The organism is Bacillus sp. 05T22 (assembly GCF_056396765.1).
Window position 1 is genome coordinate 1 of the sequence record NZ_JBFTMC010000018.1, and the last position, 54,982, is coordinate 54,982.

Annotated in this window: 54 protein-coding genes, 1 pseudogene and 1 riboswitch; of the genes and pseudogenes, 37 read left to right on the forward strand and 18 right to left on the reverse strand. The window is 37.1% G+C overall.

The window, feature by feature from the left end; all coding sequences use genetic code 11:
- Window positions 1-1,380 (forward strand): carbon starvation protein CstA (gene cstA / locus AC1DIT_RS08610; protein ID WP_476998140.1); only part of this gene is annotated, 1,380 nt, incomplete at its 5' end.
- Complete coding sequence (locus AC1DIT_RS08615; RefSeq protein ID WP_016112769.1) at window positions 1,373-1,576, forward strand: YbdD/YjiX family protein; 204 nt, start codon at window positions 1,373-1,375, stop codon at window positions 1,574-1,576. The genes cstA and AC1DIT_RS08615, both read left to right, overlap by 8 nt.
- A 196-nt stretch (window positions 1,577-1,772) precedes the next feature.
- Here AC1DIT_RS08615 and pdxK read toward each other — a convergent pair whose 3' ends face one another.
- A complete protein-coding gene (gene pdxK / locus AC1DIT_RS08620; RefSeq protein ID WP_016132478.1) occupies window positions 1,773-2,597 on the reverse strand; it encodes a pyridoxine/pyridoxal/pyridoxamine kinase in 825 nt (274 codons plus the stop codon).
- 157 nt (window positions 2,598-2,754) lie between these two features.
- On the opposite strand from pdxK, the gene AC1DIT_RS08625 reads away from it, so the two are divergent.
- The 3 genes from AC1DIT_RS08625 to AC1DIT_RS08635 all read left to right on the forward strand — a co-directional run bounded on the left by AC1DIT_RS08625 (window position 2,755) and on the right by AC1DIT_RS08635 (window position 5,820).
- Window positions 2,755-4,332: a GAF domain-containing sensor histidine kinase gene (locus AC1DIT_RS08625; RefSeq protein ID WP_016132477.1), complete on the forward strand. Its 1,578-nt coding sequence runs from the start codon at window positions 2,755-2,757 to the stop codon at window positions 4,330-4,332.
- Window positions 4,333-4,352: 20 nt separating this feature from the next.
- A complete protein-coding gene (locus AC1DIT_RS08630) occupies window positions 4,353-5,000 on the forward strand; it encodes a response regulator (protein WP_016112766.1) in 648 nt (215 codons plus the stop codon).
- A 193-nt stretch (window positions 5,001-5,193) separates the two neighbouring features.
- Entirely contained in the window at window positions 5,194-5,820 is a 627-nt protein-coding gene (locus AC1DIT_RS08635; protein ID WP_016112765.1) for an FMN-dependent NADH-azoreductase, read from the forward strand.
- Window positions 5,821-5,898: 78 nt separating this feature from the next.
- Here the strand turns inward: AC1DIT_RS08635 and AC1DIT_RS08640 are convergent, their stop codons facing one another.
- Window positions 5,899-7,131, reverse strand: coding sequence for a chloride channel protein (locus tag AC1DIT_RS08640; protein WP_016132476.1), 1,233 nt, complete (start codon window positions 7,129-7,131; stop codon window positions 5,899-5,901).
- 329 nt (window positions 7,132-7,460) lie between these two features.
- Between AC1DIT_RS08640 and AC1DIT_RS08645 the strand changes: the two genes are divergently transcribed.
- The 6 genes from AC1DIT_RS08645 to thrC all read left to right on the forward strand — a co-directional run bounded on the left by AC1DIT_RS08645 (window position 7,461) and on the right by thrC (window position 13,879).
- Window positions 7,461-8,078, forward strand: a complete 618-nt coding sequence (locus AC1DIT_RS08645) for a DUF975 family protein (RefSeq protein WP_016112763.1) — start codon at window positions 7,461-7,463, stop codon at window positions 8,076-8,078.
- Between the two features lie 397 nt (window positions 8,079-8,475).
- Window positions 8,476-8,793, forward strand: coding sequence for a magnetosome magnetite crystal formation protein family (locus tag AC1DIT_RS08650; RefSeq protein ID WP_016112762.1), 318 nt, complete (start codon window positions 8,476-8,478; stop codon window positions 8,791-8,793).
- Window positions 8,794-8,997: 204 nt separating this feature from the next.
- Window positions 8,998-9,102: riboswitch (SAM riboswitch) on the forward strand.
- Between the two features lie 91 nt (window positions 9,103-9,193).
- A complete protein-coding gene (locus AC1DIT_RS08655; RefSeq protein ID WP_016112761.1) occupies window positions 9,194-10,492 on the forward strand; it encodes a bifunctional O-acetylhomoserine aminocarboxypropyltransferase/cysteine synthase in 1,299 nt (432 codons plus the stop codon).
- A complete protein-coding gene (metA, locus tag AC1DIT_RS08660) occupies window positions 10,476-11,381 on the forward strand; it encodes a homoserine O-acetyltransferase MetA (protein WP_016112760.1) in 906 nt (301 codons plus the stop codon). Before AC1DIT_RS08655 ends, metA begins: the two co-directional genes overlap by 17 nt.
- Window positions 11,382-11,525: 144 nt before the next feature.
- Window positions 11,526-12,821, forward strand: coding sequence for a homoserine dehydrogenase (locus AC1DIT_RS08665; protein WP_476998141.1), 1,296 nt, complete (start codon window positions 11,526-11,528; stop codon window positions 12,819-12,821).
- Window positions 12,821-13,879: a threonine synthase gene (gene thrC / locus AC1DIT_RS08670; RefSeq protein ID WP_016112758.1), complete on the forward strand. Its 1,059-nt coding sequence runs from the start codon at window positions 12,821-12,823 to the stop codon at window positions 13,877-13,879. The genes AC1DIT_RS08665 and thrC overlap by 1 nt, the downstream gene beginning before the upstream one ends.
- A 35-nt stretch (window positions 13,880-13,914) precedes the next feature.
- On the opposite strand, the gene AC1DIT_RS08675 is transcribed toward thrC, so the two are convergent.
- A complete protein-coding gene (locus AC1DIT_RS08675) occupies window positions 13,915-14,529 on the reverse strand; it encodes a YczE/YyaS/YitT family protein (protein WP_016112757.1) in 615 nt (204 codons plus the stop codon).
- Between the two features lie 120 nt (window positions 14,530-14,649).
- Between AC1DIT_RS08675 and AC1DIT_RS08680 the strand changes: the two genes are divergently transcribed.
- The 5 genes from AC1DIT_RS08680 to AC1DIT_RS08700 all read left to right on the forward strand — a co-directional run bounded on the left by AC1DIT_RS08680 (window position 14,650) and on the right by AC1DIT_RS08700 (window position 19,117).
- Window positions 14,650-15,627: a LacI family DNA-binding transcriptional regulator gene (locus AC1DIT_RS08680; RefSeq protein ID WP_016112756.1), complete on the forward strand. Its 978-nt coding sequence runs from the start codon at window positions 14,650-14,652 to the stop codon at window positions 15,625-15,627.
- Between the two features lie 81 nt (window positions 15,628-15,708).
- Window positions 15,709-16,521 (forward strand): SGNH/GDSL hydrolase family protein, encoded by an 813-nt coding sequence (locus AC1DIT_RS08685; RefSeq protein WP_016112755.1) that lies wholly within the window; start codon window positions 15,709-15,711, stop codon window positions 16,519-16,521.
- Window positions 16,518-17,435, forward strand: a complete 918-nt coding sequence (locus tag AC1DIT_RS08690; protein WP_476998142.1) for an ABC transporter ATP-binding protein — start codon at window positions 16,518-16,520, stop codon at window positions 17,433-17,435. The genes AC1DIT_RS08685 and AC1DIT_RS08690 overlap by 4 nt, the downstream gene beginning before the upstream one ends.
- Entirely contained in the window at window positions 17,428-18,420 is a 993-nt protein-coding gene (locus AC1DIT_RS08695; protein ID WP_016112753.1) for an ABC transporter permease, read from the forward strand. The genes AC1DIT_RS08690 and AC1DIT_RS08695 overlap by 8 nt, the downstream gene beginning before the upstream one ends.
- A 19-nt stretch (window positions 18,421-18,439) precedes the next feature.
- Complete coding sequence (locus tag AC1DIT_RS08700) at window positions 18,440-19,117, forward strand: uracil-DNA glycosylase (RefSeq protein WP_016132475.1); 678 nt, start codon at window positions 18,440-18,442, stop codon at window positions 19,115-19,117.
- Window positions 19,118-19,158: 41 nt separating this feature from the next.
- Here the strand turns inward: AC1DIT_RS08700 and AC1DIT_RS08705 are convergent, their stop codons facing one another.
- From AC1DIT_RS08705 to AC1DIT_RS08715, 3 genes are all read right to left on the reverse strand, one after another.
- Window positions 19,159-19,452 (reverse strand): DUF3817 domain-containing protein, encoded by a 294-nt coding sequence (locus AC1DIT_RS08705; protein WP_016112751.1) that lies wholly within the window; start codon window positions 19,450-19,452, stop codon window positions 19,159-19,161.
- 377 nt (window positions 19,453-19,829) lie between these two features.
- Window positions 19,830-20,651: a Cof-type HAD-IIB family hydrolase gene (locus AC1DIT_RS08710; protein WP_016132474.1), complete on the reverse strand. Its 822-nt coding sequence runs from the start codon at window positions 20,649-20,651 to the stop codon at window positions 19,830-19,832.
- A 410-nt stretch (window positions 20,652-21,061) separates the two neighbouring features.
- On the reverse strand, window positions 21,062-22,345 hold the full coding sequence (locus AC1DIT_RS08715) for a purine/pyrimidine permease (protein ID WP_016112749.1): 1,284 nt from the start codon (window positions 22,343-22,345) through the stop codon (window positions 21,062-21,064).
- Between the two features lie 94 nt (window positions 22,346-22,439).
- Here AC1DIT_RS08715 and AC1DIT_RS08720 point away from each other — a divergent pair, with 94 nt between their 5' ends.
- The 3 genes from AC1DIT_RS08720 (at window position 22,440) to AC1DIT_RS08730 (ending at window position 24,158) form a co-directional block, all read left to right on the forward strand.
- Window positions 22,440-23,432 carry a potassium channel family protein gene (locus tag AC1DIT_RS08720; RefSeq protein ID WP_016132473.1) on the forward strand — a complete coding sequence of 331 codons (993 nt, stop codon included), beginning with the start codon at window positions 22,440-22,442 and terminating at the stop codon, window positions 23,430-23,432.
- A gap of 5 nt (window positions 23,433-23,437) precedes the next feature.
- On the forward strand, window positions 23,438-23,725 hold the full coding sequence (locus AC1DIT_RS08725; protein ID WP_016112747.1) for a YwdI family protein: 288 nt from the start codon (window positions 23,438-23,440) through the stop codon (window positions 23,723-23,725).
- A 64-nt stretch (window positions 23,726-23,789) separates the two neighbouring features.
- Entirely contained in the window at window positions 23,790-24,158 is a 369-nt protein-coding gene (locus AC1DIT_RS08730; RefSeq protein WP_016112746.1) for a DUF423 domain-containing protein, read from the forward strand.
- Between the two features lie 34 nt (window positions 24,159-24,192).
- On the opposite strand, the gene gerQ is transcribed toward AC1DIT_RS08730, so the two are convergent.
- From gerQ to hemQ, 4 genes are all read right to left on the reverse strand, one after another.
- Window positions 24,193-24,627, reverse strand: a complete 435-nt coding sequence (gerQ, locus tag AC1DIT_RS08735) for a spore coat protein GerQ (RefSeq protein ID WP_016112745.1) — start codon at window positions 24,625-24,627, stop codon at window positions 24,193-24,195.
- A 26-nt stretch (window positions 24,628-24,653) separates the two neighbouring features.
- Entirely contained in the window at window positions 24,654-25,076 is a 423-nt protein-coding gene (locus AC1DIT_RS08740; protein WP_016112744.1) for a cell wall hydrolase, read from the reverse strand.
- A gap of 191 nt (window positions 25,077-25,267) precedes the next feature.
- A complete protein-coding gene (locus AC1DIT_RS08745) occupies window positions 25,268-26,548 on the reverse strand; it encodes a serine hydrolase (RefSeq protein WP_016112743.1) in 1,281 nt (426 codons plus the stop codon).
- A gap of 193 nt (window positions 26,549-26,741) precedes the next feature.
- Window positions 26,742-27,485: a hydrogen peroxide-dependent heme synthase gene (gene hemQ, locus AC1DIT_RS08750; RefSeq protein ID WP_016112742.1), complete on the reverse strand. Its 744-nt coding sequence runs from the start codon at window positions 27,483-27,485 to the stop codon at window positions 26,742-26,744.
- A 380-nt stretch (window positions 27,486-27,865) separates the two neighbouring features.
- Between hemQ and pta the strand changes: the two genes are divergently transcribed.
- Window positions 27,866-28,837, forward strand: a complete 972-nt coding sequence (gene pta / locus AC1DIT_RS08755) for a phosphate acetyltransferase (RefSeq protein WP_476998143.1) — start codon at window positions 27,866-27,868, stop codon at window positions 28,835-28,837.
- Between the two features lie 32 nt (window positions 28,838-28,869).
- Here pta and lipL read toward each other — a convergent pair whose 3' ends face one another.
- The gene (gene lipL / locus AC1DIT_RS08760) at window positions 28,870-29,715 is read right to left on the reverse strand and encodes an octanoyl-[GcvH]:protein N-octanoyltransferase (RefSeq protein WP_016112740.1); all 846 of its coding nucleotides are present in this window, start codon (window positions 29,713-29,715) and stop codon (window positions 28,870-28,872) included.
- A 78-nt stretch (window positions 29,716-29,793) separates the two neighbouring features.
- On the opposite strand from lipL, the pseudogene AC1DIT_RS08765 reads away from it, so the two are divergent.
- Window positions 29,794-29,884, forward strand: a pseudogene (locus tag AC1DIT_RS08765) (lipoprotein BA_5634 family protein); the annotation flags it as partial.
- A 274-nt stretch (window positions 29,885-30,158) separates the two neighbouring features.
- Here the strand turns inward: AC1DIT_RS08765 and AC1DIT_RS08770 are convergent.
- Window positions 30,159-30,824 (reverse strand): RsfA family transcriptional regulator, encoded by a 666-nt coding sequence (locus AC1DIT_RS08770; protein ID WP_006096703.1) that lies wholly within the window; start codon window positions 30,822-30,824, stop codon window positions 30,159-30,161.
- A gap of 452 nt (window positions 30,825-31,276) precedes the next feature.
- On the opposite strand from AC1DIT_RS08770, the gene AC1DIT_RS08775 reads away from it, so the two are divergent.
- From AC1DIT_RS08775 to AC1DIT_RS08800, 6 genes are all read left to right on the forward strand, one after another.
- Window positions 31,277-31,501, forward strand: a complete 225-nt coding sequence (locus AC1DIT_RS08775) for a YuzB family protein (protein ID WP_003202417.1) — start codon at window positions 31,277-31,279, stop codon at window positions 31,499-31,501.
- Window positions 31,502-31,825: 324 nt separating this feature from the next.
- Window positions 31,826-32,881, forward strand: a complete 1,056-nt coding sequence (locus tag AC1DIT_RS08780) for a FecCD family ABC transporter permease (RefSeq protein WP_016112738.1) — start codon at window positions 31,826-31,828, stop codon at window positions 32,879-32,881.
- Entirely contained in the window at window positions 32,878-33,894 is a 1,017-nt protein-coding gene (locus AC1DIT_RS08785) for a FecCD family ABC transporter permease (protein WP_016112737.1), read from the forward strand. The genes AC1DIT_RS08780 and AC1DIT_RS08785 overlap by 4 nt, the downstream gene beginning before the upstream one ends.
- A 15-nt stretch (window positions 33,895-33,909) precedes the next feature.
- Window positions 33,910-34,722, forward strand: coding sequence for an ABC transporter ATP-binding protein (locus AC1DIT_RS08790; protein ID WP_016112736.1), 813 nt, complete (start codon window positions 33,910-33,912; stop codon window positions 34,720-34,722).
- Between the two features lie 202 nt (window positions 34,723-34,924).
- Window positions 34,925-35,866 (forward strand): ABC transporter substrate-binding protein, encoded by a 942-nt coding sequence (locus AC1DIT_RS08795; protein ID WP_476998144.1) that lies wholly within the window; start codon window positions 34,925-34,927, stop codon window positions 35,864-35,866.
- 127 nt (window positions 35,867-35,993) lie between these two features.
- Entirely contained in the window at window positions 35,994-37,298 is a 1,305-nt protein-coding gene (locus tag AC1DIT_RS08800; RefSeq protein WP_016132471.1) for an HD domain-containing protein, read from the forward strand.
- A 41-nt stretch (window positions 37,299-37,339) separates the two neighbouring features.
- Here the strand turns inward: AC1DIT_RS08800 and AC1DIT_RS08805 are convergent, their stop codons facing one another.
- On the reverse strand, window positions 37,340-37,525 hold the full coding sequence (locus tag AC1DIT_RS08805; protein WP_001147172.1) for a 2-hydroxymuconate tautomerase: 186 nt from the start codon (window positions 37,523-37,525) through the stop codon (window positions 37,340-37,342).
- 112 nt (window positions 37,526-37,637) lie between these two features.
- Between AC1DIT_RS08805 and AC1DIT_RS08810 the strand changes: the two genes are divergently transcribed.
- Together AC1DIT_RS08810 and AC1DIT_RS08815 are read left to right on the forward strand one after the other, a co-directional pair.
- Entirely contained in the window at window positions 37,638-38,312 is a 675-nt protein-coding gene (locus tag AC1DIT_RS08810; RefSeq protein WP_016112733.1) for a site-2 protease family protein, read from the forward strand.
- A gap of 25 nt (window positions 38,313-38,337) precedes the next feature.
- Window positions 38,338-38,847 carry a YwhD family protein gene (locus AC1DIT_RS08815; protein ID WP_016112732.1) on the forward strand — a complete coding sequence of 170 codons (510 nt, stop codon included), beginning with the start codon at window positions 38,338-38,340 and terminating at the stop codon, window positions 38,845-38,847.
- Window positions 38,848-38,989: 142 nt separating this feature from the next.
- Here the strand turns inward: AC1DIT_RS08815 and AC1DIT_RS08820 are convergent, their stop codons facing one another.
- Window positions 38,990-41,041 (reverse strand): transglycosylase domain-containing protein, encoded by a 2,052-nt coding sequence (locus AC1DIT_RS08820; protein WP_016132470.1) that lies wholly within the window; start codon window positions 41,039-41,041, stop codon window positions 38,990-38,992.
- 85 nt (window positions 41,042-41,126) lie between these two features.
- Window positions 41,127-41,852: a glycerophosphodiester phosphodiesterase gene (locus AC1DIT_RS08825; protein WP_016132469.1), complete on the reverse strand. Its 726-nt coding sequence runs from the start codon at window positions 41,850-41,852 to the stop codon at window positions 41,127-41,129.
- A 151-nt stretch (window positions 41,853-42,003) separates the two neighbouring features.
- Between AC1DIT_RS08825 and AC1DIT_RS08830 the strand changes: the two genes are divergently transcribed.
- The 4 genes from AC1DIT_RS08830 (at window position 42,004) to speB (ending at window position 45,785) form a co-directional block, all read left to right on the forward strand.
- Window positions 42,004-42,411 (forward strand): MerR family transcriptional regulator, encoded by a 408-nt coding sequence (locus AC1DIT_RS08830; RefSeq protein WP_016132468.1) that lies wholly within the window; start codon window positions 42,004-42,006, stop codon window positions 42,409-42,411.
- Window positions 42,412-42,416: 5 nt separating this feature from the next.
- Window positions 42,417-43,580, forward strand: coding sequence for an MFS transporter (locus tag AC1DIT_RS08835; protein ID WP_016112728.1), 1,164 nt, complete (start codon window positions 42,417-42,419; stop codon window positions 43,578-43,580).
- A 186-nt stretch (window positions 43,581-43,766) separates the two neighbouring features.
- On the forward strand, window positions 43,767-44,594 hold the full coding sequence (speE, locus tag AC1DIT_RS08840) for a polyamine aminopropyltransferase (protein WP_016112727.1): 828 nt from the start codon (window positions 43,767-43,769) through the stop codon (window positions 44,592-44,594).
- Between the two features lie 318 nt (window positions 44,595-44,912).
- The gene (speB, locus tag AC1DIT_RS08845) at window positions 44,913-45,785 is read left to right on the forward strand and encodes an agmatinase (RefSeq protein WP_003209245.1); all 873 of its coding nucleotides are present in this window, start codon (window positions 44,913-44,915) and stop codon (window positions 45,783-45,785) included.
- A 95-nt stretch (window positions 45,786-45,880) separates the two neighbouring features.
- Here speB and AC1DIT_RS08850 read toward each other — a convergent pair whose 3' ends face one another.
- Window positions 45,881-46,003 (reverse strand): hypothetical protein, encoded by a 123-nt coding sequence (locus AC1DIT_RS08850; RefSeq protein WP_255254987.1) that lies wholly within the window; start codon window positions 46,001-46,003, stop codon window positions 45,881-45,883.
- 75 nt (window positions 46,004-46,078) lie between these two features.
- Window positions 46,079-47,116 (reverse strand): PTS sugar transporter subunit IIC, encoded by a 1,038-nt coding sequence (locus AC1DIT_RS08855; protein ID WP_016132467.1) that lies wholly within the window; start codon window positions 47,114-47,116, stop codon window positions 46,079-46,081.
- A gap of 225 nt (window positions 47,117-47,341) precedes the next feature.
- Between AC1DIT_RS08855 and AC1DIT_RS08860 the strand changes: the two genes are divergently transcribed.
- Window positions 47,342-47,704 carry a YxeA family protein gene (locus AC1DIT_RS08860; RefSeq protein ID WP_016132466.1) on the forward strand — a complete coding sequence of 121 codons (363 nt, stop codon included), beginning with the start codon at window positions 47,342-47,344 and terminating at the stop codon, window positions 47,702-47,704.
- A gap of 26 nt (window positions 47,705-47,730) precedes the next feature.
- Here the strand turns inward: AC1DIT_RS08860 and AC1DIT_RS08865 are convergent, their stop codons facing one another.
- Window positions 47,731-48,717 (reverse strand): S66 family peptidase, encoded by a 987-nt coding sequence (locus AC1DIT_RS08865; RefSeq protein ID WP_016112724.1) that lies wholly within the window; start codon window positions 48,715-48,717, stop codon window positions 47,731-47,733.
- A 203-nt stretch (window positions 48,718-48,920) separates the two neighbouring features.
- Between AC1DIT_RS08865 and AC1DIT_RS08870 the strand changes: the two genes are divergently transcribed.
- The 3 genes from AC1DIT_RS08870 to AC1DIT_RS08880 form a co-directional block, all read left to right on the forward strand.
- Window positions 48,921-49,358: a YwiB family protein gene (locus tag AC1DIT_RS08870; protein ID WP_476998145.1), complete on the forward strand. Its 438-nt coding sequence runs from the start codon at window positions 48,921-48,923 to the stop codon at window positions 49,356-49,358.
- Complete coding sequence (gene argS / locus AC1DIT_RS08875) at window positions 49,358-51,028, forward strand: arginine--tRNA ligase (RefSeq protein ID WP_016132465.1); 1,671 nt, start codon at window positions 49,358-49,360, stop codon at window positions 51,026-51,028. Before AC1DIT_RS08870 ends, argS begins: the two co-directional genes overlap by 1 nt.
- 1,642 nt (window positions 51,029-52,670) lie before the next feature.
- The coding region (locus AC1DIT_RS08880; RefSeq protein ID WP_476998146.1) for a Cna B-type domain-containing protein at window positions 52,671-54,982 on the forward strand (2,312 nt) is incomplete at its 3' end.

The window sequence follows — 54,982 nt, forward strand, 5'->3', positions numbered from 1 at the left end:
CTTGTTGGAGGGCAGTATGTAGCTGAGAATCCTACGCTTGCAAGCATGTTTACTTTTAGCGGTGAAACAATCGCAATTATGCTTATTGTATACGGTTTTATTGCGTCTGCATTACCGGTGTGGATGCTCCTTGCCCCACGTGATTATTTAAGTACATTTTTAAAGGTCGGAACGATTGTTGGGCTAGCAATTGGAATTCTAATTGTAGCACCAAACTTACAAATGCCGGCCGTATCCAAGTTCATTGACGGAACAGGTCCAGTGTTTTCCGGAAATCTATTTCCGTTTCTATTTATTACAATTGCTTGCGGGGCTGTATCAGGATTCCATGCTTTAGTTTCCTCTGGTACTACGCCGAAGATGATTGAAAGAGAAGGGCACGCACAACCAATTGGTTACGGGGCAATGTTAATGGAATCGTTCGTTGCGGCGATGGCCATGATCGCAGCTTGTGTATTAACACCAGGGACATATTTTGCAATTAATAGTCCGGCAGCTCTTATCGGAACGGATGTATCACAAGCAGCTCAAGTTATTTCTTCTTGGGGATTTGCAATTACACCAAATGAATTAAAGGATCTTGCTGTAAATGTTGGTGAACAAACGATACTATCTCGTACAGGAGGAGCGCCAACATTAGCAATTGGGATGGCCTACATCTTTTCACAAGTAATCGGTGGAACTGCGATGATGGCATTCTGGTATCACTTTGCTATTTTATTTGAAGCACTATTTATTTTAACGACAATTGATGCTGGTACACGTGTAGGGCGATTTATGATTCAAGATATTTTAGGACATGTATATAAACCATTTGCGAAAACAGATTCTACACTGGCTAATGTGATTGCAACAACGTTATGTGTGTTAGGATGGGGGTATTTCTTATACCAAGGTGTAGTTGATCCGCTCGGTGGAATTAATACATTATGGCCACTCTTTGGAATTGCTAACCAGATGTTAGCGGGTATTGCGTTATTGCTCGGAACAACGATATTGTTCAAAATGGGGAAAAAGGCGTACGTTTGGGTTACGCTTATCCCAACGGTAGGTTTGCTGATTGTGACGATGACAGCAGGCTACCAAAAATTATTTCATGAAAATCCGAAAATTGGATTTTTATCGCATGCAAAAGTATTCCAGAGCGCCTTAGATGAAGGGAAAATACTAGCACCGGCCAAAAATGTGGCACAAATGAAGCAAATTATCTTCAATGATTATATCGATGCTATGCTTTGTGGAATTTTCATGTTAGTTGTAATAGCAGTTCTTATTTCTGCTATTCGTATATGGATTAAAGTATTGCAAAATAAATCTATACCATTAAAAGAAGCACCATATATTCCAAGAGATGAAAGTGAGTCGAGAAATTATGCTTAAAAAATTGGAGAAGGTGTGGAGAACACGAAAGCAATTTATTAGTTTGCTTGTTGGAGTACCAAGTTATGAAACGTACGTTACCCATATGAAAGAGTACCACCCAGAAGAACCGATTTTATGTCGAAAACAGTTTTTTGCTGAGGCGCAAGAGGCTAGGTTCAATGCGAAAGGTGGAAAAATATCAAGGTGTTGTTGAAGAGAAAGAGCGATTCGTCGCTCTTTTTTTACTTTTTTGTTGTTTCACGTGGAACAACAAAAAAGTAAAAAGTTTCGGGAATTATAGAGGTAAGGTAAGTTTAGCATCATAAAAAAACAAGCTATCTATGGATAGCCTGTTTTTTACCCCGTAAAAGCCCGATTAGTGAAGGTTGATTAAAGATTCACTTTATTTCTTATACAAGTTCTTTGCCAGTTGCAAATTTACGATATGCACCGTGATGTGTTGGTCCTACATATTCGTTAATTTTGAATGAGTGACGAATTGCTGCTGTGATGAATTCTTTTGCAGTTTTTACCGCTTCTTTTACAGATTTACCTTTTGCAAGTTCTGCTGTAATTGCTGCAGAGTATGTACAACCTGCGCCGTGTGTATTTGTTGTATCAATTTTCTCTGATTCTAAAAGATCAAATGTTTCTCCATCGTACAATACATCGATTGCAGTTTCTGTACCTAGCTTGCTACCGCCTTTAATTAGTACATATTTTGCACCTAAAGCATGGATTTTTTTAGCAGCTTCTTTCATGTCTTCAAGAGAATTAATTTTCACACCGCTTAGTTGATATGCTTCGAATAGGTTTGGTGTAACAACTAATGCTTTTGGAACAAGTACATCGCGTAAGCAGTCATTTGTTTCAGGATGCAATGCTTCATCTGCACCTTTACAAACCATAACTGGGTCTACTACTACATTTTGTAGATTATGCTTTTCAATTGTTTCAGCAACCATTTCAATGATTTCAACAGATCCAAGCATACCCGTTTTTAAAGCATCAACACCAACACCTTCAATTGTTGTTTCTAATTGTGGTTTGAGTGTAGAAGCAGGAATAGGGAATACGTTATGTGCCCAGCCATTATGTGGATCCATCGTTACGATTGTTGTAAGAGACGTCATTCCGTATACACCAAGTTCTTGAAACGTTTTTAAATCCGCTTGTATACCAGCGCCACCGCTTGTGTCAGAACCAGCGATTGTAAGTGCTTTGTTTAATGTCATTGTGAAAGCCCCCTCAGGTGATATAATGAAAACTACATTTTTAACCATTATATCAATCTTATGAATAAGTACAAAGTGAAAAAGTTACTTGTTTGTTTAAGAATACATTGAATTTGGTACAATGAGAAAAGAAAATATTGTATGTAGGAGACAATTTATGTTTCAAGAGAACCGTATAAGCGAATTAGCTATATTAAAAGAGATTGCAGAAACATTAAATACATCCAATGATACATATCATGTGCTACAAGCGGTATTAGAAAAATTGCTGCATGTGACAGGATTAACAACAGGATGGATTTTTCTTGCTGATGAAAATGGTAGGTATACAAAATTAATTGATTATCATTTACCAGCAGCGCTTACCTTTCAAGATAAAAAGCCAATGTGCGAAGGAGAATGCTGGTGTTTGCGCCGTTTTGTGGAGGGGAAATTAGAACGAGCGGTTAATATTATTAAATGTAAACGAATTAACAATGCGGTTGAAAATAATTGGGGTGATACAGAAGGAATTCTTCATCATGCAACCGTTCCATTAAAAGCTGGCGGAGAAGAGTTTGGAGTCTTAAATGTCGCTAGTCCAGGGAAAACACATTTTTCTGAAGAAGAACTGATGCTATTACAATCGGTTGCCCTGCAAATTGGAACAGCTTTAAAACGAACGAAACTATATGAAAATGAAAAGAAACGGGCTCATTATTATGTGAAACTAGAGCGTTTTATTCAGGAACTAAGAAAAATTCATAAATTAAATACATTACCAGAAGAAGTTGTAAAACAAGTGGGAGATGTATTTCTATGGGAGCAAGTTGCATTTTTTATACAAGAAGAAAAAAAGATATCCATGCGAGCTTGTTATAAGAAGCGTACATTACAAAAGGATTCGGGTTTAGAGAGAGCGGCAAAGGAAGCAATAGAAAAGAACAGACCTGTTTTAATGAAAAGACAAGTTGGAAATGGTGTTCATCCTAACGGCTCTATTATTGCCGCTCCAATACATATTCGAAATCATGTGTTTGGTGTTTTATGTGTGAATTCAAATCAAGGTGAGTTTGATACAAATACCGTAGACATACTTCAAGCGTTAACGAATCATATTTCATTAATGATTGAGAATTTACGATTAAATGAACAGCGTCGTGAACTGGTCCGAATGGAAGAACGTAACCGTTTAGCAAGGGATCTGCACGATTCAGTTTCACAAAAGCTATTTTCATTAACCTTCATGACGAAGGGAGCGGAAGCTGTTTTGAAGGGACAAAATGAAAGGGTAGATCAATCTCTTCATGAGATGAGAGAGTTAGCGCAAGGTGCTTTAAAAGAAATGCGGACACTTATTTGGCAGCTTCGTCCAGAAGGATTAGAAAAGGGATTGCTTTCAGCTTTAAAGCAATATGGTGAAAACTTAGGTTTGAAAATTCGTGAGCAGGTTACAGGTGTGCGTGACTTACCGCGTGTAGTAGAAGAAACATTATGGCGTATTGGACAAGAGGCATTAAATAATGTAAGTAAGCATGCAGGTGTCATGGAGGCTACGATTTACTTCAAAGTAACAGAGAATGATGTATCTTTAGAGGTAGTTGATCATGGTGTTGGTTTTATAGAAGCGAATGTAAGAGAGAAGAAATCACTTGGAATGACTACAATGCGAGAACGAGCAGAGTTAATCGGTGGATGTATTACAATTGTAAGTGAAAAGAACCGAACAAGTATAAAGGTTATCGTACCATTATGATGTGAAAATGAGGGAAACTTGTGAAAATAAAAGTATTATTAGTTGATGATCATACAGTTGTTTTAAAAGGATTAGCATTTTTCTTAAGCATGCAAGAAGATTTGGAGTTAGTTGGAGAAGCAAATAACGGAAAAGAAGCGTTAAAGAAAGTAGGAGAAGCACAGCCGGATATTGTTTTAATGGATTTATATATGCCAGAGATGGATGGGATTGAAGCAACCTCGTGTATTAAAAAAGAATATCCAAATGTGAAAGTGCTCGTATTGACTAGCTTTTCTGATCAAGCGCATGTTTTACCAGCTTTAAAGGCCGGAGCGAGCGGATATATTCTAAAAGATGTTGAACCAGATCAACTTGTGGAAGCTATCCGTAGTGCATATAAAGGAAATATTCAGCTTCATCCTGATATAGCAAGTGCGCTTCTTTCTCAAACTTTGCCGCAAGAAGAGAAACAGGAGTCATCAAATATTCATGTAGATGTACTAACGGCAAGGGAGAATGAAGTGTTGCAGCTCTTGGCAAAAGGGATGAGTAATAAGGAAATTGCATCCGTGTTAGTGATCACAGAAAAAACAGTAAAAGCTCATGTAAGTAGTATTTTAGGAAAATTAAATTTATCGGATCGTACACAAGCAGCTTTATATGCAGTGAAAAATGGGATCGTATAAGACAAAAGTCGTAGGATTAGTTCGCCTTTAGGAGATGGACCTTTTTTATGAAAAAATCCGTCTATGTGAGGAAGAAATTGTTAGGAGGAGAGGATAAAATGTATTTGTAAGCAACAATAATTACAGGGGATTGTCCCTTTTTAGTGAGTAGATAATAAACAACGTAAGAGTGAGTAATAGGAGGAAAAAAGGCATGACAACAGTTTTATTTGTAAAAGCTAACAACCGTCCAGCAGACCAAGCAGTTAGTGTGAAATTATATGAAGCGTTTTTAGCAAGCTATAAAGAATCACATCCAAATGATACGGTGGTAGAACTTGATTTATACAATGAAGAATTACCATATGTAGGCGTAGATATGATCAACGGTACATTTAAAGCTAGTAAAGGATTTGACTTAACAGCAGAAGAAGCAAAAGCAGTAGCTGTTGCTGATAAATATTTAGAGCAATTCCTTGCAGCTGATAAAGTGGTATTTGGTTTCCCATTATGGAACTTAACAATTCCAGCTGTATTGCACACATATATCGATTACTTAAACCGCGCTGGAAAAACATTCAAATATACACCAGAAGGTCCAGTAGGTCTTATCGGTGATAAGAAAATTGCATTATTAAATGCACGTGGTGGTGTATATTCTGAAGGTCCAGCAGCTGGCGTAGAAATGGCTGTTAAATATGTAGCAAGCATGATGGGCTTCTTCGGTGTAACAAATATGGAAACAGTTATCATTGAAGGTCATAATCAATTCCCAGATAAAGCGGAAGAGATTATTGCAGAAGGTCTTGAAAAAGCAGCTAAAGTAGCAAGCATATTCTAATTCATGAAATAATCGTCACTCGATATGCAGTACCAACACTTTTATAGTGATGGTACTGCTTCCTATTTGTTCATTTTACTATTTGATATTTGCACTAGCCGCTTGTTTATTCTCACTATTGTTAGGAAGTGGAAATGAATTTCCAATCATTGCAGCTCCAAGCATCGGTAATAACAAATTAATTGGGAAGAACATAAGTAATAGCACTGTAATAGCGATTGGTTTTCGTAATGCATAGCTTGAAATGGCTGTCGTCACGATAGCTACAGAAGCAATTGGATCTAGCGGTATGACAGTGGCCATAGCATATCCAATACTTGCTCCAGCAAATATAATCGGAAAAATGTGTCCTCCACGCCAACCTGTATTTAAACAAACTGCCGTTATACATAATTTTAAAACACCTGAAAGAAACAGCACCCCAAATGATAATTCTGTCCACTCATTCACTAATTCTTTTAATTGGTGTTCTCCTGAAAACATAGTATATGGGAGGAAAGTTCCGGCAATCCCTAAAATAATGCCACCTATAATCCCTAATGTTAGTTTATATTCTTGAAAAGGGTGCACTATTTTTTCCAATATATATTCTATCTTGAAATAAAAATAGCCTACACTAGCACCTATACAAGCAAGAGGTAGAAAGGCAACCCATTCATGAAGTGCAAAAGATCCTTCTCCAAAATTAACAATAAAAGATCCTCGATTATCAAATTTACTAAGCAATAAATAAACAGAAAAACCAGCCAAAGTAGTAGCGACATATACGATAGCCTTTTTCCCTTTGGAAACTTCAGCAAGTCGTTCATCCTCATTTTCACTTGGAGCTAAGTAACCGAATAACGGTGCATTAAAAATAACACTTAAAGTAGCGCCGATTCCAATTTCTGTTAGCCCCTGCATTCCTTTTACAGCAAAGTGAAAGCGATCGCCAACCCATGTACAAAGCCCGCCTATAATCCCAACAAGTGCAGCTTCCGGTCCTAAACTTGCTCCAAATACTAAAACAATAATAGCTGTTAATGTAGCTTGATGTACAAAACGGTATTCAATCCTGCCTGTTTTCTTATATTCAGCCATTACCTCTGGCATTAAACGTGGGTATGTACCAAAGTACTTTTGTGACAGTCCAATAAGAAAACCACCGATTATTGTTACACAAATTGTATAATAAGATGGTAATGCAAATTCTTTAGGTAAATATTCCCAAACGAAATGAATTCCAGCATTGGTGACAACTAAAAATAACCAGACTGTGGCACCAACGATAGAACCTAGAAATATACCGTACACGATGAGTAAATAGTGCATATTTCTCCTAATAGCCAATTTTTATGCCTCCTCTATTTATACGTTATTATGAAAAATTAGAGATTCTAATACGAAAATAATGAATTGAATGTGCATATTATCTTTTTAAAGAATTACTTATTCAACATATATTATAAACATTATTAGTATTATTTCTTCTAAAGAAGCAAAATACAAGTGATGTTTAAAGCTTTTGATCTCATCGAGATGATAATGCTCATGCCATGTGCTGAAATAAATATAAATTGTCTAAAATATTATTGTAATCTCTACGAGAATTGTATACTAGTATAAGTTAAAATACGCATTAGATTTAGGAGGTTTCTTATTTGATTCGTGAGTTGAAAGAACAAGCGCTTGATGAGCTTGATGAAAAATGGGGATTAGCGGTAGGAGTTACCTTGTTCTTTATATTCCCTTTCGTATGGTTTTGGAGCTGGAGTAAAGTAATAGAATCGTTTATGATCGATATTATTGTCGTGCTAATGGTTGGGCCCTTAACTTTAGGTGCTTACTATCTTGCCTTAAATACAGTTCGTGACAGGACAGTTGGAATTGGGCAATTATTTAAATGGTGTAAAGAGGTAAATAAATTTATTAAATCAATTTTAATATATTTACTAATGGATATCTATATTACTTTATGGACATTGTTATTTATTATTCCAGGGATTGTTAAATCTTTCTCTTATACCATGACTTTCTTTATTTTAAATGATCATCCGGAATTTTCAATGAACCAAGCTATTACGGAAAGTCGTCGTATGATGAACGGACATAAGATGGATTATTTCTTAATATGTTTAAGCTTTATTGGCTGGTTTATACTAAGTATCCTTACTTTAGGAATCGGTTTCTTATGGTTGATTCCATATTTTTATACTACAAAAGCAGCGTTTTATGAGAAGGTTTCAACAGACTATTATAAAAGAAAATCTTATGTTTAAAAACAACAAAGCATAGATGTTAATGTTCATGCTTGCTGTTCTTTATAAGCATTTTATAAATTGTTATACCATTGAATGACTTGTGATCTCTTACTTTAACGATTGTGTTATGGTATATGATCTATGATCTATAGATCACTTACAGTAGATGCTTTACACGCAAAATAAGCAAACATTTCATAAATACGAAAATGGCCAAGAGTTCTTTAAAAAAATCCTTGGCCCTTAATTTTTTTAAAATATCACGTGCATTATATCAAGCGGTAGGCCTACCAGATTGCCACTATAGAATCTTACAAAACTGTCATGTTGTTGTAAGGTCTAGCGATAGTAAAAAAATAGATTTCCCTACATAATAAAGGTATAACAACAAACACAATTTCATGAGGTGATATATATGAATGGAAATAAAGTTTTATCTTCTTTTTCGTACTGGAGTGTTCTTTTTGCCCCTGTCTTATTCCCACTAATTGTTTGGATTCTCGGAGATCATGAAACAAAAGGTCATGCGAAACGAGCTCTATGGACACATCTTATTCCGGGAATTACTACTTTTATAGGAATTGTAGTATTGGGAATCATGGATGTCGGTTTTAAGCAACTAGGTACAACAATGGCTATTGGCGCAATGATTATGGTATGTATTTGCGGCCTAATTAGTCTATACTTCTTTATTTGGAATATTGTAAAAGGGATTCGAGTAATTAGAGCATAATCTCTAGGGTATCTACTATTCTTCGTATTCATCATTGTAATTCTTATTTAAGCTTACCTTGATGATGAGGGGATATTTCCCTTGTTTCCTTAAATTTAAGTTTTCATAATAAACAGTTAAACAGCCAATAAAATATTTTATAAATATTCAGAAAAATAATTGACATTAGGAAATTATTGCTATAAAATCAACGGTAATTGCATAGTCTTATCAAGAAAAGGTGGAGGGACAGGCCCTATGAAACCTTGGCAACAGCCGTGTAACGGAATTGTGCCAAATCCTGCAGGTAATAACCCTGAGAGATAAGAAAGAGACTTTAGAGCGTGTTTTCAAACTGCTTCTTTCTTGTTAGGGAAAGAAGCAGTTTTTTTATTTTCTATAAAAGAAAGGAGAATAAGGAATGGGAGAATCATGGGGAAAAGGAACTATTTGTGTGCAAGGTGGTTATACACCGAAGAATGGTGAACCACGTGTTTTACCACTTTATCAAAGTACGACGTATAAATACGATACGTCCGATGATTTAGCAGCGCTCTTTAATTTAGAGGCAGAGGGCTATATTTATACGCGTATTGGGAATCCGACACTAGCGGCATTTGAACAAAAATTATCAGAGCTCGAAGGTGGAGCCGGAGCTGTTGCGACAGCCTCTGGTCAAGCGGCTATTATGCTTGCTGTTTTAAATATTTGTGGCAGTGGTGATCATTTGCTTTGTTCTTCAACCGTTTATGGGGGAACCTTTAACCTGTTTGGAGTAAGTTTGCGTAAGCTTGGTATTGATGTAACATTCTTTAATCCGAATTTAACTACTGATGAAATTGTGGCACTTGCAAATGATAAAACAAAGCTTATTTATGCAGAATCACTTGGAAATCCAGCGATGAATGTTTTAAATTTTAAAGAGTTTTCAAACGCGGCAAAAGAACTGGAAGTACCATTTATCGTGGATAATACTTTGGCGACACCATATTTATGCCAAGCGTTTGAGCATGGCGCAAATATTGTTGTTCATTCTACAACGAAATATATTGATGGCCATGCGAGTTCATTAGGTGGAATTGTCATTGATGGAGGGAATTTTGATTGGACAAATGGAAAATATCCTGAGCTTGTCGAACCAGATCCAAGTTATCATGGCGTAAGTTATGTGCAGAATTTTGGCCAGGCGGCATATATTGTGAAAGCTCGTGTTCAACTATTAAGAGACTATGGAAACTGTATGAGCCCATTCAATGCGTATATTAGCAACATTGGTTTAGAAACATTACATTTACGAATGGAGCGTCATAGTGAAAATGCTCTTGCAGTTGCGAAGTGGCTTGCTAACCATGACCGTATTGAATGGGTGAATTATCCGGGATTAGAAAGTAATGAAAATTATCCACTAACGCAAAAGTACTTAGCAAAAGGTGCAAGTGGCGTTTTAACATTTGGGATTAAAGGTGGATTAGAATCTGCGAAAGAGTTTATTGCAAATGTAAAGCTAGCAACGCTTGTGACACACGTAGCGGATGCAAGAACATGTGTGATTCATCCTGCTAGTACAACGCATAGACAGTTAAATGAAGAAGAGCAGCGTTTAGCAGGTGTGACATCTGATTTAATTCGCTTATCGGTCGGTATCGAAGATGTTTCTGATATTATTGCGGATCTAGAGAAAGCATTAGTTGGAGGCAAAGCGCATGCCGATCATTGTTGATAAAGATTTACCAGCCCGTAAAGTATTGCAAAAAGAGAATATTTTTGTGATGACAAAAGAGCGAGCTGAAACACAAGATATACGTGCTCTAAAAATTGCGATTTTGAACTTAATGCCAACAAAACAAGAAACAGAAACGCAATTGCTCAGGTTACTCGGTAATACACCACTTCAATTGGATGTGCATTTGCTTCATATGGAGTCTCATACATCCCGTAATGTAGCGCAAGACCATTTAACAAGTTTTTATAAAACATTTCGCGATATTGAGGAAGACAGATTTGATGGTCTCATTATTACAGGGGCCCCAATTGAAACACTTCCTTTTGAAGATGTAGATTATTGGGAAGAACTTGGACGCATAATGGACTATTCAAAAACGAATGTAACATCTACATTGCATATTTGTTGGGGAGCACAAGCGGGTCTGTATTATCACTATGGAATTCCGAAATACTCGCTTGAAGAAAAGATGTTTGGTGTATTCGAGCATGAAGTGCATGAGCAGCATGTGAAATTGTTACAAGGATTCGATGAGCTCTTTTTTGCACCACATTCACGTCATACGGAAGTACGCGCAGCTGATATTGAAAAAGTACGAGAGTTGACATTACTAGCAACATCAGAAGAAGCAGGTGTCCACCTTGTTATGGGGCAAGATGGAAAGCATATTTTTGTTCTTGGTCATAGCGAATATAGCTGCGATACGTTAAAACAAGAATATGAACGCGATAAACAAAGAGGGCTAGATATTAAGGTTCCCAAAAACTATTTTAAACATAATAATCCAGCTGAAAAGCCACTCATAAGATGGCGGAGTCATGGAAACTTATTATTTTCAAATTGGTTAAATTATTAYGTGTATCAAGAAACCCCTTATATWTTGTAAGCTGATCATTATATAACATGTGGCAACGTTTTCTTTACAAGGATCGCTTTATATTTTTCCGAATGTTCAAAATATATTGTCTTTCAGAATTTTAACTTATATAATGGCATCTAAATACAATTCTTTAGAGGGGTGGACAGTATCATGAATGAAATTCAAGTGGGCTTATTAGGCCTTGGAACAGTTGGCAGCGGTGTGGTTCGTATTATTACGAATCATCAAGATCGTCTTATGCACCAAGTTGGTTGCCCAGTGAAAGTAACAAAAGTATTAGTGCAAAATATTGAAAAAGAGAGAGAGGTCCAAGTACCCTCTACCTTATTAACGAAAAATGCAAATGAAATTATAGATAATCCTGATATTGATGTTGTCATTGAAGTGATGGGCGGCATAGAGGAAGCGAAAGCATATATTTTACAAGCTTTGAAAAATGGTAAACATGTTGTTACTGCTAATAAAGATTTAATGGCATTGCACGGAGCAGAATTACTGACGGTGGCAAAGGAAAATCAAGCTGACTTATTTTACGAGGCGAGCGTAGCTGGAGGGATTCCAATTCTGCGCAGCATTGTAGAAGGACTTTCTTCGGATCTTATTACGAAAGTGATGGGAATCGTGAACGGAACAACAAACTTTATTCTGACAAAAATGTCTGACGAAGGGAGAGCATATGACGACGTGTTAAATGAAGCGCAGCAGCTTGGATTTGCGGAAGCAGATCCAACATCAGACGTTGAAGGTTTAGATGCAGCAAGGAAAATGACGATTTTAGCTACTCTAGGTTTTTCTACAAATGTAGAGCTTGGAGATGTGAAGGTGAAAGGGATTACTTCCATTACTGAGGAAGATATCGCATATAGTAAAAGCTTAGGATATACAATTAAATTAATTGGACTGGCGAAGCGTGATGGTGAAAAATTAGAGGTAACAGTTGAGCCAACATTACTTCCGAATACACACCCTCTTGCAGCAGTTCAAAATGAATATAACGCCGTATATGTATATGGTGAAGCGGTAGGAGAAACAATGTTTTATGGACCTGGAGCAGGAAGTTTACCGACAGCGACAGCGGTTGTTTCTGATTTAGTTGCGGTAATGCAAAATGTGCGCCTTGGTGTAACTGGGAATAGCGCAGTTTCTCCGCAGTATGAAAAGGTATTAAAAGAGCCAGATGAAATTWTTGTGAAGAAGTTTTTACGTCTACATGTAAAAGAYGAAATTGGTGTGTTTGCAAAAATTACATCTTTATTCTCTGAACGCGGTGTTAGCTTTGAAAAAATTATTCAAATGCCACTCGGGGAGAAAGGAAAGGCTGAGATTGTTATCGTAACACATCGTGCATCACTTGCAGACTATGAATATATTTTACATACATTGGGGGCATACGAAGAAATAGATTGTGTGAAAGCAAACTATCGAATCGAAGGAGATGCTAGGTAATGTGGAAAGGTTTGCTTGCTGAGTATAAGGAGTTTTTACCTATTACGGAAAAGACACCTCCCTTAACATTGCATGAAGGTAATACACCACTTATTTTATTAGAAAACCTGTCAAAGCGGTGGGGCGTAACAATTTACGGGAAAATAGAGGGGGCAAATCCAAGCGGATCGTTTAAGGATCGCGGTATGGTAATGGCGGTAGCAAAAGCAAAAGAAGCAGGGAGCGGAGCGATTATCTGTGCATCTACAGGTAATACGTCTGCATCTGCAGCAGCTTATGCGGCTAGGGCCGGACTGTCATGTATTGTTATCATTCCAAATGGTAAGATTGCATATGGTAAATTAGCGCAAGCTGTCATGTATGGTGCTGAGATTATAAGTATTGATGGGAATTTTGACCATGCTTTGCAAATCGTACGTAAGCTTAGTAAATTATCGCCAATCACACTTGTGAATTCTGTTAATCCATACCGAATTGAAGGGCAGAAAACAGCTGCATTTGAGATTTGTGATGCGCTTGGGAAGGCGCCGGATATTTTAGCAATTCCAGTTGGTAATGCAGGCAATATTACAGCGTATTGGAAAGGTTTCAAAGAGTATCATGAAAGACTTGGTACGGGTTTGCCAGAGATGCGCGGCTTTGAGGCGGAAGGAGCAGCGGCGATTGTGCATGGACATAAGATTGAAGAGCCAGAAACAATCGCTACAGCAATTCGAATTGGGAATCCAGCAAGTTGGGAGCAAGCCGCCCTAGCTGCAGAACAATCTCAAGGAAAAATTGATGAAGTAACAGATCGTGAAATTCTTGAGGCATATGGATGGTTAGCTAAGTATGAAGGAATCTTTGCTGAACCTGCTTCATGCGCTTCTCTTGCTGGTGTTTATAAACAACTGAGGAGTGGAGAAATTGCAAAAGGAAGCCAAATTGTAGCGGTATTAACAGGTAACGGTTTGAAGGATCCAAATATCGCCATTGATACAAAGGAAATTCAGCCAGTCGTGTTACAAAATGATGAGAAGGTTGTCTTTGATTATATTCAGGGAGCTGTCTTCCGGTAAAATAGATGAAAAAAGCCTATTGTAGCGTTATTCGCTCAATAGGCTTTTTTCATGTGGAGGATTTTTGTACCAATCTGAATAAATGCTTGAATGATCCAGCCTGTTGTAAAGGAAAGGATAATTGTTCCGAAGTAAATAGGCCCATCTAATAAGAAACTGAGTGTCAAAAATAGCAAAGCTAATGAAATTTCTGTTCTGCGAAACGTCCATTTTTTCTTTTCAGACATTGTTAAGACAAAGGCCTCTTGTGGTGCTGCACATAATTGTGTGGAGACATAAATTCCAATTCCAGCGCCAACAAATAGATTTCCGCACACAAGTGTTATATATTTTGGAAGAGAGCGGATTGAATCCATAATGATAGTAATAGAACCAATCCAATCAACAAAAACAGAAATAAGAACCATAGTAACAATTGTTCCGATTGTAATATGCTTCTTATTCAAAAAGAACACAATAAGTGTAAAAGCGAAGTTAATCATAAAAATCCAAAAGCCAATACTTACTCCAAAGTTTTGATATAGCGCAATAAAAAACGAATCATAAGGACTAAGGCCAAATGAAGTAATAGTTGTCATCATGTTAATTCCAAGAGATAGGATGAGTAGTCCGCTAATAAAAAATATATAGTCTAGTTTTAGACGTATCATATGTTTCAAATCCTTTCTGAATGTATTTGCTAGGAAAGGATATATTGTGGAAAGCTTACCAGGTCAAGAAAGAATTTTTTGATGAGGTTTATTTAAATGATGGGAAGGGGAGGAAATAAGATGACAAATATAAAAAAGATTGCGGAAATTGCCGGTGTATCAGTGTCAACGGTTTCACGTGTATTAAATAATCATCCGTATGTAAGTGATAAAAAGAGGCAGGAAATTTTAGCGATCATTGAAGAGCTAAATTACACCCAAAATGTGAATGCGATTCATTTAGTAAGAGGAAAGACGAATGTGATAGGTGTTATTTTGCCGCATGTAAATGATCAATATTACAGTGCAATTATTGAGGGGATTTCTAAAGAAACGGCCAAAAAAAATTATAATATGATGCTCTGTCAGACGAACTATAGTGCCGAAAAAGAACTTGAAATTTTGCATATGTTAAAAATGAAGAAGCTTGATGGTGTAATTATATGTTCGAGAATGAATGGCTGCAAAACAATAGAAGAATATACAAAGTTTGGCCCGATTGTAACATGTGAAGAAATAGAATCTAAATGTATTTCTAGCGTACATATTGATCACTATAAGGTGTTTTCGCAGGGGATGAAATACGTAATAGAAAGCGGACACACTCACATTGGATATTGTATTGGCAGAAGTCATAGCGTAAATAGTCAAAAACGAAAACAAGCTTATGAGGAAGCACTTCAGGAGATTTCTATAGAATCTCGAGAAGAATGGAAGTTTACAGAGCGTTTTACAGTAGAGGATGGTCGTGAAGTGATAAGAGCGTGGATTAACATGTCTGTGAAACCAACAGCATTTCTCGTTTCTTGTAATCCAATTGCAGCAGGTATGGTAACGGAAGCAAAAAAACATGGAATTCGTATTCCTGAAGATCTTGCAATTATTGGGTGCGATGACCAAGAGGTGGCTGATGTGTTAGGAATTACAACAATTGCTCATTCTAGTAAAGTAGTTGGTGCGAAAGCATTTGAAATATTATATGAGAAGATAGAGGATGAAAAAATAGATGTGAAGAACATTGAACTTTTACCACAGTTGACCCTTCGTGAAACTACATAATGCATAAAGTATGAAAATCGCTTTTCGAAAAGGCGTTTGGTATAATTAGGGACAATCTATGAGGCTAAAAGGGGTTTTGACATGAGATCCAAATTAGTAAAAGGAATTTTACTCATTACAATTGCATCTTTTTGTTTATTTGCATATGGTTTTATTTCGGGAATTAATGATGTATTAAATCCGAAAGCTTCAAATTTAACTATGAAGACAGCACAAAAACAAGTAAAGGGGAAACAACACCCTGGAACATTACAAGTTGTCAGTTTAGGCGATTCTTTAACGCGTGGCGTTGGAGATAAAGAAGGAATTGGCTATGTGGGACGAGTGAAAGAAAGTTTGCAGAAGGATTACAAACAAAAGGTAGCGTTAACGAATTTAGCTGTTAGTGGTGCGAAAATGCCGGATTTGTTGAAACAAATAGCAAGTAGTGGTGCACAGTACTCAATTAAGCAAGCGGATCTTATCGTTTTAACAATTGGAGGAAATGACTTATTTCCAGGATGGGAATCACTTGGAAAGATAGATCTAGAAACATATCGCCCTAATACAGAAACATTTCAAAATCAGGCAAAACAAATTTTAACAGAAATTCGAAAGCTAAATCCAGATAGCCCGATTTTCTGGCTCGGTTTATACAATCCTTTTGAGGATGTTGAAGATTTAAAAGGTTCTTCATCCATTGTTGTAGATTGGAATGCATCTTTAGAAAAATTAGCAATAGATAATAAAAATGTATATATAACGCCAACGTTTGATCTGTTTCAAAATCGCGGGAAAGAATTGTTGTACTCAGATCATTTTCATCCGAATGAAATTGGCTACTCATATATGGCGGATCGCTTATTACAAAGCGTTGTAAGTAAGCTGAAGCTAAATGAAGGAGGGGCGAAATGACGACGATACTTTCAGTACGAAATGTGAAAAAGGTCATTGGGAAAAAGACGCTTGTTGAAAACATTTCATTTGATGTGAACCAAGGAGAAGTGTTTGGATTTTTAGGACCAAATGGAGCAGGGAAAACAACAACAATTCGGATGCTAGTTGGTCTTATTAAAGCGACTGAAGGTACGATTTCTATTGGTGGTTATAATATTAAAGAGAACTTTCGAGAAGCGATGCGGCAAATTGGTAGCATCGTGGAAAATCCAGAGCTCTATACATATTTAACAGGGTGGGAAAATTTAAAGCAATTTGCACGTATGCTTGGCGGTATATCAGATGAACGTATTTTAGAAATTGCGAAAATGGTTCATTTAAACGAACGTATTCACGATAAAGTGAAAACGTATTCTCTTGGTATGAAACAACGCCTTGGAATCGCGCAGGCTCTTCTTGGAAACCCGAAACTCCTTATACTAGATGAACCAACAAATGGCCTAGATCCAGCTGGTATAAGAGAGATGAGGGAGTTTATACATAAGCTTGTGAAAGAAGAAAACATGAGCGTCTTTATTTCGAGTCACTTACTAAGTGAAGTGCRAATGATATGTGATCGTGTCGCTATTATTCATAAGGGAAAAATGATTACAGTTGCACCTATTGAAGAGTTGATTAAAACTGCGAGCGATCGTGTTGAATGGATTGTTACACCGATTTCCCGAGCATTAGAACTTTTAAAAACTTCAAAAGAAATTAGGGAAATTAGCATAGATGATGAACGTTTATTGTGCCGAATGGATATTGCTACAATTAGTGCTTGGAATAAACGCTTTGTAGAAAATGGAATAGATGTACATAGCGTGAAGGAGCTTGTCTTTACACTAGAAGATTTATTTATTGAACTCACAGGGAGTGAGCAACATGCGTGAATTTGCGAATCTTGTTTTAAATGAATCAGAAAAAATCTATCGAAAGAAACGTATTGTTGTCGTCATGCTCATATTGGCAATCTTAATTCCTTTGTTTGTTTATGCACAGTATCGTGAAGTGCAGACAACGCAAAAACGCCTTGGTACGAGCGATTGGAAGGTAGCACTTCAGCAGCAAATTGTTGATTCGCAAAATCGCTTAAATAATTCTAGGTTGCCAGAAGAATGGCGGGATTGGCTGAAAGTACGAGTGGAGCAGCAACAATATTATTTAGATCATGATATTAATCCAACGGCACCAGGAGCACCAACGTTTGTACGAGCATTCATTGAACAAGGAATTACATTGTTTATTCCGCTACTTGTAATGATTGTTGCAATTGACATTGTATCGGGGGAACGAAGTGATGGAACGATGAAAATGCTTCTAACACGGCCCATTCGGCGCTTTAAAATCCTTCTCAGTAAATATGTGACGATGTTGTTATTTATATCACTTATATTGCTCTTGGTGGGGATTTTCTCCTATGTGTTATCGGGCGTTGTTTTCGGATATGCCGGATGGAATTTACCGGTACTGACGGGTTTTGGAATTGATAAAGAAACACTGAATACAAATTTTGTCCACCTCATCCCGCAGTGGCAATATATTTTAATGGCATATGGATTAGCGTGGTTTGTTGCGATTGTTGTGGGAACAATATCCTTTATGGTTTCTGTATTAATTCGTAATACACCAGCCGGTATGGGAGTCATGTTGGCAGTATTAATTGCAGGTGGTATTTTAAGTTCCTTTGCAACATCTTGGGAAGGGGCAAAATATATTTTTAGCGTGAACTTATCACTGACAGATTACTTATCAGGGAAGTTACCAGCATTGCAAGGTCTATCGATGAGCTTTTCATTAATGAATTTAACAGTTTGGGCCGTAGTTTCTCTTATCATTTCGTTTGTCGTATTTACGAAGCAAGACATGGTCAATTAAGTGAATAGGAAGTGAAGAGATGGAACATATTTTAAAGAATGATTGGGAGCCGTTACTTGCACCAGAATTCGAGAAACCATATTATCAAAAACTAAGACAGTTTTTAAAAGAAGAATATAGTACCCATGTCATATATCCGAGAGCCAATGATATTTTTAATGCACTACATTATACAAGTTATGAGGATACAAAGGTTGTCATTTTAGGACAAGATCCATACCATGGGCCAGATCAGGCACATGGGTTAAGCTTTTCTGTACAACCTGGTGTAAAAACACCGCCATCGCTGCAAAATATGTACAAAGAATTGCATGCAGATCTTGGTTGTGAAATTCCGAATAACGGTTATTTAGTGAAATGGGCAGAGCAAGGCGTATTATTACTTAATGCGGTGTTAACTGTGAGACAAGGAGAAGCAAATTCTCATAAGGGAAAAGGATGGGAGCATTTCACAGATCGTGTTATTGAACTGTTAAATGAACGTGAAAAACCTTTAATTTTCATATTGTGGGGGCGCCATGCACAAGCAAAGAAAAAACTGATTACCAACTCGAATCATCATATTATTGAATCTGTACATCCAAGTCCTTTATCAGCAAGACGAGGTTTCTTTGGCAGTAAGCCGTTTTCAAAAGTAAATGACCTCTTATCTAGTATGGATGAGAAAAAAATTGATTGGCAAATTCCAAATCTATAAAAAAGGTAGCTAACAGAATGACTGTTAGCTACCTTTTTTAATCACTGCGGTTCATTTTTTAATTTTGCATCTAGTACAAATGTACCAAATGGGATAACGGAAGCAATCAACGCACCTAAAGCCCATAAGATAGACTTACGATGTACGATTGTTACTTGAATCACGGCAAAGATGAATAATATAAATAGAACGCCATGAGCCATACCTGTAATTTTGACTGCTGTTACAAACCCCGCAAAGTATTTTAACGGCATCGCTACAAATAATAGTAGTAGAAAGGAAATCCCTTCGATTAATCCAATTGCTCTTAATCTTCCGATTGGTGTAGATAACATAAAAGTGCCTCCTTAAACATGCGCTTGTATATAGTAAATTTGTATTCTTATTCCAAATAAAATAGTATGTTTTGTTTCATTATATACAAAAACAAAGTTAACACTACGAGAATGTTGTAAAGTTCAAAATATCTTCACAAAGCTACGTACATTTAAATAAAAACCCATTTGAAGTATTTGACTTCAAATGGGTTTTGTGAATGCATCTATATAAGTACAAAAAACCTTTCCTTTTAGATGGGAGAGAGTATCCGTCTATGTATAGAAGCGGTCAGGTCCTTTTTTAGCCACATGCCAAGTGAAAACAAAGAGAGAAAATGAGTGCAGGTCACCTTTTGTTTTCAAAGCAGTAATTTGTATGTTGAAAAATTTATATATTAAACAAGAACTTCGGTTTTTAGCACAAATTTCTCTACAACTTTAGCAACGCCATCATTCATATTCGTGTCTGTTACGTAGTTTGCAATTTCTTTAATGTCATCTGGAGCATTGCCCATCGCAACACCAAGGCCAGCGAATTCAATCATTGTTTGATCGTTGTAGCTATCGCCCATTGCGATTACTTCCTCACGCTTAATACCAAGTTTTTGAATCAATTGATTTAAGCTTGTTCCTTTTGTTACACCGGCTTCAGTAAATTCTAAGAAAAATGGTTTAGAGCGCATTACACTTAGTTTACCTTCTAGTTGCTCTTGAAGTTTCTTTTCTACTTCTACAAGGCGTTCAGCCTCTTTATTCATTAACACTTTTACAACGGGTTCTTGTACAGCGGCAGTAAAACTATCTACTTGGATAATTGGCATACCTGTCAATTGGCCCTCAATTTCTGTATATGGATTATTTTCTTCGGTTACGATGTCATCGCCGATATACGTATGAATCCAAACATCTTCTGTTTTACTAATTTCATATAGGCTGTGAACGATTTCAGGAGATAGTGTACTACTGAACAGTTCTTCATCTGTTTTGCAATTAATAATTTTCGCACCATTAAATGATAGAATGAAGCTTCCGTATTCTTCTAAACGAAGCTCCTTTGCAATATGGTGCATGCCGAATGTTGGGCGACCAGAAGCGAGTACAACCTTTACACCTTGCTCTTGGGCCGTCATTAAAGCTTGTTTCGTACGCTCTGAAATCGTATGGTCATCGCGTAGTAAAGTATCATCTAAATCTAAAACAATCATTTTATAAGACATATAAAAAAATCCTCTCTTTGTTGAAATAATAGTTGGTATTGTCAGAAATTCATTTTAGCAAAATGATGAGGAATAAATAGTAAGACATCGAACTTCTTTAAAGGTACATAAATTGAAAAAAAGATAGAAACCTTTCCTTTTTAGATGGAAGAGAGCACTCGCCCATGCATAGAAGCAATCAGATCCTTTTCCTGCCTCCACGCCAAGTTAAAAAAGTGCAGGTCATCTTTTGTTTTCAAAGCAGTAATGTATATGTGAAAAACAAAAAACCTGATTGGTGATGGAAGTTTMATTTTATATAGTGAGCCTGATTACCGTATTGTTAGTATATATTATCATGGGCGTACTGCCCATGATAATTCTATCGTAACAACTCTGAAAGTAGAGTGCAATAATGGAAGTTTTCCAATTTACGATGGTTGTTTTTCCTTTGAACGGGAAAATAAAACTTCAAGTAAAATAGCCATGACAGAACCAAGTACAAGGCCATTGCTTAAAAATGATGCTAAAAATGGTGGCAGGGTCGAAAATGCTTGCGGTGGAACAAACATAACCCCGATCCCTGTAAAGAGGGACAGGCCAGCAACGCGGAATAAATGCTCTTTATTTTCTACGGTGTCATATTCACGGAAGGCAAGACCAATCATACTTGCAAATACAGGATAAATGGCAGCATATCCAACGGCGACAGGAATAGCGGCGAAGAATGATGTAATCTTTGGAAATATACTAATTATAATAATAAAACTTGACCCTAATAGGAAAGGAAGGCGTTTATAAATATTTGTYGTTGCAATAAATCCAGCTGAACCTGAAATAGCTACTGGTCCAATTGCTGAGAAAAGACCACCTAAAAGCTGATTTATGCCCGTTATAATTCCGGCATGTTTGAATCGATTTTGAACTGCACCTTCTTCATATTTAGAAACAACCTTTTGCACAACACGGATGCTTGCCAACATGTTCGTTAAGAGCAACAGTGTAACAAAGACAACGGTAATTGCCATGTTCCATTCGATGCGAGGTGATCCAAAAACGAATAGAGAGGGAAGGCGGATGATATCTGTTACCGGTGTAACCTGATTGGATAATCCGAAGCATGCAAATAAAATCCATCCAAAGACAATGCTGAACAGAACAGAGTATTGTCCAATAATAGGTAGCTTCATAATGAAAAAAGATAGTAAAATAACAATGAGTGAAAGAATAAAGACGTTTGCTTGTACTTCAGTATGTTGTCCATCAAGGCCGAGCATTCCTTTTAGAAAAGAACCACTGAGTTGGGCAACGAGAAGGAATAAATATGTTCCAATTACTGTTGGTGTAAAATAACGAACGAGCTTATCAATAAGTCCAAAAATACTAAGGATAATACAGATGATGCCGCTTAACAGAAATGCGTATTGTAAGACGCGGAGTGTTTCATTATTTGATCCAAATAATACGACACCTAAACTCGCGTATAGCGAGAAGATTCCCCACCAAAGACCAGCGGGCCCTTCTTGAATAGGTAGTCTATGACCAAATATAGCTTGCAAAAGGCCAGCGAAGCCAAGGACAAATAATGTTCGTTGTACAAATGCAATTGCTTCAGCACCTTCAAGTCCATAACTGGCTGCAACACTAATTGGTACAATGAGGCTACCGGCCAAAATAAATAATGCCCATTGCAAGGCAGAAAGAAATGTTTTCATTATATCAACCTCTTTCATAGATTCCGCTTCTAGTATATACGTATTTCATTTCCTCTGGCAAAGATTGTAGTAGAGAAAAGAGTTGAAGAATAAGATGAATGCACGCAGACAATTGTGGATTGCGGTTATATGTATGTGTTTTGTTGTAGTTCTTGGAACAATTGGGTTTATGATGATAGAAGAGATTAGTTTGTTTCAAGCCTTTTGGATGACAATGATTACAGTATTAACGGTTGGGTATGGAGATGCAGTTCCATTAACACAAGCTGGGAAGATTTTTGCGCTTCTTATTATTCCTGTTGGTGTAGGAATTGTTACATATGCAATCGGGGTAGTAGCAGCAATGATTATTGAGGGGAATTTATTTCATGCAGTGCGGAGGAAGAAAATGGACAAACAAATAGCGCAAATACAAGATCATATTATCGTATGCGGTTGTGGTAGAGTAGGACTTCAAGTTGTGCGCGAGTTACAAGAAAAGAATATTCCATTTGTTGTTGTTGATAAAGAAGAAGCAGTACTAGAGAGAGAAAAGCTTTTATATGTACATGGTGATGCCACGGAAGATCAGGTGTTACGTAAGGCGGGAATTACAAGGGCTGCTGGCTTAGTAGCGATTGTTGCAAATGATGCTGAAAATGTATTCATTACATTAACGGCACGAGGATTAAATAGTACAATTAAAATTGTGGCTAGAGCGGAAAAGCCAGAAACGGAAGGGAAATTACGCCGTGCTGGTGCCAATAAAGTTATTAATCCATCTAGTATGGCTGGAATTCATATTGCAAAAGGAATCGCAAATCCGTTAACGGTTCATTATATTGATACGGTACTTTATGGAACAGATCAGGCTTTTGCAATAGAAGAAGTTCAAATCGGCGAAAGGTCTCTTTTAATTGGAAAAACATTAATAGAAAGCAATGTAAGAAATCAATTTGATGTTACAATTTTAGCGATTTTACGAGATGGAAATATTATTCATAATCCAACAGGGCAGGAAAAATTACAAGAACATGATATGATAATAGTATTTGGTCCAGTAGAGAAGCTGGGGCAATTTGAGAAAGAATTACAAAGTACGAGGTGATAAGGATGCAAATATCTAGCGATAAAATTTTAAATAAAATGGCAAATGAAGTTGCGAAAGCAAAAAATAGTGAAGGACAAAAGGCAAAAGAACATCTTTTAGTGGTTCGTGCTTTATGTGATTTATTATTAGATGAACAGGTTGAAACTTCTGCATATGTAGAGCCAAGGCTACAATCACAAGTTATAACACCACATCCGACGATGACGGTTCAACCGATTGCAGCGGTTTCTGGAGAACCTGTCTATATAAAAGAAGATGATGCAAATGGTAATTCGTTACTTGACTTCTAAAAGTTAAATTGGTTGGCTAATATGTAAAAATTTCTTATTATAAAGATAAAAAAGGGGAATTCCAATGAAAATTTTCTTCTTATTGGGCTGTATTGCAGCCGGGCTATCTGTCGCGTTAGGTGCTTTTGGTGCACACGGTTTAGAAAATAAGGTTTCTGCAAAAATGTTAGAAGTTTGGAAAACAGGTGTTACATATCAAATGTTTCATGCTGGAGGATTATTTGTTGTTGCGTTATTAATGGATAAGATTCAATCTTCTCTTGTAAGCACAGCAGGCTGGTTTATGGTAGCGGGAATTATTATGTTCTCTGGAAGTCTATATGCATTAAGTACGACGGGTATTAAGTTTTTCGGACCGATTACACCACTTGGTGGTGTAGCGTTCATTATAGGCTGGATTTTACTGGGAACTGCAGTTGTAAAAGGATTATAAAGACAAAACAAAAGCTGGCAAATGCCAGCTTTTTTTATGGTCTTGGAGCATAGGTTGCTGGTTGGCTAGGTAAATACGTAATTTCTCCAGGGAATTCTACATAATCCAAGTAAATCATAAGTAGTAAGAATCTTTTTCCAGATTTTGGTTCGCTAATGACAATGTGATCGCGTCCAGCTGCTTCAATAATTCCTGTATAGGATTGTGTGCCAAGTGAACTACCGCGCTCATATGTCATAACAATAGTTGCTGGTTTTCCTTTGTTTAAGCGAAGGATGTTTTCAATATATGATTGCTCTAGTGGGAGCATACCTTGAGATACTGCAAGTTGTGCTTGGGCAGCTTGTTGTTGCATTGCCTGTTGTTGCGCCGCTTGCTGCTGCGGCGTCATTTGTTGTTGTGGTTGCATATATCCCCCTGAAGGTTGATAAAAACCTGTTCCATAGTATGGATTTTGTTGCTGTGCCATTACAAGTCCCTCCTTATTTTCATTCCTCAATATACCCCTGGACAGTCCTCACCAGATGGTTGGAAAAAGCAATGTTTTTTAAATCTTCCAGAATTTTCCTGATTATACCAAGTTGATGGACAAGCACCTTCAGGCCTGAAAAACCATAAAGCGAAATTGGCAGGCCAAAAGCGTTGCCCTTGAATTGTACGCCTTGCAAGGGCAATGTCCTGTTCACGTGCTCGTTGATAAAAGTATCCTTTTTGCGTTGCTTCAAAACCACCGGGACTTTGATAAACCATTTGGCGTAAATTACGTATGTTTTTAAAATCTAAACAATTTCCTCGAACACGATTGACACCAACATTTCCAACCATTAGCATACCTTGTTGTCCTTCCCCTTCGGCCTCGGCACGCATGAGTCTAGCTAATAACTTTACATCTTGTTCTGTAGAGCTGATAACGCCCATTATGTCTCACCTCTCTTTATGGATTGCACTAGAGAAAGAGGTTTATTTCTAGATAAAGTGTGGAACAATTACTAGTTCATACGTATGAGGAAAAGGACTCGGATATGACAACCAAACAAAGTTTTAGCATGATATGAGTATTGAATGCACTTGAACATAATAAAAAAGCTAGCAATATGCCAGCTCTTTTATTATCCAAATAATTTTGACCACATATTTGAGAAGAAATCACCGATTGATCGCATTGTTAATATGAACCAATTTGCTTTTTCTACTTCTTCTGTTGTTCTTGCAGCAATTTTCATTTTTTTGCTTCCATCTAAGAATCCGTATTGATCAGTTGATTCTAAAATGAGTGAGCCTACTTTTGTATCTTTTTTGATTGGTGCAACTAATTTTCCATCTTCGGCAAGTGATTTATCTGCCCCAGTAGAAATTGTATAAGGTGGTTTACTTCCTTTTTTTGTGATTACCGTTATCTCTTTTTCAGGTTTCACAGTTACAGTGTCTTCTGTTCCTTTTACAACAGAAATTGTATTGTTTTTATCTATTTTTAATTTCTGTTTTTCAAAGTTATTAAAACCATAATCAATTAACGCACGAGATTCTGTAAAACGCTCATCCATTGATTTTGTTTTAATAATAACGGAGATAAGACGTAGGTCACCGCGTTTTGCAGTAATTGTAAATCCATACCCAGCTGTATCTGAACTTCCTGTTTTTAAACCATCTGTWCCTTCRTAAGCAAAAGCAGCACCTGGTAGCATCCAGTTCCAGTTTTCCATACGGATTGGGAGTGGGTGGTTATCTGGGAAGTTTCTAAATCTTTGTTTTGTATCCTCTAATATTTCTGGATACTTTGTAATGATTGTTCTTGATAGAATACCCACGTCGCGAGCTGATAAGGAGTTTTCTCCATTCGGATCTGTACCTTCCGGATGTTTTCCTTTTAAATCAGCGTTATTTAATCCAGTCGCATTTACAAACTTATATTTCTTTAACCCTAGTTTTTTTGCGTGTTCATTTGCAAGGTTTAAGAAGTTTTTTTCACTTCCTGCAAGTAGTTCGGCTAGCGCAATGCTAGATCCATTTGCAGAGAAGATAACAATAGAATGATATAATTCTTTAACTGTATATTGTCGTCCTTTTTCGAAAGGGACATTGGAGAATTCATTATTACGGGAAATTTCATAAGCGTAATCAGAGATGTTTACTTTTGTATCCCATGTGATTTTTCCTTCTTTAATTGCTTCTAAAACGGAGTAAACAACAATAAGTTTTGACATACTAGCAATAGCTAGTAATTCATCGGGGTTTTGCTCATGTAGTATTTTTCCTGTATCTGCATCAAAAAGAATGGCAGCAGCCGCTTCTATATGTATTTTCTCTTCTGCATGGGGGGTTGTTACTCCTAAGGAAGAAAATGACAATAAAAACACTAGTAAAATAGATAAAATTTTCCTCATATACATTATCACCTTCGCATCGTTATTAGCATATAGCTCGTACCATTTTAGCATAATTTTGAATATAAGAAAGTTATAATTTAACAGGGAATTTGACGAATTCTTGTCTAATATTGTTTGAATTTGGCGAAAAAAGAGGGTTTTGAAGGGTTTTGGTAGGATATTAAGAAAAAGGAACGAATTTCGTTCCTTTTTTGTATTATACGTATAAAAATTTTGCTACTTTTTCGCTTGGTAAGATATTACCAACGAAGAATGTTCCGAATTCACCATAGCGAGCACTTACTTCATCAAAGCGCATTTCATATACAAGTTTTTTAAATTGAAGGATGTCGTCAGCAAATAGTGTCACGCCCCACTCGTAATCGTCAAAACCGACAGAACCTGTAATAACTTGACGTACTTTACCTGCATATTGACGACCAATTTTACCATGGCTGTACATAAGTTTTTTGCGTTCTTCCATTGGAAGCATGTACCAGTTGTCATCACCTTGACGACGCTTGTCCATTGGATAGAAACAAATGTGATTTGCTTCTGGTAATTCAGGGTATAAGCGTGCTAGGATTTGAGAGTTTTGGTATGGATCTTCATCAGCTGGAAGGTAGTTACTTAATTCCACAACAGATACGTAAGAGTATGCAGGAACCATATATTCAGCTAATGTTGTTTTATTTAATTCTGTTTCAATTTCATTTAATTCTTCCATTGTTGGACGTAAAATCATAAACATAATATCAGCTTTTTGACCAACGACTGTATACATTGCATGACTACCTTGTTTTGCGGATGCAACCTTGTTCCATTTTTCGATAACGTTTAAAAATTCAAACATTGCTTGTCCGCGTTCGTCACTAGATAATGTTTTCCAAGCTGCCCAGTCGATAGAACGTAAATCATGTAAACAATACCARCCATCTAACGTTTTTGCTGCTTCACTCATTCTATTCACCTCAGTTAATGATATTTTACACGTTAACTATAGCATATATAGTTTTAAAGTCACCTGTGTAAAGCTTGGGTGCATAAAATTGTCACATTTTAAAAATGCTAAGAAGAGAATATGTATAAATCCATTTTGTTTTCACTTGGCATGGGGTGGAAAAATCTCCTGACTGCTTCTATGCATAGCCGGATGCTCTCTCCGATCTAAAAAGAAAGGTTTTTCATCAATGTTTTATAACAAATTAACCATGCTGAATTTTATGAAAATATAATCATTTTCATTTTACCTATTTTTTAGGAACTATAAGTTTAAAATATAGATGAAAAGAAGTATTCTTAAAAGTAGAGTTTTTTTAACATTTGTAGGAGGGTTTATTCGTGAGCGATTTATTTACAGCAGTAAAAGAAAAAGTTCAAGGAAAAGGTATTTCTATCGTACTTCCTGAAGGAACTGATGAAAGAATTTTAGGCGCTGCAGAGCGTTTAGCAAAAGAAGAGTTAGTAAAGCCAATCTTAGTTGGTAATAAAGAAGAGATTAGCGCAAAAGCTGCTAGCATGAATTTAACATTAGCAGGCGTTGATATTTACGACCCAGCTACATATGAAGAAATGGATGCAATGGTAGCGTCTTTCGTTGAACGCCGTAAAGGTAAAGCAACAGAAGAAGATGCTCGCAAAATCCTTAAAGACGAAAACTACTTCGGTACAATGCTTGTATACATGGGTAAAGCACACGGTTTAGTAAGTGGCGCAGCTCATTCTACAGCTGACACAGTTCGTCCAGCACTTCAAATCATTAAAACAAAACCAGGCGTTACAAAAACTTCAGGCGTATTTATCATGGTACGTGAAGATGAGAAGTATGTATTCGCTGATTGCGCAATCAATATTGCGCCAAACAGCCAAGATTTAGCTGAAATTGGCATTGAGAGTGCGAAAACTGCTGAGTTATTCGGCATCRATCCACGTGTTGCAATGTTAAGCTTCTCTACAAAAGGTTCTGCGAAATCTCCAGAAACAGAAAAAGTTGTAGAAGCAACTCGCATCGCAAAAGAAATGGCTCCTGAATTAACATTAGACGGTGAGTTCCAATTTGACGCTGCATTCGTACCATCTGTAGCTGAGAAAAAAGCACCAGGTTCTGTTATTAAAGGTGATGCTAACGTATTCGTATTCCCAAGCTTAGAAGCTGGTAATATCGGTTACAAAATTGCACAACGCCTAGGTAACCTTGAAGCAGTGGGACCAATCTTACAAGGCTTAAACATGCCAGTAAACGATTTATCTCGCGGTTGTAACGAAGAAGAAGTGTACAAGCTAGCTTTAATTACAGCAGCTCAAGCACTATAATCAAAAAGCCCCGCTATATAGCGGGGCTTTTATTACTTTTCGAAATCAAGTGCTTTATTATTGCGATCGATGATACGTTGTAAATTCATTTCGTACAAAGGAACTTCATCAACTGTTAATTGTGATGGTGTTAATTTGGGTGCGAAATGCTGTAATGTTTTTAACAGGCGCATCATTAAGTCTTGAACGGTAATCGTTTCACCAAGTAGTTCAGACAATGAAGCCATTGTACTTGGAACAATTTCAGGATACGTGAATCTTGTTTCTTCTCCTTGAATTGCTAAGTTGTAGAAATCACGAACAAGTGCCGCTCGTTCGGAGCCACTGCCTGTAGCACATAAATAAATTTGTACGGCAACCCCTCCGCGAATGCGGCGCTGGGAAATACCTGCGAATTTTTGATCACGAATACTTAAATCATAGCTACCTGGACAATAAGAGCCAACGATTTCTTTTGCCTCGATATCGACATCGTAATCCTTTAACATTTCCTTAATTAAATGCCACATTGTATCGTATCCAAGATCGATATCAATTCCTTTTTCTGTTTCTTGGAATAGAAGTGATATATTTAAAACCCCTTTATCAAGTACGACTGCAAGACCACCTGAATTGCGGACAATGACATGGAAGTCGTTCTTTTTTAAAAAGGAAATCCCCTCATTTAAATGAGGAAGACGAGAATCTTGAATGCCAAGAACAATTGTATTGTGATGAACCCAAGAGCGCATTGCTGAAGCAGATGTACCATTTCCGATTGTTGTACATAGCGTATCATCCATTGCAAATGACTGTAGAGCATGAAAAGTCTGGCCTAAACTAGACTGATCCACAATACGCCACTCTGGTTGAGATAAAATCGAACGGGAATTGCTCATATAACTAACCCCTTATCTATAAAATGACAATCTTTATTATAGCAAACATGGAGCAAAATGATGTAGTGGTTGACGGAAAAAATGAAATATGAAGGTAATGTAATTATTGGCGATGCACGTAAATATGCAGATATGTACGCAATCGTAAGCGATGTAGCATATCAAACAATTAGTCAGCCAGTAAAAACAATTGGGGTAGTAGCATGTAAAGGAAATCCGAAAAAAAAAGAGATTTCCCAGATATAAAGAGAGATTCTAAAATATATAAATTCATTTTGATTTTTCAACATATAAGTCGCTGCCTCGAAGAACAAAAGGTGACCTGCACTTGCTCTCTCTCATCTAAAGATTAGGTTTTATGTCGGTTTTTCAATTTGTACTTATATAGAAGAAGCTTATATGATTGAATCAAAATAAAAAGGATGCAGGTACCTGCATCCTTTTTATTCTGCAATTTTTTCTAAATTACCGTTTCGATCCATGCGAAATGAGGTTTGCGTTTGCTCTTCATCATCCATTAATGCTAATTTACGAGCACGGTTCATAATATTCATGAGCGTTTCGTAGTCTTCTTGTACTGTATTAGATTGTTGTTCTAGCTTTTCTAGTTTCTTTTCTAATTCTTCATTTCGAAGCATTTGCGCCTTAATTTCTTGTTTCAATCTCACATTCTCATTTTCAAGAGCTGTTACTTTTACGCTTGAAGACCCTACCGTTTGTAAAAAGTAAATCACATCTTGCATTGTTATAGAGGTACTAGATACAGCTGGTTCCGAACGTGGAACGGTGTTATTTACGACTGGCTCTTCATCGACTGTAATTACTGCTGAAGCTGATGGCGTATAAAGCAGGCGTTTTTTCGCATGTTCACCACTAGCAGCTCGCATTTTATCTTTTCGATGTCTTTTTGCTAGTTGCAGCGCTTGCTCATAGCTATAACGAACGACAGCATTCCAACGAAAACCACAAGCAGCTGATGTGCGATTTAACTGATCGCCAACTTCTTCAAATGCATTTAATTGTGTACTTCCTTCTCGAACATGACGTAGTACGGTTTCAGCGAGTAATAAATCATCTTCGTCTGTCCAAGCATCTTGTCTTACTTTCATAGATTCAACTCCCTTTCTTTTTATAAACTTCCTATTTTTATAATGGACAAAAGAAATTGCTTTTATACAAAGCTTTTAAAAATATGGTAGATTTTGATAAAGAAGAATTTCTATACAAATCCATTTTGATTTTCCAACATAAAAGTCGCGGTTATGAAGATGCACTCGTTTTCTCTCTTTGTTTTTACTTGGCATGGGGCAGGAGACCGCGCCTATGCATGGCCGGATGCTCTCTCCTACCTAAAAAGAAAGGTTTTTATATCGTTTTTTTAATTTGTACTTATATATGTGGATGAATTGTGCTTATAAAGAGAGGGATAACGAGAAAATATTAGCAATGAATCGTACAGAGGAAAACTTGCATCAACCTTCAAAGAGCGGTAAAATACCATTTAGTGTTTATTTTTAAATGTACTTGTGAAAAGTTGAAAATAGAGGAAGTGTTATATAGAATGGGAAATGAATTTCGTGTGTGTGATGATTGTCAGGCAACGAATATTAAGACGCTGATACCACGACTCAAAAAGGTAGATTCATGTGCAAATATCGAAGTTGGATGTCAATCATATTGTGGACCGGGACGTAAAAAGTCGTTCGCTTTTGTTAATAATCGTCCAGTTGCAGCACCAAATGAAGATGAACTGATTAAAAAAATTGAAGCAAAACTAAATAAATAAGAAAAAGAAGAGTGAACAATTTACTCTTCTTTTTTTATGTTCTAAAAAAGAAAAATTATTTTTAAATAAGGAAAGGTAGAGGACTGTTACTGGGTCATTTACTAGTGGATAAACTTCATATTATGATATCGGTTTCGTATGAACTACATTAGTTTTATATTACAAAATAATGGTTGACAGTCTTTTGTAACGGTAGGTAGAATAGAAAGTGTGATTCTGATAATCATTATCACAAGGGTGGATACACCCAATTTTCTTTTTGCTGTTTCTTGAGAATAAATCTCATTTTGTTAAATATATGTTGTTGGTTAGGATGGTTGAGGGATGGAAGCTAGTGCGAGGAGTATAGAACAACAAGAAGTAAATGTGAAAGAGATTAGGAGCAGACCGCTTATTGCTTCTATTATTTTAATAGCGGGAACAATTTTATTAGCTTTAAGTATGGCAACTTCAATTTCATTTGGTGCAGCGGATATTAGTTTAAAGACTGTATGGCAAGCTGTCTTTCAGTTTGATGATTCTTTGACACATCATAATGTGATTTGGGAGCTGCGCATGCCTAGAGCAATTGGCGGTGTTGTTGCTGGTGCGTTTTTAGCGGTATCCGGTGCCATTATGCAAGGAATGACGCGAAACCCGCTCGCATCTCCATCATTAATGGGGATTACTGATGGGGCTGTGTTTGGAATTGCAATTATGTATGCGTTTTTTCCAAATTCACCGTATTTAATGTTTGTTATCGCTTCTTTTGTTGGAGCAGCATTTGGTGCAAGTATTGTATACGGCATTGGAGCTTCTTCACCAGGAGGATTAACACCTGTTAAGTTAGCGCTAGCTGGAGCGGCAATTAGTGCTTTACTTGGGGCTATTTCATCTGGAATCGCTTTGTATTTCAATCTTGCTCAAGAGGTGAGTATGTGGAATGCAGGCGGTGTTGCTGGTGTGAAATGGCAAAGCATTGATATGCTATTGCCGATTGGACTTATTTGTCTCGTTATTGCGATTATGATGTCCAGGTACATTACAATCTTAAGTTTCGGTGAAGAAATTGCGATTGGACTTGGACAAAATACAACATTAATTAAATTTATCGGAACTGTACTTGTTCTTGTTTTAACAGGTTCAGCTGTATCTATGGCAGGATCCGTTGGGTTTGTTGGGCTTGTAATCCCCCATATGACACGTTTTCTTGTCGGTTCAGATTATAGATGGGTTATTCCATGTTCTGCTATATTAGGCGGATTGTTAATTGAATGTGCGGATATGTTATCTCGTATTATTAATCCGCCGTTTGAAACACCAATCGGTGCGATTACAGCACTAATTGGCGTTCCATTCTTCCTCTACTTAGCACGTAATGAAGGGAGAGGAAAAATGTGAGAACAAGCGTCTTAACAAAAAAGAACATTTCAATTGTAACGATTTTAGCTGGATTAATCTTTTCAGTATTCCTTATTAGTTTAAATACAGGAACGTTTAAAATTCCACCAATGGATGTGTTAAAGTCATTGGTCGGGCTAGGAGCAGAAGATCAGTCCGTTATTTTATTCGAATTTCGTATGCCACGTATGGTTATTGCCATCTTAGTTGGTTCAGCGTTAGCGGTATCCGGTGCCATTATGCAAGGATTATCACGAAATCCACTTGCTGATCCTGGAATTATTGGTATTAATGCCGGGGCGGGATTGACAGTTGTTGTTTTCGTATATTTCTTTTTTGGAAAAGTCGGGACGGGTACACTTCTATCTGTATTCATTCTTCCATTCTTTGCATTAGTTGGTGCAGTGTTAGCAGCAGTTATCATTTATGCACTGGCATGGAAGAACGGCGTTTCATCAACTCGTTTAATACTTGTCGGTATTGCAGTAGCAGCTGGGTTTAGCGCTGTTAGCTTAATTTTTTCAATGAAAATGACATCGAATGATTTCCGTTTTGCAACGATTTGGTTAGCGGGAAGTTTATGGGGAACAGATTGGAAATTCGTATTAAGCGTACTTCCATGGATGCTCATCTTTTTACCAATTGCGATTCGGAAAGCGCATGTGTTAAATGTAATGAATTTAGGAGATGCAGCGGCAGTTGGACTTGGTGTAAACGTAGAGAAAGAAAGACGTAAATTATTATTCATTGCTGTTTGTTTAGCGGGAGCATCTGTTGCGGTTGCTGGTGGAATTGGTTTTATTGGTTTAATGGCACCGCATTTAGCRAGACGMCTCGTTGGCGGAAAGCATCAAATTATGTTGCCTACAGCGGCATTAATTGGAACGCTCTTGCTGTTATTTGCAGATTTAATTTCACGAAGTGTGTTAACGACATCAGAAATACCGGTCGGTCTTGTTATTTCTGTAATTGGTGCACCGTATTTCATTTATTTACTTATGAGAACAAAATAAAGGGAGGCATTTTGTATGGCAACTTTAGCGGTTGATTCGGTATCTGTTGGTTATAATGAAGGATTAATTATTGATGGATTGTCAGTTGAAATTCCAGAAGGGAAAATTACAACAATTATTGGGCCGAATGGATGCGGAAAATCCACATTGTTAAAAACAGCTTCTCGTATTTTGAAAGCAAAACGAGGTACTGTTTACCTAGATGGAAAAGCAATTGAGAAACAGCCAACAAAAGAAATCGCAAAGAAAATGGCGATTTTGCCACAAACTGCAGAAGTGCCAACTGGTCTTACTGTGTTTGAACTTGTTTCTTATGGCCGTTTCCCTCATCAAAAAGGGTTTGGCACGTTGAAGGAAGAAGATTATCGCTACATCCACTGGGCACTTGAGGTAACAGGGATGACAGAATTTGCGAATCGTCCAGCAGAAGCCTTATCGGGTGGTCAACGTCAACGCGTTTGGATTGCAATGGCTCTTGCGCAAGGTACGAATTTACTCGTACTAGACGAACCAACAACATACTTAGATATGGCTCACCAACTGGAAGTATTAAATTTATTAAAAAAATTAAATCAAGAAGAAGGCCGCACAATTGTCATGGTTATTCATGATTTAAACCATGCTTCTCGTTTTTCAGATCATATGGTTGCTTTGAAAGCTGGTAAGTTAATGAAGCAAGGGACACCAGATGAAGTAATGACAAGTGAAACGCTTCGCAATGTGTTTGAAATAGAAGCACAAATTGTTCCATGTCCTGTAAACTGTAAACCAATTTGTTTAACATACGATTTAATGATGATTAATAATCAGTTACGTAAGAAAGCATAGATGGAATCTCCCCCTCTTACTTTGATAGAGGGGAGGGGGATTCTAATGGCCGTTGAGCTTCTCATTCGAGCTGGGAAGTTGAACGCTCGTTAGAACGGGTTACATACAACGATTAATAAATATATATTAATAAATTGTTGGTTGTAGTTTCTTATAGTGATATGTAGCTTATAAGAGAAATACATCCAGAAGGAGTGGGAATATGAAGAAATTCAAAGCGACGTTACTAGCAATGGTACTAGTAGTTACTTCTGTACTATTTGCAGCTTGTTCTTCTGATAAGAAAGAAGAAAAGAAAGCAGATGCGAAAGTTGAAGAGCGCACTGTACAACATGCAAAAGGGGAAATTAAAATTCCTGCAAATCCAAAGAAAATTGCTGACCTTAGTGGTTCAACAGAAGAATTATTAATCTTTGGAATGAAACCAATCATTACTGCAAATACGTCTCAAGAGAAAATCGATGCACATATTGCAGATAAATTAAAAGATGTAAAGCCAGTTGGCTCTGCATGGGGCGATAAAATTAACATTGAAGCAGTAGCTGCTGCAAAACCAGATTTAATTCTTGTGAACAACCGCCAAGAAAAAATTTATGATCAATTATCTAAAATTGCACCAACAGTTATGTTAAAAACTCCATTAGATCAATGGCGTCCAAAGTTTGAAGAACTAGGTAAAATCTTCGGTAAAGAAAAAGAAACAACTGCATGGTTCAAGGAGTATGATGAAAAAGCAAGTAAATTACACGATAAAATCGTTGCAAAAACTGGTGATGCGAAGTTCATGAAGATGGCTRCATATCCAAATGCATTCCGTGTATACGGTGACTACGGTTACGGTAGCGTACTCTTTAAAGATTTAAAATTACCAGCTGTTCAAGGTACACCAACTGATAAACCGCTAGTACAAGTACAAAAAGAAGCTTTAATTGATTACAACCCAGACTACTTATTCGTATTTACAACTGGTGATGGTTCTCAGCGCTTAAAAGAATTCCAAGAAGAAACAATTTGGAAAAACATGAACGCTGTTAAGAACAACCACGTATTCACAATCAAAAACGAAGACCTAAACAAAGGGTACTTCCCACTTGGTAAAGAAATGATCTTAGACGAAATTGCTGAGTTCGTTTTAGGAAAATAATATATACAGAAAAATCACTTTCGCTTTGGCGAAGGTGATTTTTCTGTATATAGGGGAATTTTATGCATTTCTATAGCCTTTCGTTTATAATAAAGATAAGAATGTAGTAAGGAAGGAGGGTGTCAATATGGTATATTTAAACGACAAACTCAGCGAAACAAAAGTGTTTAAAGACCCAGTACATAAATATGTACACGTGCGTGATCGCGTAATTTGGGATTTAATCGGAACGAAGGAATTTCAACGTTTGCGCCGTATTAAGCAGCTTGGAACGACATTTTTTACATTTCATGGTGCGGAACATAGTCGCTTTACTCATTCATTAGGTGTATATGAGATTATTCGTCGTATGATTGATGATGTGTTTGATGGCAGACCAAATTGGAATGCAGAAGATAGATTATTATGTTTATGTGCAGCGCTCTTGCATGATGTTGGACATGGTCCGTTCTCACACTCCTTTGAAAAAGTTTTTTCATTAGATCATGAGAAGTTCACACAAAAAATTATTGTTAGTGATACGGAAATCAATGATGTACTCGGCCGCGTAGACCGAGAGTTTCCACAAAAAGTAGCAGATGTTATTGCGAAAACGTCTGATAATAAATTAGCAATTAGTATGATCTCTAGTCAAATTGATGCAGATCGTATGGATTATTTATTAAGAGATGCCTATTTTACTGGTGTGAAGTACGGGAATTTTGATATGGAACGTATATTGCGTGTCATGCGCCCATACGGAAATCAAGTAGTAATTAAAAATAGCGGTATGCACGCTGTTGAGCATTATATTATGAGTCGCTATCAAATGTACTGGCAAGTGTATTTCCATCCGGTAACGCGCAGTGCAGAAGTTATTTTAACAAAGATTTTACACCGTGCGAAAACATTGCATGAGCAGTATTATACATTTAAGTATCATCCTGTTCATTTCTATTCTTTATTTGAAGAAGAGGTAACAGTAGAGGATTATTTAAAGCTAGACGAGAATGTAATGTATTATTATTTCCAGGTATGGCAAGATGAAGATGACCAAATTCTAAGTGATTTATGTCGCCGTTTTATGAATCGAAATCTCTTTAAATATGTAGAATTTACAGAGAATCATGGTTTAGATAATTGGATGGAATTAAGTAGTTTATTTAAAAAGATTGGACTCGATCCAGAGTACTATTTAGTTGTTGATTCAACATCGGACTTACCGTATGACTTTTACCGTGCTGGAGAAGAAGAAGAGCGGCTTCCAATCTTACTTCTTATGCCAAATGGAGATCTCAGAGAGCTTTCGCGTGAATCTGATATTGTAGAAGCGATTACTGGTAAGAAGAGAAGGGATCAAAAACTTTTCTATCCACATGATTTAATCTATGAAGATGGAAGAAAAGGAAAATATAAAGAGAAAATTATTGAGTTATTAGAAGGAAAGAAATAAGAAGCAGTCATAGGACTGCTTCTTAGTAAAGAAAACTGAAATTATTTGTCGCTTAAGCGTTTTCCGCCAACTGCATAATGATTTTTAGACATTTCTTCGATGAAAACAACGATGTTTTCTTCTGGAGCACCAGTTGTTTCGCTTACTGCTGTTGTTACTTTCTCAGCAAGAGCTTTCTTTTGTTCTTCTGTGCGTCCTTCTAGCATTTTCACTGTTACGTATGGCATGTACAATCGCTCCTTTTATGTAAGTTACAATCTTATTATAACGGATTCTAGGGAAGAACAATCGGAAAAACAAATATTTTCTTTTTTTGACATAATGAAGAGGAGATGAAGTATGGATCAGTTATTTAGATATCCACTGCACCAAATTCCACTGGTAGCAATGGCTATTATTATCGCGTTGTCTATGCATGAATTTGCACATGCATATGTTGCATATAAGTTTGGTGATGATACAGCGAAAAGGCAGGGGCGTTTAACTTTATCACCAATGTCTCATTTAGACCCGATCGGAATGATTGCAGTATTAATTCTTGGGTTCGGTTGGGCACGTCCGGTACCTGTTAACCCTTATAACTTTAAAAGACCGCGTCTTGCTGGTGTACTAGTTTCTATTGCAGGACCGATTAGTAACCTAATCTTAAGTGCTATCGGTTTAATCATTTGGTACAGTTTGTTAAAGTTTGGAGTACTAGATGCCATCCCATTTGCAGTGGCGGATACATTAGGTCAATTCTTCCAAATCTTTATTGTTCTTAATATCGTTTTATTTGTTTTCAACTTATTACCGATTCCACCGCTGGATGGATATCGTGTAATTGAAGACTTAGCACCGGCAAATGTTCGTGCGAAAATGACGCAATATGAGAAATATGGAGCAATTGCTTTATTGATTCTTGTTATTACACCGCTTGACCGTTATACAATTCAACCAATTTTCAGTGTAGTAATCCCGCACGTACTAGGATTTTTACAAAGTATTATTGCACCTATATTTGGGCTAATGTAATACATGAGTGAGGAGGAGTTTACATATGACAGAGAAAAAGAAAAAAATCGGTTTTAATATTGTGAAGAACGATTCGACAGATGGACATGGTGGTTTCGGTGTTGGAGCGCTGAGCTTAGAAAATATTTCACCTGTTTTTGTAGATGTAATTGAGCAAAATGCATTCGTTGATATTGGGGCAATGCACGCGCGTAGTACTGTGGAAAAAGGGATTAAGTTTTTAACAAATAAAGATGAAGTTCCAAATGGAAAACCGTATTGGCTTGTGTGGGTAACAATTGAGAGAACGGCAAAAGGTGCTTACTATGCAGGTGTAACAGCTTGTGAAATGACAGTTGATCGTGAAATTCGCCGTGGTTATAAATCACTTCCAGAGCACGTGAATAAGATGGATAAATCATTAAAACGTTACATTATGGTTGACCATATGGATGAACCATCTAAGAAGGTGCTTGGTACATTCTTAAAAGAGCATAATGAAGCAATTTGGAACGAGTCTAGTGAAGAATTGCGTCATGCATTATTAGGAGAATAATTTTAAGGCTACCAGGAGAAACTCTGGTAGCCTTTGGTGTTTTTGGGGTATGGTAGTATTTCTCTTTATGTCGTATATTGTCGGAACGTCGATATGTTGTGTCGAAGCACCGATATATTGATGCTACAAATACGATAAGTATTTACCATGGAAAGTATTTTTTCCACCAGCTCTCTTTTTTCTTCTCTTTGCTAGCCTTCTCGAATTCTTCTTTATCATCAATATGATCCATGCAATATTCAGTCGGTTCTGTTCCTTTTGCAAAATACATTTTCACGGAAACAGGACATCCTTTCGTTGCGATTTTTCCATTTTCAGGATTGACATTTACAGCAATAATATCACTTGGTTGCTTGAATTCCTTTTTAGGCTGACCCTCTAGTCCTTTTTCCATCGCAATAGCCCATATTTTTTTTGCGTAGCCTTGTTCTGCCGGGTTTGTGATGGGTTTTGGCTGATCGTATCCGACCCATACACCTGTTACTATTTGCGGAGTGAAGCCGATCATCCAGCTATCTGTTTCTGTGGAACCAGATTTTCCTGCATACGTACGTGATAGTTTTGGAAGCAGGGATTGTCCTGTAACAGAAGCATACCCACTTAGTTTTTTATTGAACATTCCTGTCATCATTTCTTCCATTACAAACGTATTATTTTTATCGAGCACTTGTTTACTTTCTAAATGTGCATCATATAAAATATTCCCTTCATGATCGACAACGCGGCGAATAAAGGTTGGTTTTACTTGTTTTCCCCCATTGGCAAACATACTGTACGCACCTACCATTTCAATTGGTTTTACAGGAGACGTACCAAGGGCAAGGGATGGTACATCTTTTAATGAACTTGTAATCCCAAATTGTTTAGCGGTTTTTGCTAAAGAGTCCTCTCCTAAAAATAAATGTGTTTTCACGGCATATACGTTATCTGATACTGCAAGAGCTTGCGCCATCGTCACAAAATCATCGGCATAGTAGTCTTTATAATTTTTCGGTTTATATTTAGAAACACCATCGCCTAATGTAAATACTGTATATTCGCTTTTTAAGCGAGTCGCTGGTGTAAATCCTTTTTCGAGTGCAGCATAATATAAAAAAGGTTTAAAGGTGGATCCTGGTTGGCGAGATGCCTGAATCGCTCGGTTAAATTGACTTTCTTTATAATCTTTTCCACCAACAAGAGCTGCTACTTCTCCTGTTTTCGGATTCATTGAGACAAGAGCCGTTTGTATATTAGTTGTTTCTGGAATCGTATCTTTTACAGATTGCTCGGCTATTGTTTGTAGTTTTGGGTCTAGTGTTGTGTAAATATGGAATCCACCGCGTTGTAATGTTTGCTCATCGAGTCCAATATCATGCAGGAGAGAGGAGTGTACAGCGTGTTGGAAATAAGGTGCTATTTCTGCGACTTCTTTTGTTTCTAATGAAGCAAATGTAAGCTTTTCCTTTTTGGCAGAGGAAGATTGCCCTTTCGTAATATAACCCTGTTCTACCATTTCATCTAAAATGATTGATTGTCTTGTTTTTGCTCGTTCCTCCTTTAAATAGGGAGAATATACGCTAGGGCCTTTTGGGATACCAGCTAACATACTTGCCTCCGCTAATGTCAAGTCACTAGCAGATTTATTAAAGTAAAGACGGGAAGCGGCTTCAATACCATAAGCGCCGTGTCCGTAATAAATCGTATTTAAATATCCTTCTAAAATATGATTCTTGCTGTAATTAACCTCAAGACGAATGGTATATATTGCTTCTAACGCTTTTCGTTTCCAAGTTTTATCATGATCTAAATATAGATTGCGGGCATATTGCTGCGTAATCGTACTAGCACCTTGGACCTTTGCCATTGCTTTTATATCTGCAATGATTGCACCAGCAATTCTTTTTATATCGAAGCCATGGTGATCATAGAATCGATGGTCTTCAATAGAGAGTGTCGCTTCTCTCGCATAAGGAGAGATTTGGTCGAGAGATACGTTATAGCGCTTTTTCATCCCATTGCTTTGACCTATTACAGTATCATCATTGGCATAAAAGGTGCTTGTTTGCGGAACAGCGATGGAAGGCGGCCCCATAATCTTTGCTACTATGATGATGATAAAAAACGAAAAAACGAAAAAAAGAACACATGAAAAAAGTGCGGTGAAGAAAAGACGTTTATATTTTTCAAGTTTTGGATTCACAGTTTGATCCATCTTTTTCATCCCCTCATCGTATACTTTTATTAGTATTGAGGGTTTTTTCGTATTTTAAACACAAAATGAAAAAGAGCCCTTTCAATTAAGAAAGAAGCTCAAAAGCGCGTATTGGCCAATCCGTAATAATTACATCTACACCGTAATCGATCATTGTTTGTAAGTCTTTATTTTCGTTGATTGTATAGGGACGGAAAACATAGCCTTGCTGCTGTGCAGTTTGGACAAATTCTTTTGTTAGTAGCTGAAAATTTGGGTGTAATCCGGACGCCTCCCTTTTCTTGGCTTCAGCAATTGGATCACTGAGTGGTTCATCGTATAAAATAGCTCTTGGAATTTCAGGTGCAATTTCCGCGAGTAGGGAAACGGAATCATGGTTAAAAGATGAGAATATAATTTGGTTTGAAAGATGATATTCACGAACGAGGTCGACAACCTTTTCTTCGATACCTGGATAGTGGATTACGTCTGTTTTTAATTCAATATTAAGTTGTAAATTTGTTGTAGAGAGCCAAATGAATACTTCACGTAAAGTTGGAATCTTTGCTTCGTTAAAAGTAGGGCTTTTATGGCTACCAGCATCAAGCGCTTGTAATTCCGCTACTGTTTTTTCAGAAACAAGTCCAATTCCACTTGTTGTGCGATCAACAGTTTCATCGTGAATCACAACAATCTCACCATCTTTCGAAAGGTGAACATCAAGTTCAATGCCGTGGGCACCAACACGCTCTGCTTCTTGGAAAGCAATCATTGTATTCTCCGGATGTGTTCCTTTAACTCCGCGATGGGCAAAAATAAGTGGTTTTTTCATCTGAAAATCTCCTTATGAGTTCATTTCTTCCATTATGAAACTGCGGCGAGAAAAATACAATCCATATGCCAAATATTTACAAAAGTATAACACTTGCATAAAAGTTAACGTTAACGTAAAATGTAATAATGTGATGAGGGGAGGAATAAACATGTAYAAGATTGATGAGGTAACGAAGCTAGTTGGATTAACAAAACGTACACTTCGTTATTATGAGGAAATTGGTTTAATTCATCCGCCGGAGCGTAGCGAAGGGAATATTCGTCTTTATACAGATGAGGATATTGTACGTATTAAAAAGATTGTAGAAGCGAAAGAAGTATTAGGAATCACACTTCAAGAAATGCAGCATTTCTTATCATTAAAAGAACGCATGGAACAAAGACGAAATAGTGACAATCCACGTGACCGTGAAGTGATTCAAGAAATTAAGGATATGCTTGAGAACCAAGTGCAAACGCTAGATACAAAAATGAAACAAATGGAGCGCGTGAAAGCAGAATTAGAGAATAGTTTAGGGCGTGCACGTAAATTCTTGGAGGACACAAAAGGAGAGTAATGAATATGGAGAGCAAACAAAAGTTGGGGAGATTGATTACAGTACTGGCTACGTTTCTTGCCTTTTCAGGCATCGGAGTAGTCGATCCTATTTTGCCGATTATCGCTGAGAAGATAGGGGCAACGCATTGGCAAGTGGAGATGTTATTTACAGCCTATATTTTAACGATGGCAATTATGATGCTACCAGCTGGTTTATTCGCAGCACGGTTTGGTGATAAGAGAATGATGACAATTGGTTTATCAATTGTAACTGTATTTGCTTTTATATGTGGTATATCACAAACGATTGCCCAGTTATCTATTTTCCGCGCTGGCTGGGGGCTAGGTAATGCGATGTTTTTCGCAACAGCGATGACATTATTAATTGCTCTTAGTAAAGAAGTACATGAAGCGGTTGGTTTATATGAAGCTGCGATTGGTTTAGGGATGGCCGGTGGACCATTATTAGGAGGACTATTAGGAGGACATTCTTGGCGTTACCCATTTTTTGCGACAAGTTTTTTAATTTTATTAGCATTTATTCTTGTTTTCTTTTTTGTAAAAGAGCCGGAGCGAAAAGTACAGCGAAAAGCAGCTGGAGTGGGGGAATTACTTAACCTTATTAAGTATAAACCGTTTATGCAAGGTGCAATTTCAGGTATGTTATATTATTACGGATTTTTCGTTGTATTAGCATATTCACCACTTATTATGCATTTATCGGCAATTCAGTTAGGTTTCGTATTTTGCGGCTGGGGACTTGCTTTAGCATATGGATCTGCAATATTAGCGCATAAATTAGAAGGGAAATATGAACCGAAAGCATTGTTACGATTTAGCTTACTTGTATTTGCAATTCTGCTAATCGCATTATTTTTTGTTAAAGTTATGTGGTTACAAATTGTTCTTATCGTCTTATCTGGATTAGCATCGGGACTAAATAACGCTTTATATACAAGCTATGTCATGGATATTTCACCTTATGAAAGATCTATTACGTCCGGTGTATACAATTTCGTTCGTTGGCTTGGCGGGGCAATTGCACCAATTTTATCAGGAATTATCGGCCATGCGATTTCACCGCAAAGTCCATTTTTAGTTGGGGGAATTGTTGTATTAGTTGGTTGTGTTATGATTTTGATTCCTGTTCGAGAAGGTTCTAAATTAGAATCAGAAACCCTTTCTTAAGAAAGGGTTTTCTTTGTTATTAAATATAGTGTTTAAATAATATATGAATAAAAATACTTTTACCAAAATATATTTTCGGTATTTTTGTACTTTTAACTATACATTTTGTATGTTTTGTTTTATTTTTGTTAGGGGACATTAATGATGTCCCTATTATAAATTTGCAATGAAAGGCGTGATTGTACGATGGAACTATGGTTCACTGAAAAACAAACAAAACATTTTGGAATTACGGCGCGTATTAACCGCACATTACATACGGAGCAAACAGAATTTCAAAAGCTTGATATGGTTGAGACAGAAGAGTTTGGAAACATGCTTATTTTAGATGGCATGGTTATGACAACAGAGAAGGACGAGTTTGTGTATCACGAAATGGTAGCACACGTACCTTTATTTACACATCCAAACCCTGAGAACGTATTAGTTGTTGGCGGTGGTGATGGTGGTGTAATCCGTGAAGTATTAAAGCACCCAAGCGTAAAGAAAGCAACACTTGTTGAAATCGATGGTAAAGTAATCGAGTACTCTAAACAGTACTTACCATCGATTGCAGGTGCGTTAGATAACGAGCGTGTTGAAGTGAAAGTAGGAGACGGTTTCCTACACATCGCAGAAAGCGAAAATGAGTACGATGTAATTATGGTTGACTCTACAGAGCCAGTAGGACCAGCAGTAAACCTATTTACAAAAGGATTCTACGCTGGGATTTCAAAGGCGTTAAAAGCAGATGGGATTTTCGTTGCTCAAACGGATAACCCTTGGTTTACACCAGAATTAATTTCAACTGTGTTTAAAGACGTAAAAGAAATCTTCCCAATTACACGTTTATACACAGCGAATATCCCAACATACCCAAGTGGAATGTGGACATTTACAATTGGATCTAAAGAATATGACCCATTAGAAGTAAGCGAAGATCGTTTCCACGAAATCGAAACGAAATATTACACAAAAGAACTGCATAAAGCAGCATTCGTATTACCGAAGTTTGTTGGGGACTTAATTAAATAATAATTAAAAGCGGAAGCGGCTCGTTCAGAATGGGAGGGGGGATGGAGCTTCAGACGTAGAGGCGTCTTTTGCCTCGCAGGAAGAAGCGAAGCCACCGAGCGTTCTAGCCGCTGTAGCTGGACAAAAGAAAAGCGGAAGCGGCTCATTCAAGGTGTGCGATAGAACGGACATGCTAGCTACTGACGCTATTATAATAAAATAATCTTCTATCGCTAAAAGAAGATTGAGGTAAATCGAGAAAGAGGAGTGTAGCACTCCAAATTTGAGAAATAATGAAAGGTTGGGATACCTTAAGTTCCACATAAGGAGGAAAAGAGTATGCGTTTTGATGAAGCTTATTCAGGTAAAGTATTTATTAAAAGTCATCCAAGTTTTGAAGATGCAGAGGCAGTAATTTATGGGATGCCAATGGATTGGACAGTAAGTTACCGTCCAGGCTCTCGTTTTGGTCCTGCACGTATTCGTGAAGTATCGATTGGACTAGAAGAGTACAGTCCATATTTAGATCGTGAACTAGAAGATGTAAAATATTTTGATGCTGGTGATATTCCGCTACCATTCGGAAATCCACAACGCAGTATAGACATGATTGAAGAATATGTAACAAAACTATTAGATGCCGGTAAGTTTCCACTAGGTCTTGGCGGTGAGCACCTAGTGTCTTGGCCAATTTTTAAGGCAATGGCAAAAAAATATCCGGATTTAGCAATCATTCATATGGATGCTCATACTGATTTGCGTGAGTCATATGAAGGGGAGCCTTTATCTCACTCTACGCCCATCCGTAAAGTGTGCGATTTAATTGGTCCGGAAAACGTATATTCTTTCGGAATTCGTTCTGGAATGAAAGAAGAATTCGAATGGGCAAAAGAAGTGGGCATGAACCTATACAAATTTGACGTATTAGAACCGTTGAAAGAAGTATTACCAAAGCTTGCAGGGCGCCCAGTTTATGTCACAATTGACATTGACGTGTTAGATCCAGCACATGCTCCTGGAACAGGAACATTAGAAGCTGGTGGTATCACATCTAAAGAATTATTAGATTCCATCGTAGCAATTGCAAATTCAAATATAAAAGTAGTTGGAGCAGACTTAGTAGAAGTAGCTCCAGTCTATGATCATAGTGATCAAACACCGATCGCAGCAAGCAAATTCGTGCGGGAAATGCTTCTTGGTTGGGTGAAGTAAAAGCAGAGGCAGCTTGCTCAGAATCGCAGGTCATTGGAGCACTCGACCGAGAAACGCTTTTGGCTTCGACCGAGAGTGTGAAATGGCCAGAGATTCTAGCTGGCGCAGCTGGATAAAGTAAAAACGGAAGCGAAGCCACCGAGCATTCTAGCCGCTGTAGCTGGATAAAATAAAAGCGGAAGCCGGCTCGTAGCATCCATATATCGACGCTTCTGCAAAATTCAACATCCGTTTACAAAGTACGTATAAGAAAAAAGGAGCTAGTCCGACCTGGTGGAACTAGCTCCTTTTTCTTATGCAACTTTTTCTTCCGAAGCGATTCCGCGAATTTCATCAGCGGAACGAATTGGATACTTGCGGAAAATAATTGTTCCGATATAACCAATAATTGTGGTCACGATTCCACATAATATAGCTGCAATGGCTACTTTCATTACATCATTGAATCCAAAGAGGACAAGGAGACCAGGAATTGGTGATGCTGTACCAGGTGCATTGTTTACAAGTTGGAATAAGGATGTAATAATACCAGCAAGTGCACCACCAACGAAGTTTGTCGTATAGATTGGAATGGGATTTGCTGCTACGACATCGGCCTGTGTTAATGGTTCAATTGCTACAGCAATTGTATCTTTCTTTGAACAGATCTTTAAACGTTTAAAGAAAATAAAATTCATTGGAGCAGAGGCTGCTACTGCAAGACTACCAATAGCCATTGGTAAACCTGTTAATCCAAGCATAGCAGTTAGCGCCATGGAGCTTAATGGAGATGTAGAAATAACTGTTATGAGTCCGCCAAGCATAATTCCCATAATAATTGGGCTTTCTGTGGTTGCGATTGAAATAATAGAGCCGATTTTTCCAAGTGTAGCATTTACAATGGGGTCCATAAGCATAGCCATTCCGCGAGAAAGTGGTGCTGCAACGAATAAAATGGCAAGAAATTCTACACCAGCTGGCAATTTCTTTTCTAGAAATTTAACGACAAAGGCGCATACATATCCAGCAAAAAATCCTGGTAAAATACCAAATCCACTAGTGGCGATACCGATTAAAACAGCATATACAGGAGATACACCAATTGCGAGTGCTACTAAAATAGCAGCCGCGACACCGCTCATACTACCGGAAGCTTGTCCAACCGATTGTAAAAAGTTGTTATGAAACATTTCGCCACCGATATATCGATGAAATGCTTCAATAAGAAAGCTTGCGATTGCAGCATTGGCCAGGGCCCCCATTGCTTTCATTCCGTAAGGAGCACGAAAGCTAAACAGTGTAAAAAGAAAAAGTACAACGAGTAGTAGTGCTAAACCTTGTAAGATAGCCATTTGAAAAATGTCCCCTTTTTAATTTTGTTTATAAAAATTTGTATTATTCAATAATAATACAAAAGTTGTTTAAACGGAAAATTTTTTTATTACGAAAATACTGCGAGCGTTTTCCTTACAATAGTGTAAGGAAAATGTAATACATTTCAATAGTGTATAGTATGCCCTTTTCTGTATAATACAGATATAAAGATGTGACTGATAAGAATAAACAGGAGGCCATATATGAAATTGGTAATAAAAGTTTTAGCCGTCTTTACCATTCTTTTAGGTGGTACGGCATATTATTTACAATCAAAAACAGAAGGTGTAGAGGCTTTTGTCGATAACTTCTTTTCAAATAAAGAAATACAAGATTATTACGCAGTTATAAATAAGGGTGAGAAAATAGACGATGAATATTTGTATACATTCAAAGGGTATACAGAGAATGGAAAGCAACAAACGATTAAAAAGATCGTGAATCGTCAGCTACATTCAGGTGCTTTTATAAAAATTTATGCTAAGGGCATGCAAGGAAAAGGCTGGGCTGAAATTTCAAAAGAGGAAATCCCAGAAAAAGCCTTAAAACAATTACAGAAAGTGTAAAAGGAGCGAAACGTCCGCTCCTTTTTTTAGTGCGTTAAAAGTATAATAGTTGTTTGTCTTTGACTGGAAACAATTTTCACACGCCCACCAATTGGAAAGGTAAAAATTGGTGTTGTATGCCCAAAGTTAGCATTTGCAATTATAGGGATATGGGACAGTTCCTGTTTTGAATAAATCATTTCTTGGATATCTTCTATGGCAGCTTCAGATCCTTTTTGTAGTCTTCCAATTACAATGCCTTTTATATGTTTAAAATCTGGTTGTTGGATGAGAGAATGTAAGTAACGATCAAAAGTCTTAACTGTAGCTTTTCCTGTGAGAGCATCTTCTTCTAAGAATAATATTTTATCTCGTAAGCTCGGCATATATGCTGTGCCTTGTAGTAAATTAAAGGTACTCATATTACCACCAACAATTTCTCCAACCGCTTCGCCTTCATGTATAGAAACATACCCTTCATTTTGGAAGAAGGTGCGATTTTCTTGGTCAATATACCAAGGATCATCGCTCCACGTTTCAGCAGGTTGTATTTCTATTGGCTCTTCAGAAGTCATGCATTTTAAAAAGTAATCTATCGTATAATCGAGCCCTTTCTCCATTCCAAAAGAAGAAAAGTGAGGACCTGAATATGTAATAAGACCAGTCTTTGCATAAATTGCATTGCCTAGAGCTGTAATATCAGAATAACCACATAAAATTTTTGGATTGCTACGAATTAAGTCGTAATTTATATGGTTTAGTAGCCCATTGGAATTATATCCTCCAAGTGTTGTTAAGATTGCTTTTACATTGGAGTCTGCGAAAGCTTCATGGAGGTCTTGAACTCGAGAAGAAACGGAAGAAGAAGCAAAACGATCAATTTCTTCAGCATTTTTTGAAAATGTAACACGAAATCCCATATCTGTTATTCGTTTCATAGCAAGCTCACGATTATAATCTGAGACAATACTTAAACTACAAGAAGGTGAAATGACTCGAATTTCATCACCTTGTTTTAACTTTGGTGGTATCATTTGGAGCACTCCTTTTAATGAAAGAAAATTTAGATTTAAAAGATATTTTATCATAGGAGATAGATCTTTATAAATTGTTTTTTCGAAACAGGGTTTTCCTGATTTTTCAGCAGACAGACATAGGTTTTTTTTGATATGATAGGAAAAGTGATTTATTATAAAGTTTATTTAATATCTATAACATATTGAAAGGTGTGCAAGACGTGGAGAAACAACTTGCAGGCTTGCCAGTACACGTTCATTTCGTAACAGAAATCCGTGAAGGGGCACGAAAGGAGACCGTTGCTTTTGAGGCAAATGGTMAATACTATGTAAAAGGTCAAGGTACATATGTAACATTTCAAGAGCCGAACGAACAAGGCGAAGTAAAGACAATCATTAAAATTCAAGGCGAACAAGTTCTCATTATGCGTTCAGGTGCTGTTTCTATGCGTCAGACGCATGCGAAAGGTGAATGGACAACTGGTACGTATACGAGTGAACTTGGTACGTTTGCATTGCAAACGAAAACTGATAACGTTCTTTTTAAATGGTCGGACGAGAAGAAAAAAGGACAACTCTTTTTAACGTACGCATTGCTTCTAAGTGAACAAGAAGCGGGCCGATATACAATTACGATTAATTTGAAGGAGGCAAAATAATGAACTCTTTAGAACAAGTAAAAGAATTGATTAAAGAAGAAATTAAAGCTGCCGTATTAAAAGCAGAATTAGCAACAGAAGAACAAATTCCAAACGTTGTATTAGAATCTCCAAAAGATAAAACGCATGGTGATTTCTCTACAAACATGGCGATGCAGCTTGCGCGCGTAGCAAAAAAAGCTCCTCGTATGATTGCAGAGGAATTAATTGCGAACTTCGATAAAGCAAAAGCTTCTATTGAAAAGATTGAAATTGCTGGTCCTGGTTTTATTAACTTCTATATGGATAATAGGTATTTAACAGACTTAATTCCGGCAATTGTTACAGCTGGAACGAATTATGGTGAAACAAACACTGGTAAAGGTGAAAAAGTACAAGTTGAGTTCGTATCTGCAAACCCAACAGGTGACCTTCACTTAGGACATGCACGTGGTGCGGCAGTAGGTGACACATTATGTAACGTATTAGCAAAAGCGGGATACGATGTATCTCGTGAATACTACATTAATGACGCTGGTAACCAAATTCATAATTTAGCGCTTTCTGTCGAAGCTCGTTACATGCAAGCATTAGGGTTAGAAAAAGAAATGCCAGAAGACGGTTACCATGGTGCAGACATCATCGGAATCGGACAACGTTTAGCTGAAGAGTTTGGCGATCGTTATGCAAAAGCTGATGAGAAAGAAAGCTATGAATTCTACCGTGAGTACGGTTTAAAATACGAATTAGCAAAACTTCAAAAAGACTTAGAAAGCTTCCGTGTGAAATTTGATGTATGGTTCTCTGAAACATCATTATACAAAAACGGAAAAATTGACGCAGCTCTTGCAGTATTAAAAGAGCGCGATGAAATCTTTGAAGAAGAAGGCGCAACTTGGTTCCGCTCAATGACTTACGGTGATGATAAAAACCGTGTGTTAATTAAAAATGATGGTTCTTACACATACTTAACGCCAGATATCGCATATCACCGTGATAAATTGGAGCGCGGATTTGATAAATTAATCAACATTTGGGGTGCTGACCACCACGGTTACATTCCGCGTATGAAAGCAGCGATTCAAGCGCTTGGTTATGATAAAGATACATTAGAAGTAGAAATTATCCAAATGGTACAACTATACCAAAACGGTGAAAAAATGAAAATGAGTAAGCGTACAGGTAAAGCTGTTACACTTCGTGAGCTTATGGAAGAAGTGGGCGTGGATGCAATGCGTTACTTCTTTGCAATGCGCAGCGGTGACTCTCACTTAGACTTTGATATGGACTTAGCGGTATCAAAATCTAACGAAAACCCTGTATACTATGCACAATATGCTCATGCACGTGTATGCAGTATCCTTCGTCAAGGTGAAGAGCTTGGATTAACTGCAGGTGGAGATGTCAATTACAAACTTGTTGCTTCTGAAAAAGAAGTAGACTTACTGAAAAAACTGGGTGAATTCCCAGTAGCAGTTGCAGAAGCAGCGCAAAAGCGTCTGCCACACCGCATTACAAACTATGCGTTTGAATTAGCAGCAGCGCTTCATAGCTTCTACAATGCAGAAAAAGTATTAAACCAAGATAACTTAGAATTAAGTAAAGCTCGTTACGACTTAATGCGTGCAGTACGCATTACACTTCAAAATGCATTAGCATTAGTTGGTGTATCTGCACCTGAGAAAATGTAATAGACAAAAGAAAAGATGCTTATTTTTGTTTAAAAGTGATATACAAGTTGATATAAAAACATCTCATCAGCCTATAGACTGATGAGATGGTAAAGAAAGCGGACCACTGAAAAGCCGTATGGGGGAGAACCTCACGTATGGCTTGATGAGGGGAAGCTGGGCAGAAAAAGAGATGGCAAAGCTATCTCTTTTTCTGTTTCAGTTTTCTATTCTAAATATATGTGGCAAATATATGTTATGGTGATGAAGTGAAAATAGAAAACCAACAATTAACTATTGATTTTTGGGAATGATTCTAGAATAATAGGTTGTTGGGGGTAAAATTATCAAAAAGCTGTACATGTAGTATTAGTTGGTGGAATGTTATCAAGAAATGGTGTAATCGTTGTGAACAACATTGTTACAAATATGTCAAATACTAAACTAACACTTTATCTAACCAAGTATCTACACAATTAGTAAGTAATCTTGAAAACTTCCAACCTAGTCAAGAAACTAGGGATTTTATGTCTAAAATAATATAGTCCAACTAAAGTTTTCATGATTTGATAAAAATGATGAAAGAAGATAAATTTCTCGGTTTTGCTATTATCATCACTTATATATAAATCTCTCAACATTAAAATGTAATGTCGCCCTAGAAGAGCTAACGCTTCTTAGCGAGTAAGTGAAATGTATATATAAGTTCATTTTAATTCTTCGACATAGCCATAGATCCATTAGGCAAATTACTTTTTCTCAACACTCATTTATAGACTCCAAAAATGAAAAGGCTGAATTTCATATTTCTGCACGATTCATATGAAATTAGTTGCCAATCACACTCTTTTTTATTTACCCCCAAATTTGTTCCACTGTATTTAGATTTGGAGAATATGGCTTTCATCTTCATAGGCAAACAATACTTCATCCGGAGCGTTTTTAATTATATAGCGCTGACGTTGGAACGCTTCTTATTTTTCTTGTCTACTTGTTTCGATGTGTAGGTCGGTTGTGTACCTAAATACAAAACGTTTTAACATATGGCCGATTTCATCTCAACTCATGATGACAGAAAACGTATCTTCAATGACATCCTTTAGAATACGAGTATCCTAGCATGTGTCACAGCTGTAACCTTCTTTGGCTGGTGTGCTAAATTCGATTATACGCTGTACTTCTTGTTATTCTTCAGGAGGGTAAGTATGTAAGTTGGCCAAATACATATTTGCTGTGAAGTAGTTCGTCCATACTTGTCCGCACTGAAAGTTTTTGTGTATTGTGCAATCGTTTGCGATAGGCATGAAGAAGCTTTGTAACCTCTCCGGCATAATAAAGTGAATGACTGTCATGAGTTTTGTCGTGAATGCTTTTTGAATTCCTTTATCAAAATTTGTTCGTTCCCTTATTTGTTTTTGTTAAACAATATAGACCAGAAATAACACGGTTTAGATATGTTGGAGAAATTAGATGAATCTATATAAAAAGCAAATTTCAAGTTTCTAAACAATAGAAGAGTTGAAAAAAGAGAAAAGGATGATAATAGCTATCAAACATATTTAAGTAAAATAGCTTAATGACATTGAATAATAGAATCTTTGTCATAGTATGTTTGTACCAAAATCTAGCAACATTTAATTTTATAGGGAGGATAGTATAAAATATGTATTTAAAAAGAGTTACTTCGATTTTTTCGATTATAATGATTTTTATGTTTACTATAGGTCAGAGTTTGCTGCCTATAATAGCAAATGCACAAGAGTTAAATACAGCAGGACTTGTGGATAGTTTTCAGATTGGTAAAACAAATCTACAGACCACAGAACGGACTAAAGTAACTGTAAACTTCAGTGAAAAAAATGGACTTAGGCTGAAGCCCGGAGACAAACTAACATTAACGCTGCCTCCAGAATTAAAAGGATTAGATAGAGAGTTTCCATTAGATGACTATGGTACTTGTAAAGTCACAGCAGGTACTGTGGTATGTACATTTAATGATAGAGTGAGTACACATCAAAATATTAAAGGGTATTTAAACTTTTACGTGGAAGCTGCTAATGTAGGGACGGATCAAAAGAAAGAGATTGAAACCAATTTCGGTACAAATGTAGATAAGCAATCTGTAACAATTACCGGTCCAAGCGGTGGTGGTGGTACAGATCCTGGAAAGGGACCGTTTTTTTATAAAACTGGTGATATGAACTCAGGTAAGGACAATGAAGTACGTTGGTTCTTGAATATAAACTTAAATAAAGAAGAGTTAAGTCGCGATATTGTTGTGACTGATAATTTACAGGAAGGTCAAACACTTAATAAGGATAGTTTCTATATAATTATTGATGATGATATAGGTCGTCGATCTTTAACGCTACAAGAGTTTGAAAAGCAACGTTACGGAACGATTACCTTTACTGGTGACAGATCATTTAAAGTTGTGCTTTATAAGGATAAAGCACGTCTTGCCTCCTTTTCGATTGGTTATACATCTACTATAACGGAAGCCGGAAAGAAGCAAGAGTTTTTTAAGAATGATTATACGATTGATTACCAAGTTCTGCACAAAGACCCAATTTCTGACTCGGGTAGTTACCCAGTCGAAAATATGACAGCTGGTGGTGGTGCTGAAGGTAATGAGGTTCCAAAAGGAACGCTAAAAATTGTTAAACATATTGAAGGAAATAAAGAAAAAGTAATCCCGAATGTTTCGTTTAAGTTGTATAAAGAGTCGGGTGAACAAGTTGGGGGCGAATATAAAACAAATAACGAAGGGATAATTGAAATTCCTAACTTACAACCGGGTAAATATTATATGCAAGAGGTTTCAGCTCCAGACTATGTTGATTTCGATCCTCAAGCAAAAGTAAGTTTCGAGGTTAAATCAGGTGATGTAAATGGAGTGGAGTTGCCGATTCCGAATAAAGTGAAAACTACATCTGTTTTGGGAACGAAGACGTGGAAAGGCGATAATGCGAAAGATCGCCCGACGATGATTAAGGTAGACTTACTACAAAATGGTAAAGTGATCGCAACACAAGAAGTAGCAGAAGCAACAGGCTGGAAATATGAATTCAAAGACTTAGCGGCATATGATACAGACGGAAATGCATATAAGTATGAAGTAAAAGAACAACCGGTAGATGGATATCAAACAGAAGTAAAAGGTTATGACATTACAAATACAAAAGTGGTACAAACAACAAAAGTAGAAGGAACGAAGACGTGGAAGGACGGAAACGCAACAAATCGTCCGGTAATGATCAAAGTAGACTTACTACAAAATGGCCAAGTGATCGCAACACAAGAAGTAASWGAAGCAACAGGCTGGAAGTATGAATTCAAAGATTTAGTGGYAWACRATGCAGAYGGMAAAGSATATAARTATGAAGTRAAAGAACAACCGGTAGATGGATATCAAACAGAAGTAAAAGGTTACGACATCACGAATACAAAAGTAGGCAAGACATCAGTTTCAGGAACGAAGACTTGGAACGATAACAATGCATCAGATCGCCCAGAGTCAATCAAAGTAAAATTACTACAAAATGGCAAAGAGATTGACACGAAAGAAGTAAGCAAAGCAACAGAGTGGAAGTATGAGTTTAAAGATTTAGTGGCATATGATGAAAATGGAGTAGCTTACAAGTATGAAGTGAAAGAACAACCAGTAGACGGATACGAATCAAAAGTAAAAGGTTATGACATCACGAATACAAAAGTAGGCCAAACAAAAGTAGAAGGAACGAAAACATGGAAAGACGATAATGCGAAAGATCGTCCGAAGATGATTAAAGTAGACTTACTACAAAATGATCAAGTGGTTGCGACACAAGAAGTAAGCAAAGCAACAGACTGGAAATATGAATTTGAAGATTTAGCAGCATACGATGCCGAAGGAAAGGCATACAAGTATGAAGTAAAAGAACAAGCAGTAGACGGATATCAAACAGAAGTAAAAGGTTATGACATCACGAATAC

Bases quoted from the DNA above. Each gene is read 5' to 3' on its own strand.
- AC1DIT_RS08615 (WP_016112769.1), top strand. From the start codon at position 1,373: ATGCTTAAAAAATTGGAGAAGGTGTGGAGAACACGAAAGCAATTTATT.
- pdxK (WP_016132478.1), bottom strand. From the start codon at position 2,597: ATGACATTAAACAAAGCACTTACAATCGCTGGTTCTGACACAAGCGGT.
- AC1DIT_RS08625 (WP_016132477.1), top strand. From the start codon at position 2,755: ATGTTTCAAGAGAACCGTATAAGCGAATTAGCTATATTAAAAGAGATT.
- AC1DIT_RS08635 (WP_016112765.1), top strand. From the start codon at position 5,194: ATGACAACAGTTTTATTTGTAAAAGCTAACAACCGTCCAGCAGACCAA.
- AC1DIT_RS08640 (WP_016132476.1), bottom strand. From the start codon at position 7,131: ATGCACTATTTACTCATCGTGTACGGTATATTTCTAGGTTCTATCGTT.
- AC1DIT_RS08650 (WP_016112762.1), top strand. From the start codon at position 8,476: ATGAATGGAAATAAAGTTTTATCTTCTTTTTCGTACTGGAGTGTTCTT.
- AC1DIT_RS08655 (WP_016112761.1), top strand. From the start codon at position 9,194: ATGGGAGAATCATGGGGAAAAGGAACTATTTGTGTGCAAGGTGGTTAT.
- thrC (WP_016112758.1), top strand. From the start codon at position 12,821: ATGTGGAAAGGTTTGCTTGCTGAGTATAAGGAGTTTTTACCTATTACG.
- AC1DIT_RS08675 (WP_016112757.1), bottom strand. From the start codon at position 14,529: ATGATACGTCTAAAACTAGACTATATATTTTTTATTAGCGGACTACTC.
- AC1DIT_RS08680 (WP_016112756.1), top strand. From the start codon at position 14,650: ATGACAAATATAAAAAAGATTGCGGAAATTGCCGGTGTATCAGTGTCA.
- AC1DIT_RS08685 (WP_016112755.1), top strand. From the start codon at position 15,709: ATGAGATCCAAATTAGTAAAAGGAATTTTACTCATTACAATTGCATCT.
- AC1DIT_RS08695 (WP_016112753.1), top strand. From the start codon at position 17,428: ATGCGTGAATTTGCGAATCTTGTTTTAAATGAATCAGAAAAAATCTAT.
- AC1DIT_RS08700 (WP_016132475.1), top strand. From the start codon at position 18,440: ATGGAACATATTTTAAAGAATGATTGGGAGCCGTTACTTGCACCAGAA.
- AC1DIT_RS08705 (WP_016112751.1), bottom strand. From the start codon at position 19,452: ATGTTATCTACACCAATCGGAAGATTAAGAGCAATTGGATTAATCGAA.
- AC1DIT_RS08710 (WP_016132474.1), bottom strand. From the start codon at position 20,651: ATGTCTTATAAAATGATTGTTTTAGATTTAGATGATACTTTACTACGC.
- AC1DIT_RS08720 (WP_016132473.1), top strand. From the start codon at position 22,440: ATGAATGCACGCAGACAATTGTGGATTGCGGTTATATGTATGTGTTTT.
- AC1DIT_RS08725 (WP_016112747.1), top strand. From the start codon at position 23,438: ATGCAAATATCTAGCGATAAAATTTTAAATAAAATGGCAAATGAAGTT.
- AC1DIT_RS08730 (WP_016112746.1), top strand. From the start codon at position 23,790: ATGAAAATTTTCTTCTTATTGGGCTGTATTGCAGCCGGGCTATCTGTC.
- gerQ (WP_016112745.1), bottom strand. From the start codon at position 24,627: ATGGCACAGCAACAAAATCCATACTATGGAACAGGTTTTTATCAACCT.
- AC1DIT_RS08740 (WP_016112744.1), bottom strand. From the start codon at position 25,076: ATGGGCGTTATCAGCTCTACAGAACAAGATGTAAAGTTATTAGCTAGA.
- lipL (WP_016112740.1), bottom strand. From the start codon at position 29,715: ATGAGCAATTCCCGTTCGATTTTATCTCAACCAGAGTGGCGTATTGTG.
- AC1DIT_RS08770 (WP_006096703.1), bottom strand. From the start codon at position 30,824: ATGAAAGTAAGACAAGATGCTTGGACAGACGAAGATGATTTATTACTC.
- AC1DIT_RS08775 (WP_003202417.1), top strand. From the start codon at position 31,277: ATGGGAAATGAATTTCGTGTGTGTGATGATTGTCAGGCAACGAATATT.
- AC1DIT_RS08780 (WP_016112738.1), top strand. From the start codon at position 31,826: ATGGAAGCTAGTGCGAGGAGTATAGAACAACAAGAAGTAAATGTGAAA.
- AC1DIT_RS08790 (WP_016112736.1), top strand. From the start codon at position 33,910: ATGGCAACTTTAGCGGTTGATTCGGTATCTGTTGGTTATAATGAAGGA.
- AC1DIT_RS08800 (WP_016132471.1), top strand. From the start codon at position 35,994: ATGGTATATTTAAACGACAAACTCAGCGAAACAAAAGTGTTTAAAGAC.
- AC1DIT_RS08805 (WP_001147172.1), bottom strand. From the start codon at position 37,525: ATGCCATACGTAACAGTGAAAATGCTAGAAGGACGCACAGAAGAACAA.
- AC1DIT_RS08810 (WP_016112733.1), top strand. From the start codon at position 37,638: ATGGATCAGTTATTTAGATATCCACTGCACCAAATTCCACTGGTAGCA.
- AC1DIT_RS08815 (WP_016112732.1), top strand. From the start codon at position 38,338: ATGACAGAGAAAAAGAAAAAAATCGGTTTTAATATTGTGAAGAACGAT.
- AC1DIT_RS08820 (WP_016132470.1), bottom strand. From the start codon at position 41,041: ATGGATCAAACTGTGAATCCAAAACTTGAAAAATATAAACGTCTTTTC.
- AC1DIT_RS08825 (WP_016132469.1), bottom strand. From the start codon at position 41,852: ATGAAAAAACCACTTATTTTTGCCCATCGCGGAGTTAAAGGAACACAT.
- AC1DIT_RS08835 (WP_016112728.1), top strand. From the start codon at position 42,417: ATGGAGAGCAAACAAAAGTTGGGGAGATTGATTACAGTACTGGCTACG.
- speE (WP_016112727.1), top strand. From the start codon at position 43,767: ATGGAACTATGGTTCACTGAAAAACAAACAAAACATTTTGGAATTACG.
- speB (WP_003209245.1), top strand. From the start codon at position 44,913: ATGCGTTTTGATGAAGCTTATTCAGGTAAAGTATTTATTAAAAGTCAT.
- AC1DIT_RS08855 (WP_016132467.1), bottom strand. From the start codon at position 47,116: ATGGCTATCTTACAAGGTTTAGCACTACTACTCGTTGTACTTTTTCTT.
- AC1DIT_RS08860 (WP_016132466.1), top strand. From the start codon at position 47,342: ATGAAATTGGTAATAAAAGTTTTAGCCGTCTTTACCATTCTTTTAGGT.
- AC1DIT_RS08865 (WP_016112724.1), bottom strand. From the start codon at position 48,717: ATGATACCACCAAAGTTAAAACAAGGTGATGAAATTCGAGTCATTTCA.
- argS (WP_016132465.1), top strand. From the start codon at position 49,358: ATGAACTCTTTAGAACAAGTAAAAGAATTGATTAAAGAAGAAATTAAA.